At 72.3% G+C, this 55,325-nt stretch carries 57 protein-coding genes and 1 pseudogene (1 of these 58 cut by a window edge); 15 read left to right on the forward strand and 43 right to left on the reverse strand.

Annotated features, from left to right (window positions below):
* Positions 1-148 precede the first annotated feature (148 nt).
* The 4 genes and pseudogenes from ACFYUZ_RS16310 to ACFYUZ_RS16325 form a co-directional block, all read right to left on the reverse strand.
* Positions 149-912 (reverse strand): annotated as a pseudogene (locus ACFYUZ_RS16310) (metallophosphoesterase).
* Positions 913-1,025: 113 nt separating this feature from the next.
* Positions 1,026-1,646, reverse strand: a complete 621-nt coding sequence (locus ACFYUZ_RS16315; RefSeq protein WP_389309458.1) for an L-threonylcarbamoyladenylate synthase — start codon at positions 1,644-1,646, stop codon at positions 1,026-1,028.
* 10 nt (positions 1,647-1,656) lie between these two features.
* Entirely contained in the window at positions 1,657-3,060 is a 1,404-nt protein-coding gene (locus ACFYUZ_RS16320; RefSeq protein WP_389310282.1) for a phytoene desaturase family protein, read from the reverse strand.
* An 81-nt stretch (positions 3,061-3,141) separates the two neighbouring features.
* Positions 3,142-3,978, reverse strand: a complete 837-nt coding sequence (locus tag ACFYUZ_RS16325) for an inositol monophosphatase family protein (protein WP_389309461.1) — start codon at positions 3,976-3,978, stop codon at positions 3,142-3,144.
* A 114-nt stretch (positions 3,979-4,092) separates the two neighbouring features.
* Here ACFYUZ_RS16325 and ACFYUZ_RS16330 point away from each other — a divergent pair, with 114 nt between their 5' ends.
* The 3 genes from ACFYUZ_RS16330 (at position 4,093) to ACFYUZ_RS16340 (ending at position 6,521) form a co-directional block, all read left to right on the forward strand.
* Positions 4,093-5,160, forward strand: coding sequence for a biotin/lipoate A/B protein ligase family protein (locus tag ACFYUZ_RS16330; protein WP_389309464.1), 1,068 nt, complete (start codon positions 4,093-4,095; stop codon positions 5,158-5,160).
* A 20-nt stretch (positions 5,161-5,180) separates the two neighbouring features.
* Positions 5,181-5,351: a hypothetical protein gene (locus tag ACFYUZ_RS16335; RefSeq protein ID WP_389309467.1), complete on the forward strand. Its 171-nt coding sequence runs from the start codon at positions 5,181-5,183 to the stop codon at positions 5,349-5,351.
* A gap of 357 nt (positions 5,352-5,708) precedes the next feature.
* A complete protein-coding gene (locus ACFYUZ_RS16340; RefSeq protein ID WP_389309470.1) occupies positions 5,709-6,521 on the forward strand; it encodes a serine protease in 813 nt (270 codons plus the stop codon).
* On the opposite strand, the gene ACFYUZ_RS16345 is transcribed toward ACFYUZ_RS16340, so the two are convergent.
* The gene (locus ACFYUZ_RS16345) at positions 6,475-8,016 is read right to left on the reverse strand and encodes an NCS1 family nucleobase:cation symporter-1 (RefSeq protein ID WP_389309473.1); all 1,542 of its coding nucleotides are present in this window, start codon (positions 8,014-8,016) and stop codon (positions 6,475-6,477) included. The two genes, ACFYUZ_RS16340 and ACFYUZ_RS16345, sit on opposite strands and share 47 nt — an antisense overlap.
* Before the next feature lie 236 nt (positions 8,017-8,252).
* On the opposite strand from ACFYUZ_RS16345, the gene ACFYUZ_RS16350 reads away from it, so the two are divergent.
* The 7 genes from ACFYUZ_RS16350 (at position 8,253) to ACFYUZ_RS16380 (ending at position 20,600) form a co-directional block, all read left to right on the forward strand.
* A complete protein-coding gene (locus tag ACFYUZ_RS16350) occupies positions 8,253-8,774 on the forward strand; it encodes an SMI1/KNR4 family protein (protein ID WP_389309476.1) in 522 nt (173 codons plus the stop codon).
* Positions 8,775-9,190: 416 nt separating this feature from the next.
* Positions 9,191-12,862 (forward strand): efflux RND transporter permease subunit, encoded by a 3,672-nt coding sequence (locus ACFYUZ_RS16355; RefSeq protein ID WP_389309478.1) that lies wholly within the window; start codon positions 9,191-9,193, stop codon positions 12,860-12,862.
* On the forward strand, positions 12,859-16,026 hold the full coding sequence (locus ACFYUZ_RS16360; RefSeq protein WP_389309481.1) for an efflux RND transporter permease subunit: 3,168 nt from the start codon (positions 12,859-12,861) through the stop codon (positions 16,024-16,026). The genes ACFYUZ_RS16355 and ACFYUZ_RS16360 overlap by 4 nt, the downstream gene beginning before the upstream one ends.
* 71 nt (positions 16,027-16,097) lie before the next feature.
* Positions 16,098-17,027: a hypothetical protein gene (locus tag ACFYUZ_RS16365; protein WP_389309483.1), complete on the forward strand. Its 930-nt coding sequence runs from the start codon at positions 16,098-16,100 to the stop codon at positions 17,025-17,027.
* Between the two features lie 75 nt (positions 17,028-17,102).
* Positions 17,103-17,780: a response regulator transcription factor gene (locus ACFYUZ_RS16370; protein WP_389309485.1), complete on the forward strand. Its 678-nt coding sequence runs from the start codon at positions 17,103-17,105 to the stop codon at positions 17,778-17,780.
* 6 nt (positions 17,781-17,786) lie between these two features.
* On the forward strand, positions 17,787-19,172 hold the full coding sequence (locus tag ACFYUZ_RS16375; RefSeq protein WP_389309488.1) for a sensor histidine kinase: 1,386 nt from the start codon (positions 17,787-17,789) through the stop codon (positions 19,170-19,172).
* A 75-nt stretch (positions 19,173-19,247) separates the two neighbouring features.
* On the forward strand, positions 19,248-20,600 hold the full coding sequence (locus tag ACFYUZ_RS16380) for a hypothetical protein (RefSeq protein WP_389309491.1): 1,353 nt from the start codon (positions 19,248-19,250) through the stop codon (positions 20,598-20,600).
* Positions 20,601-20,614: 14 nt separating this feature from the next.
* Here ACFYUZ_RS16380 and ACFYUZ_RS16385 read toward each other — a convergent pair whose 3' ends face one another.
* The 8 genes from ACFYUZ_RS16385 to ACFYUZ_RS16420 form a co-directional block, all read right to left on the reverse strand.
* The gene (locus tag ACFYUZ_RS16385; RefSeq protein WP_389309494.1) at positions 20,615-21,616 is read right to left on the reverse strand and encodes a TIGR03842 family LLM class F420-dependent oxidoreductase; all 1,002 of its coding nucleotides are present in this window, start codon (positions 21,614-21,616) and stop codon (positions 20,615-20,617) included.
* 10 nt (positions 21,617-21,626) lie between these two features.
* A complete protein-coding gene (gene hydA, locus ACFYUZ_RS16390; RefSeq protein WP_389309496.1) occupies positions 21,627-23,030 on the reverse strand; it encodes a dihydropyrimidinase in 1,404 nt (467 codons plus the stop codon).
* 19 nt (positions 23,031-23,049) lie between these two features.
* Positions 23,050-24,333: an aspartate aminotransferase family protein gene (locus ACFYUZ_RS16395; RefSeq protein WP_389309499.1), complete on the reverse strand. Its 1,284-nt coding sequence runs from the start codon at positions 24,331-24,333 to the stop codon at positions 23,050-23,052.
* Positions 24,330-25,172 (reverse strand): nitrilase-related carbon-nitrogen hydrolase, encoded by an 843-nt coding sequence (locus ACFYUZ_RS16400; protein WP_389309502.1) that lies wholly within the window; start codon positions 25,170-25,172, stop codon positions 24,330-24,332. The genes ACFYUZ_RS16395 and ACFYUZ_RS16400 overlap by 4 nt, the downstream gene beginning before the upstream one ends.
* 281 nt (positions 25,173-25,453) lie before the next feature.
* Complete coding sequence (locus ACFYUZ_RS16405; protein ID WP_389309505.1) at positions 25,454-26,734, reverse strand: UL36 very large tegument protein; 1,281 nt, start codon at positions 26,732-26,734, stop codon at positions 25,454-25,456.
* Between the two features lie 130 nt (positions 26,735-26,864).
* Positions 26,865-27,245, reverse strand: coding sequence for a PPOX class F420-dependent oxidoreductase (locus tag ACFYUZ_RS16410; RefSeq protein ID WP_389309507.1), 381 nt, complete (start codon positions 27,243-27,245; stop codon positions 26,865-26,867).
* A 10-nt stretch (positions 27,246-27,255) separates the two neighbouring features.
* Positions 27,256-27,429 (reverse strand): hypothetical protein, encoded by a 174-nt coding sequence (locus ACFYUZ_RS16415; RefSeq protein ID WP_389309510.1) that lies wholly within the window; start codon positions 27,427-27,429, stop codon positions 27,256-27,258.
* A gap of 187 nt (positions 27,430-27,616) precedes the next feature.
* Positions 27,617-27,868: a helix-turn-helix domain-containing protein gene (locus tag ACFYUZ_RS16420; protein ID WP_030692948.1), complete on the reverse strand. Its 252-nt coding sequence runs from the start codon at positions 27,866-27,868 to the stop codon at positions 27,617-27,619.
* Positions 27,869-27,902: 34 nt separating this feature from the next.
* Between ACFYUZ_RS16420 and map the strand changes: the two genes are divergently transcribed.
* Positions 27,903-28,670, forward strand: a complete 768-nt coding sequence (gene map / locus ACFYUZ_RS16425) for a type I methionyl aminopeptidase (protein WP_389309513.1) — start codon at positions 27,903-27,905, stop codon at positions 28,668-28,670.
* Here map and ggt read toward each other — a convergent pair.
* Positions 28,667-30,475: a gamma-glutamyltransferase gene (ggt, locus tag ACFYUZ_RS16430; RefSeq protein WP_389309516.1), complete on the reverse strand. Its 1,809-nt coding sequence runs from the start codon at positions 30,473-30,475 to the stop codon at positions 28,667-28,669. The two genes, map and ggt, sit on opposite strands and share 4 nt — an antisense overlap.
* Before the next feature lie 104 nt (positions 30,476-30,579).
* On the opposite strand from ggt, the gene ACFYUZ_RS16435 reads away from it, so the two are divergent.
* Positions 30,580-31,311, forward strand: a complete 732-nt coding sequence (locus ACFYUZ_RS16435; protein WP_389309518.1) for a hypothetical protein — start codon at positions 30,580-30,582, stop codon at positions 31,309-31,311.
* Here the strand turns inward: ACFYUZ_RS16435 and ACFYUZ_RS16440 are convergent.
* The gene (locus ACFYUZ_RS16440) at positions 31,262-32,518 is read right to left on the reverse strand and encodes a cytochrome P450 (RefSeq protein ID WP_389309521.1); all 1,257 of its coding nucleotides are present in this window, start codon (positions 32,516-32,518) and stop codon (positions 31,262-31,264) included. The two genes, ACFYUZ_RS16435 and ACFYUZ_RS16440, sit on opposite strands and share 50 nt — an antisense overlap.
* Before the next feature lie 148 nt (positions 32,519-32,666).
* On the opposite strand from ACFYUZ_RS16440, the gene ACFYUZ_RS16445 reads away from it, so the two are divergent.
* Together ACFYUZ_RS16445 and ACFYUZ_RS16450 are read left to right on the forward strand one after the other, a co-directional pair.
* Positions 32,667-33,875 carry a hypothetical protein gene (locus ACFYUZ_RS16445; protein WP_389309524.1) on the forward strand — a complete coding sequence of 403 codons (1,209 nt, stop codon included), beginning with the start codon at positions 32,667-32,669 and terminating at the stop codon, positions 33,873-33,875.
* A gap of 89 nt (positions 33,876-33,964) precedes the next feature.
* On the forward strand, positions 33,965-35,518 hold the full coding sequence (locus tag ACFYUZ_RS16450) for a CocE/NonD family hydrolase (RefSeq protein ID WP_389309527.1): 1,554 nt from the start codon (positions 33,965-33,967) through the stop codon (positions 35,516-35,518).
* Between the two features lie 38 nt (positions 35,519-35,556).
* Here ACFYUZ_RS16450 and ACFYUZ_RS16455 read toward each other — a convergent pair whose 3' ends face one another.
* The 21 genes from ACFYUZ_RS16455 to ACFYUZ_RS16555 form a co-directional block, all read right to left on the reverse strand.
* Positions 35,557-36,414, reverse strand: coding sequence for an amino acid ABC transporter permease (locus tag ACFYUZ_RS16455; protein ID WP_389309530.1), 858 nt, complete (start codon positions 36,412-36,414; stop codon positions 35,557-35,559).
* A complete protein-coding gene (locus tag ACFYUZ_RS16460; protein ID WP_389309532.1) occupies positions 36,411-37,055 on the reverse strand; it encodes an amino acid ABC transporter permease in 645 nt (214 codons plus the stop codon). The genes ACFYUZ_RS16455 and ACFYUZ_RS16460 overlap by 4 nt, the downstream gene beginning before the upstream one ends.
* A gap of 17 nt (positions 37,056-37,072) precedes the next feature.
* Positions 37,073-37,981 (reverse strand): glutamate ABC transporter substrate-binding protein, encoded by a 909-nt coding sequence (locus tag ACFYUZ_RS16465; protein WP_389309535.1) that lies wholly within the window; start codon positions 37,979-37,981, stop codon positions 37,073-37,075.
* A gap of 14 nt (positions 37,982-37,995) precedes the next feature.
* Complete coding sequence (locus tag ACFYUZ_RS16470; protein WP_389309538.1) at positions 37,996-38,742, reverse strand: amino acid ABC transporter ATP-binding protein; 747 nt, start codon at positions 38,740-38,742, stop codon at positions 37,996-37,998.
* A 138-nt stretch (positions 38,743-38,880) separates the two neighbouring features.
* The gene (locus tag ACFYUZ_RS16475; protein WP_389309541.1) at positions 38,881-39,324 is read right to left on the reverse strand and encodes a DUF6278 family protein; all 444 of its coding nucleotides are present in this window, start codon (positions 39,322-39,324) and stop codon (positions 38,881-38,883) included.
* Between the two features lie 66 nt (positions 39,325-39,390).
* On the reverse strand, positions 39,391-40,170 hold the full coding sequence (locus tag ACFYUZ_RS16480) for an exodeoxyribonuclease III (RefSeq protein WP_389309544.1): 780 nt from the start codon (positions 40,168-40,170) through the stop codon (positions 39,391-39,393).
* Positions 40,171-40,275: 105 nt separating this feature from the next.
* Positions 40,276-40,908 (reverse strand): MBL fold metallo-hydrolase, encoded by a 633-nt coding sequence (locus ACFYUZ_RS16485; RefSeq protein ID WP_389309546.1) that lies wholly within the window; start codon positions 40,906-40,908, stop codon positions 40,276-40,278.
* 9 nt (positions 40,909-40,917) lie between these two features.
* Complete coding sequence (locus ACFYUZ_RS16490; RefSeq protein ID WP_389309549.1) at positions 40,918-42,174, reverse strand: alpha/beta fold hydrolase; 1,257 nt, start codon at positions 42,172-42,174, stop codon at positions 40,918-40,920.
* A 418-nt stretch (positions 42,175-42,592) separates the two neighbouring features.
* Positions 42,593-43,156, reverse strand: coding sequence for an isochorismatase family cysteine hydrolase (locus ACFYUZ_RS16495; protein ID WP_389309552.1), 564 nt, complete (start codon positions 43,154-43,156; stop codon positions 42,593-42,595).
* 5 nt (positions 43,157-43,161) lie between these two features.
* Complete coding sequence (locus tag ACFYUZ_RS16500; RefSeq protein WP_389309554.1) at positions 43,162-43,635, reverse strand: hemerythrin domain-containing protein; 474 nt, start codon at positions 43,633-43,635, stop codon at positions 43,162-43,164.
* Between the two features lie 277 nt (positions 43,636-43,912).
* Positions 43,913-44,332: a hypothetical protein gene (locus tag ACFYUZ_RS16505; RefSeq protein WP_389309557.1), complete on the reverse strand. Its 420-nt coding sequence runs from the start codon at positions 44,330-44,332 to the stop codon at positions 43,913-43,915.
* Positions 44,333-44,382: 50 nt separating this feature from the next.
* Positions 44,383-44,694 carry a gas vesicle protein K gene (locus tag ACFYUZ_RS16510; RefSeq protein WP_389309559.1) on the reverse strand — a complete coding sequence of 104 codons (312 nt, stop codon included), beginning with the start codon at positions 44,692-44,694 and terminating at the stop codon, positions 44,383-44,385.
* Positions 44,688-44,924, reverse strand: coding sequence for a gas vesicle protein (locus ACFYUZ_RS16515; RefSeq protein WP_389309562.1), 237 nt, complete (start codon positions 44,922-44,924; stop codon positions 44,688-44,690). Before ACFYUZ_RS16515 ends, ACFYUZ_RS16510 begins: the two co-directional genes overlap by 7 nt.
* Positions 44,921-45,808 (reverse strand): GvpL/GvpF family gas vesicle protein, encoded by an 888-nt coding sequence (locus tag ACFYUZ_RS16520; protein WP_389309565.1) that lies wholly within the window; start codon positions 45,806-45,808, stop codon positions 44,921-44,923. The genes ACFYUZ_RS16515 and ACFYUZ_RS16520 overlap by 4 nt, the downstream gene beginning before the upstream one ends.
* A complete protein-coding gene (locus tag ACFYUZ_RS16525; protein ID WP_389309567.1) occupies positions 45,805-46,272 on the reverse strand; it encodes a gas vesicle protein in 468 nt (155 codons plus the stop codon). Before ACFYUZ_RS16525 ends, ACFYUZ_RS16520 begins: the two co-directional genes overlap by 4 nt.
* Before the next feature lie 26 nt (positions 46,273-46,298).
* A complete protein-coding gene (locus ACFYUZ_RS16530) occupies positions 46,299-47,528 on the reverse strand; it encodes an SRPBCC family protein (RefSeq protein WP_389309570.1) in 1,230 nt (409 codons plus the stop codon).
* Entirely contained in the window at positions 47,521-48,084 is a 564-nt protein-coding gene (locus tag ACFYUZ_RS16535; RefSeq protein WP_389309573.1) for a hypothetical protein, read from the reverse strand. The genes ACFYUZ_RS16530 and ACFYUZ_RS16535 overlap by 8 nt, the downstream gene beginning before the upstream one ends.
* A gap of 51 nt (positions 48,085-48,135) precedes the next feature.
* The gene (locus tag ACFYUZ_RS16540; RefSeq protein ID WP_389309576.1) at positions 48,136-48,393 is read right to left on the reverse strand and encodes a gas vesicle protein GvpG; all 258 of its coding nucleotides are present in this window, start codon (positions 48,391-48,393) and stop codon (positions 48,136-48,138) included.
* Between the two features lie 15 nt (positions 48,394-48,408).
* Positions 48,409-49,122, reverse strand: coding sequence for a GvpL/GvpF family gas vesicle protein (locus ACFYUZ_RS16545; protein ID WP_389309579.1), 714 nt, complete (start codon positions 49,120-49,122; stop codon positions 48,409-48,411).
* Between the two features lie 4 nt (positions 49,123-49,126).
* Positions 49,127-49,564: a gas vesicle structural protein GvpA gene (locus ACFYUZ_RS16550; protein WP_190159241.1), complete on the reverse strand. Its 438-nt coding sequence runs from the start codon at positions 49,562-49,564 to the stop codon at positions 49,127-49,129.
* 68 nt (positions 49,565-49,632) lie between these two features.
* Positions 49,633-49,938, reverse strand: coding sequence for a gas vesicle protein (locus ACFYUZ_RS16555; protein WP_389309582.1), 306 nt, complete (start codon positions 49,936-49,938; stop codon positions 49,633-49,635).
* A gap of 234 nt (positions 49,939-50,172) precedes the next feature.
* On the opposite strand from ACFYUZ_RS16555, the gene ACFYUZ_RS16560 reads away from it, so the two are divergent.
* Positions 50,173-50,451: a GlsB/YeaQ/YmgE family stress response membrane protein gene (locus tag ACFYUZ_RS16560; protein WP_389309585.1), complete on the forward strand. Its 279-nt coding sequence runs from the start codon at positions 50,173-50,175 to the stop codon at positions 50,449-50,451.
* 12 nt (positions 50,452-50,463) lie between these two features.
* On the opposite strand, the gene ACFYUZ_RS16565 is transcribed toward ACFYUZ_RS16560, so the two are convergent.
* The 7 genes from ACFYUZ_RS16565 to ACFYUZ_RS16595 form a co-directional block, all read right to left on the reverse strand.
* Positions 50,464-50,886, reverse strand: a complete 423-nt coding sequence (locus ACFYUZ_RS16565; RefSeq protein WP_389309588.1) for an FhaA domain-containing protein — start codon at positions 50,884-50,886, stop codon at positions 50,464-50,466.
* The gene (locus tag ACFYUZ_RS16570) at positions 50,886-51,032 is read right to left on the reverse strand and encodes a hypothetical protein (protein WP_389309591.1); all 147 of its coding nucleotides are present in this window, start codon (positions 51,030-51,032) and stop codon (positions 50,886-50,888) included. Before ACFYUZ_RS16570 ends, ACFYUZ_RS16565 begins: the two co-directional genes overlap by 1 nt.
* A 164-nt stretch (positions 51,033-51,196) precedes the next feature.
* On the reverse strand, positions 51,197-51,811 hold the full coding sequence (locus ACFYUZ_RS16575) for a hypothetical protein (RefSeq protein ID WP_389309594.1): 615 nt from the start codon (positions 51,809-51,811) through the stop codon (positions 51,197-51,199).
* Positions 51,808-52,983: an ROK family glucokinase gene (locus ACFYUZ_RS16580; RefSeq protein ID WP_389309596.1), complete on the reverse strand. Its 1,176-nt coding sequence runs from the start codon at positions 52,981-52,983 to the stop codon at positions 51,808-51,810. The genes ACFYUZ_RS16575 and ACFYUZ_RS16580 overlap by 4 nt, the downstream gene beginning before the upstream one ends.
* Before the next feature lie 58 nt (positions 52,984-53,041).
* On the reverse strand, positions 53,042-53,836 hold the full coding sequence (locus ACFYUZ_RS16585) for an ATP-binding cassette domain-containing protein (protein WP_389309599.1): 795 nt from the start codon (positions 53,834-53,836) through the stop codon (positions 53,042-53,044).
* Positions 53,833-54,888: an ABC transporter permease gene (locus ACFYUZ_RS16590; RefSeq protein ID WP_389309602.1), complete on the reverse strand. Its 1,056-nt coding sequence runs from the start codon at positions 54,886-54,888 to the stop codon at positions 53,833-53,835. Before ACFYUZ_RS16590 ends, ACFYUZ_RS16585 begins: the two co-directional genes overlap by 4 nt.
* On the reverse strand, positions 54,885-55,325 hold the end of the coding sequence (locus ACFYUZ_RS16595) for a sugar ABC transporter substrate-binding protein (RefSeq protein WP_389309605.1). 579 nt of this gene lie beyond the right edge of the window; 441 of the gene's 1,020 nt are visible here — the last part of the coding sequence; the start codon falls outside the window, past its right edge — the gene reads right to left on this strand; it ends in the stop codon at positions 54,885-54,887. Before ACFYUZ_RS16595 ends, ACFYUZ_RS16590 begins: the two co-directional genes overlap by 4 nt.

The following is a 55,325-nucleotide window of genomic DNA, read 5'->3' on the forward strand; positions in this document are numbered from 1 at the left end:
CGGGCTGGCGAGAAAACGACATGGACGTCCGCCCCGTCCCGCTCCCCCTCCCCGCCCCTGTCTCGGTCCCCGCCTCCGTCCCGGCCCCTGCCCCTGCCCCTGCCCCGGTCCCGGTCCCGGTCCCGGTCCCGGTGCCGGTGCCGGTGCCTCAGACCGTGACCGTCCGGTAGTGGGTGGTCAGTCGGCCGTCCTCGCCGAGGACGTGGAAGGCGAGGGCGGGCGGCAGGTCGAGGTGGACGTGCGGGTTCTCGGGGCCCGGGTTCTCCCAGGGCAGCCGGATGGCGGAGACGACGCCGGGCGCGACGAGCAGCGGACGCCCGGCGAAGGTCGTGGCGGCCGCCGTGTGGGCGTGGCCCGCGAGGAAGGCCGTCAGGTGGGGTGGCGGTCGGCGAGCGCGGCGAGCCGCTCCTCGCCGAACTGCCGGATCCCGTCCACGTACGGGGTGTGCAGCGGGACGGGCGGGTGGTGGAAGGCGACCAGGACGGGCACCTCGCGCGGGGTGCCGGCGAGGACGCCGTCGAGCCATTCGATCGTCTCGTCCTCCAGGAAGCCCCGGTCCTCGCCGGGCACCGAGGAGTCGCAGAGGGCGATGACGAAACCCTCGCCCCGGAGCACCTGGTTGACGGGGGCGTGGGGGCGCACCGCCGTCTCCTCCGGGAGGAGGCCCTTGCGGAAGGCGGCACGGTCGTCGTGGTTGCCGGGGCAGACGAGCAGCGGATGACGGGAGGTCAGCAGCTCCCGTGCCACCGCGTACTCCTCCGGGGTCGCGTGGTCGGCGATGTCACCGGTGACGAGGACGGCCGCCAGGTCGTACGGCAGCTCCTCCAGGTGGCGCAGGACGGCGCGGGTCCGGTCCGCGCTGCGCTGCTCGCCGTCGAGGTGGACGTCGCTGACGTGGGCGATGACGATCATGCGGTCGGACCTCCGTGGACGTGTGTGAACGGACGTTCACGCGCGACCGTACGATGATCACGACCGGGCCGGGAAGGGCCGCTTCGGGACCCGTGGACCGCTTTTCGGGCCGTCTACTCGAACCGGGTGGTGTCCCCCGCTCCACGGCGGACGATCTCGGGCTCGCCGCTGGAGAAGTCGACGACGGTGGTGGGTTCGGTGCCGCATTCGCCGGAGTCGAGCACCGCGTCCACCTGGTGGTCGAGCCGCTCCTTGATCTCCCACCCCTGCGTGAGGGGTTCGGCCTCGTCGGGCAGGAGCAGGGTGCTGGAGAGCAGCGGCTCGCCGAGTTCGGCGAGGAGGGCCTGGGTGACGACGTGGTCGGGGATGCGGACGCCGACCGTCTTCTTCTTGGGGTGGAGCAGCTGACGGGGCACCTCCTTGGTGCCCGGCAGGATGAAGGTGTACGCGCCGGGGGTGGACGCCTTGACCGCGCGGAAGACGTCGTTGTCGATGTGCACGAGCTGGCCCAGCTGGGCGAAGTTCGCGCACATCAGCGTGAAGTGGTGCCGGTCGTCGAGGTCGCGGATGGCGCGGATCCGGCTGATGCCGTCGCGGCTGCCGATCCGGGTGCCCAGCGCGTAGCAGGAGTCGGTCGGGTACGCGACGAGCGCCCCGTTCCGGATGGAGTCGGCCACCGCGCCGATGGTGCGGGGCTGGGGGTTGTCGGGGTGCACGTCGAAGTACTTGGCCATGGGGACCAGTCTATTTTCGAAGGCTCCGCCATACGGCCTTCGCCGCGTTGTGCCCGGACATGCCGTGCACGCCGGGGCCGGGCGGGGTCGCGGAGGAGCAGAGGAAGACCGCCGGGTGCGGGGTCGCGTAGGGGCGGAGGGACAGCGTGGGGCGCAGCAGGAGCTGGAGGCCGCGGGCGGCGCCGCAGGCGATGTCGCCGCCGATGTAGTTGGCGTTGCGCTCGGCGAGTTCGGGCGGGCCGGCGGTGGCGCGGGCCAGGACGCGGTCGCGGAAGCCGGGTGCGAAGCGCTCGATCTGACGCTCGATCGCCTCGGTGAGGTCGCCGCGCCAGCCGTTGGGCACGTGGCCGTACGCCCAGAAGACGTGCTTGCCCTCGGGGGCGCGGGAGGGGTCGACGAGGCTCGGCTGGGCGGTGATGAGGAAGGGGGCGTCGGGGGCGGTGCCCGAGGAGGCCTCGCGCAGGGCGGTGCCGATCTCCCCGGCGGTGGGGCCGATCTGGACGGTGCCGGCCCGGCGGGCCTCCTCGGCGGTCCAGGGCACGGGCCCGTCGAGCGCGTAGTCGATCTTGAAGGCGGCGGCGCCGTACTTGTAGTGGTCGTAGTGCCCGCCGAAGCCGGCGATCCGGGCCAGGGCGGTGGGCGAGGTGTCGAAGACGTAGGCGCGGGCCGGCGGCAGGTCGTCGAGCCGCTTGACCTCGAAGTCGGTGTGGACGGCGCCGCCCAGGTCCTTGAGGTACGCGGCGAGGGCGTCGGAGATCGACTGCGAGCCGCCCCGGGGCAGCGGCCAGCCGCCCGCGTGCGCGGCGAGCGCGAAGACCAGGCCCACGGCGCCGGTGGCGAAGCCGCCGAGCGGGGCGATGACGTGACCGACGAGCCCGGCGAACAGCGCGCGGGCCTTCTCGTCCTCGAACCTCCGCATCAGCCAGGTGGACGGCGGGAGTCCGGCGAGGCCGAAGCGGGCGAGGGTGACCGGATCGCGGGGCAGCGCGGTGAGCGGCAGCTGCATGAAGTCGCTCGCCAGCGTGTCCCACTTGCCGAGGAAGGGGGCGACGAGCCGGCGGTACGTCCCGGCGTCGCGCGGCCCGAAGGAGGCGGCGGTCTCGGCGACGGAGCGGGCGAGGACGGCGGCGGTGCCGTCGTCCCAGGGGTGGGCCATGGGCAGTTCGGCGTGGAGCCACTCCAGGCCGTACCGGTCGAGCGGCATCGTCTTGAAGACGGGCGAGCCCGCGCCGAGCGGGTGCACGGCGGAGCACGGGTCGTGGCGGAAGCCGGGGAGGGTGAGCTCCTCGGTCCTGGCGCCGCCGCCGACGGTGGACCTGGCCTCGAAGACGGCCACGGACAGGCCGCGCCGGGCCAGTTCGACGGCGGCCGTCAGTCCGTTGGGCCCCGCCCCCACGACGACGGCATCGAGCATCGACGTCTCGTTCGTCACCTTCGGACTCCTTCGTCAGCCGATGGCCAGGACCCCCAGGATAGGCGGGTGGGAGAACGCGCCTCACACGCCCCCGAGGAGCGTCCGGATCCGCTCGGCGGTCGCCGCGTCCCGGGCCGTCGTGAACGGCAGCGCGTTGCCCCCGGCGATGCGGAACGGCTCCCCCGCGATCGTCGTGCTCGCGCCGCCCGCCTCGGCGACCAGCAGGAGGCCGGCGGCGTGGTCCCAGGCGTACTCCCAGGAGAACGCGGTCCCGGCCAGCTCGCCGCGCGCCACGGCGAGGTACTCCAGACCGGCCGAGCCGCAGGGGCGGGGCCGGACGCCCTCGACGGTCAGGCCGAGCAGGGCCCGCTTCTGGTCCGGGGTGGTGTAGTCGGGGTGCGAGGTGGCGACCTCCAGGACCTCGCCGGGCGCCGGCGAACCGGAGCATATCCCCTGCCCGTTGAGCGTGGCGCCGCGTCCGCGCACGGCGACGGCGAACTCCTCCAGGGCCGGCGCGAAGGTCCAGGAGGCGAGGACCTCGCCGTGCCGGGCGAGGGCGACGAGGGTGCAGAAGGCGGGGTCGCCGTGGACGAACTGGCGGGTGCCGTCGACGGGGTCGACGATCCAGACGGGGGCGTCGCCGCGCAGCGCCCCGTACACGGCGGGGTCGGCGTGGACGGCCTCCTCGCCGACGACCACGGACCCGGGCAGCAGGGCCGTGAGGGAGGCGGTGAGATGGGCCTCGGCGGCCCGGTCGGCGACGGTGACCAGGTCGTGCGGCCCGTTCTTCTCGACGATGTCGTCGGCGGCGAGCTGCCGGAAACGCGGCATGATCTCGGCGGCGGCCGCCTTGCGGACGGCCTCCTCGACCTCGGCCGTACGGCCGCCGAGGACCTGCTCAAGGAAGTCTTCGATCATGCCCCCCAGCTAAGCACGGCCCGCTGACAACCGGTACGCCGCATTCGTCGTCCCCCGTTCCCCCGGGGAGTACCCTTTGGCCGAGTTCACCCCTTACACGCAGGGAGGGTTCCCGTGCACGGCGCCTACCACGGCGAGTACAAGGTCCCCGGCGGAAAGCTGGTGGTCGTCGACCTCGACACCGAGGACGGCGTCCTGCGGAACGTCCGGGTCGCGGGCGACTTCTTCCTCGAACCGGACGAGGCGATCCTCGCGATCGACCGGGCCCTCGAAGGCGCGCCGGCCGACACGGACGCCTCGGGGCTCGCCGCGCGGATCGACGCGGCGCTCCCTCCGGGCACGCGGATGTTCGGCCTGACCGCGGAGGGCGTCGGGATCGCGGTCCGGCGCGCCCTCGCCCACGCCACGGACTGGACCGACTACGACTGGCAGCTGATCCACGAGCCCCCGCAGTCCCCCGCGCTGCACATGGCGCTCGACGAGGTCCTGACGGCCGAGGTGGCGGCCGGCCGCCGCCCGCCGACCCTGCGGGTCTGGGAGTGGAGCGCCCCGGCGGTGGTGATCGGCAGCTTCCAGTCCCTGCGCAACGAGGTCGACCCGGAGGCGGCGGAGCGGCACGGCATCCAGGTGGTGCGCCGGATCAGCGGCGGCGGGGCGATGTTCATCGAGCCGGGCAACACGATCACGTACTCGCTCTCCGTCCCCGACGCCCTCGTCCAGGGCCTGTCCTTCACCGACAGCTACGCCTACCTGGACGACTGGGTGCTCGGCGCGCTCGGCGACATGGGGATCCGGGCCTGGTACCAGCCGCTCAACGACATCGCCACGGACGCGGGGAAGATCGCGGGCGCGGCGCAGAAGCGGCTCGTGGCGGGCGAGGGCGCGGTCCTGCACCACGTGACGATGGCGTACGACATCGACGCGGACAAGATGACCGAGGTGCTGAGGATCGGCCGGGAGAAGCTCTCCGACAAGGGCACGAAGAGCGCGAAGAAGCGGGTGGACCCGCTGCGGCGCCAGACGGGGCTGCCGCGCGAGACGGTGATCGAGCGGATGATCGCGTCCTTCCGGAACCGCCACGGCCTCACGGAGGGCCACCTGACGGAGGACGAACTGACCCGCGCGAAGGAGCTGGCGGAGTCGAAGTTCGGCACGCAGGAGTGGACGGCCCGGGTGCCGTAGCCGCCGCGCAGGGTGGCGGGATGCGCGTCGAGGGGCCGGTGAAGCCCGGTCTGCGGATGGAGTGCGCCGACGGGCGCCGACTGGTGCTGCTGCGGGGGTCGGCACCGGCGCTGTTCGCCCGGCAGCGCGCCACCCACCGCGGGGTGCACTGCGCGCGGACCGGCCGGTCCGGGAGTACGAGGAGCGGGTAGCCGCCCTGGACGGCCCGGACTCCGGGATCCGGGTCGCGAACGAGAGCCGCCGGCTCGCGGAGACGCTGCGGCGGATCGCCGACTCGCGCGATGCGACCCGGGCCTGGCCGTTCCCTGGCGGAGCCCCGGCCCGGGACGCGGCCGCCGCCGCTCACGTCCCCGGCTGGTCCCCCGACGTCGACCGCTGATCCCGCTCCCGGTCACCGCCTCGGTCATCAGTCCGTCCCCGTGGCCGGGTGACTCCTCCCCGTCCGTCTCGTTGATGCCCACGCGGACCGGGGCGCCGTACGTGCGGAAACGTCTCCGCACGTACGGCGGCCCGGACCGGGAGCACGGTGTCGACAGGGCGGAGATCAGGTGGGACGGGCGAGGAAGCTCATGGCGGCGGTCGCGGGCGCGGTGATGGCGGTGTGCCCCCTCGGGATCGCGCCGCCCGCGCACGCGGTCGTCGGGGGCCGGGAGGCCCGGCCCCATCAGTACCCGTTCATGGTGGGGCTCGTGGACCTGGCCGAGCGGCGGGTGATGTGCGGCGGGGCCCTGGTCGGCGAGCGGTACGTGCTCACCGCCGCCCACTGTCTGACCGGCTCGTACAGCAGCACCGCGCGCGTGGGGGTGCTCCTCGGCGACCACGACCTGACGCGCCGGGACGACAGTCCGAACGCGGTGCTCGCGACCCCCGCCGCCTTCCTCACGCACCCGGACTACGACCCGGCCGCCCAGCGCGACGACATCGCGCTGGTCCGGCTGGCCGAGCCGGTGGCGTTCAACCGTGACGTGCGGCCGGTCGCCCTGCCCGTCCGGTACGCCCACGGCACCTTCGACCACACGCAGGTCGAGGCTCCCGGCTGGGGCACCACCTCCTTCGGGGGCCGCACCTCCGACGTCCTGCGGACCGTGGTCCTCGGCACCATGAGCAACCCCACCTGCGGGGCCCGGGGCATGTCCCAGGTCACCGCCGCCCAGCTCTGCACGTACGCGCCCGGGCGGGACACCTGTCAGTACGACTCCGGCGGCCCCCTGGTCCACACGATCGCGGGGCGGCCGTACCTGATCGGTCTGGTCTCGTACGGGAAGGGGTGCGCGACCGACACCCCCGCCGTGAACACCCGGGTCTGGTCCTACCTCAGCTGGATCGGGAGGACCGCCGGTCCGCTCCCCCGCGTCTCATGAGGGCGGTGTACAGGAGCAGCGCGGCGGCGAGGCCGACGGCCCAGCCGTAGTCGGCGAGCGGCTTCAGGAAGGGGACGAGTCCGTCCTCGGGGAACGGGCCCGTGCCCGGCGCCGAGTGGGAGCCGCCGACGGCGAGGACGCCGCCGACCGCGAAGGCGAGGACGGCCGCCGGGTTCCAGCCGCCCCGGTACCAGTAGGGGCCGTCGGCCCGGTAGAGGCCTTCGAGGTCGAGGACGGTCCGGCGGACGAGCCAGTAGTCGGCGATGAGGATGCCGGCCACCGTGCCGAGGAGCCCGCCGACCAGACCGAGCCAGGTGAAGATGTACAGCTCGGGGGTGGCGGTGAGCTTCCACGGCATGACGAGCACGCCGACGACGCCGGTGATCAGCGCTCCCGTACGGAAGTTCACCAGCCTCGGCGCGAGGTTGGCGAGGTCGTACGCCGGGGAGACGACGTTCGCCGCGATGTTCACGGAGAGGGTGGCGACCAGGACGGTCACCAGGGCGAAGAGCAGCCCGAAGACGTCGTCGGTCTTCGCGGCGAGCGCCACCGGGTCCCAGACGGGCGCCCCGTACACGGCCTGCGAGCCGGAGGTGACGAGCACCGAGAGCAGCGCGAACAGCGTCATGGTGGTGGGGAGTCCGAGGCTCTGCCCCAGGACCTGGGAGCGCTGGCCCGCGCCGAAGCGGGTGAAGTCGGGGATGTTGAGGCTGAGCGTGGCCCAGAAGGCGATCATTCCCATGAGGGCGGGGAAGAAGACGGGCCAGAAGTCGGCACCCCAGCCCAGCTTCGACGGCTGGTCGAGGAGCGGGCCGAGGCCGCCCGCCTCGGCCGTGATCCAGACGAGGAGGGCGAGCGCGCCGACGATCACGAAGGGCGCGGCCCAGTTCTCGAAGCGACGCAGGGCCTCCATCCCCCGGTGGATGACGGCGAGTTCGAGCGCCCAGAAGAGGACGAAGCAGAGCCACAGCGTCCAGGGCTGCCCGCCGACCTCCGACGCCTCCGCCCAGCCGCCGCCGAAGACCTTGTCGAGCAGGACGAAGACGCCCTGGCCGCCGATCCAGGTCTGGATGCCGAACCAGGCGCAGGCGACGCCGGCCCGGACGAGCGCGGGCAGGTTGGCCCCGCGCAGTCCGAAGGAGGCGCGGGCGAGGACGGGGAAGGGGATGCCGTACTTGGGTCCGGCGTGTCCGGTGAGCAGCATCGGCACGAGGACGACGACGTTGGCCAGGGCGATGGTGAGGACGGCCTGCTTCCAGTCCATGCCGAGGGCGACGAGACCGGAGGCGAGCATCCAGGAGGGGATGTTGTGGGCCATGCCGACCCAGAGGGCCGCGAAGTTGTACGTGGTCCAGCGGCGGTCGGCCACGGGGACGGGGAGCAGGTCGTCGTTGGCGAAGCGGGGGTCGGCGGGGGCCGTGCCGGGGGCGAGCCCGACGCGGCCGTCGCGGACGCCGGAGGGGCCGGATCTGCCGGAGGGTGCGGTTGCGGTCATGGACGGAACCCTTCGTTCGGGGGCGGAACGAGGCCGTGCGGGGCGTGGGGTTCTTGACCGTGCGGAGTCTTGTCCCGTGGGACAGGGGCGTCAAGGGAGGCGGAGGGCCCTGCCGCCCGCCCTCACCCGTTCGGGCGAAATGCCCTGATCGGGCGGTCACTTGACGGAGCACCTGTTCCGTGATGAACAGTTCTCCGAGAACGGCACCGGTTCGACGCGTCAGAAGGAGCCCAGCGGTGGCAACGCTTTCGGAGATACGAGCCCTGTTGGGTGAGTCCCGGTTCGACTGGTCGGATCCCGCGCCGTGGAGCGCGTTGGAGCAGGAGCTCGGCGTCGCGTTCCCCGCGGACTTCCGCGAGGTCGTGGACGCCTACGGTTCGGTCTCGGTCAACGGGCAGTTGCATCTGATGCACCCCGCCACCCATCTCCTGCACGACCTGGGAAGCTTCGTCGGACAGGAGATCGAGTTCTGGCGCGAGGAGGACATGGCCGAATTCCTGCCGAGCCGGGCGGGGGCGGGGCCCGGGGAGCTGCTGCCGGTGGCGACGGCCACGACGGGCGAGATGATCTTCCTCGGCGTTCCCGAGGGGCCCTCGTCGCCCTGGCGCGTCCTGGTCCAGGAGATGGACAGCCCGTCCTGGACCCTCTACGAGATGACGTTCGGCGAGTGGCTGCTGGCCTACCTCAAGGGGCGGGACGTGACCCTGCGCTCCCGCGACCGCGCGCCCGACGGTCCATTCTGCACGCCTCTTCCCTGATCCGTGATCGTTAATCCCTTTCGACGGGATCCATTGACAGGGGTTTTACCTACTGGCTACATTTACGACGTATCTATCGACTGCGGGCATGGATGACAGCTCAGTCGATTCAGCTCTTACCGGACATGAATATGGGGTAGGCCCGTTCCTCCCGCGGTGGCGCGGAGAGGACGACGGCCAGGAATCCTCTCCATCGCCGGTCGAAGCCGGCGACTGATGCCGCAGCAGGACGGACGACCCCGTGCGGGCGCCCGGTACGCCGTCCGCCCGGTGCGTGATCCCGCGCTCCGCCAGACCCTGTGACGAGGGTCCGAGGGCGGCTCGGCGGAACGCGCAGTCGCTCTGGAAGGCAGGACCCAGCCGTGGTCCACAGAATCCTTTCTCTCAGTCTTACGTTCCGTAACCTGATCATCGGCGTGGCAGCGGCCGTGATGGCCCTGGGCTTCTTCCAGCTCCCACGGGCGGCGTCGACGGACGTCTTCCCGGAGTTCGCTCCGACGCGGGTGCAGATCCAGGCCGAGGCGCCGGGTCTGTCGGCGGCCGAGGTCGAGCAGCTCATCACCGTCCCGCTGGAACAGGACCTGCTGAACGGCGTGGCCTGGCTCGACGAGATCACCTCCGAGTCCGCCCCCGGCCTCTCCTCCGTCGACCTGGTCTTCGAGCCGGGCACGAACGAGCAGAAGGCCCGGCAGGCCGTCCAGGAGCGGCTGATCCAGGTGGGCGGCCTGCCCCAGGTGGGCAAGGCACCGGTCATGATCCAGCCGCTGTCGTCGACGAGCCGGGTCATGATGATCGGCCTCTCCTCGAAGGACGTCTCCCGCATCGACATGTCCGTCCTCGCGCGGTGGAACATCAAGCCGCGCCTGCTGGGCATTCCCGGCGTGGCGAACGTGGTCATCTGGGGTGAGCGGGACCGGCAGCTGCAGGTCCGGGTCGACCCGGAGCAGCTGCGCAGCCGGGGCGTCTCGCTGGACCAGGTGGTCCGCACGACCGGCAACGCCCTGTGGGTGTCGCCGCTGACCTTCGTGGAGGCCTCGACGCCGGGCACCGGCGGTTTCATCGACACTCCCAGCCAGCGGCTGGCGATCCAGCACGTGCTGCCCATCGCCAAGGCGCAGGACCTGGCTTCCGTGGCGGTGGAGGACACCGCCGACAAGCGGCTGCGCATCGGTGACGTCGCCACCGTGGTGGAGGACCACCAGCCCCTCATCGGCGACGTGACGCTGAACGACGGCCCCGGGATCATGCTGGTGGTCGAGAAGTACCCCGACGCCAACACCCGCGAGGTCACCCACGCCGTCGAAGAGGCGATGACGTCGCTCCAGCCCGGACTGTCCGACATCACCGTCGACACCCACGTGTACCGGCCGGCGTCCTTCGTCGACACGGCGCTCGACAACCTGGGCCTGTGGGTGGTCGTGGCCGTGCCCGCCGTCTCGGTGCTGCTCGGCCTGTACTTCCTCTCCTGGCGCGTCGCCCTGATCAGCCTCGTGTCGATCACGCTGGCGGAGATCGCCGCCCTGTGGGTGCTCTATCTGCGCGGCACGACCTTCAACATGATGGTCCTCGCCGGGCTGACGATCGCCCTCGGCGCCGTCATCGACGACATCGTCATCGGATTCGACCGCATCCAGAGACAGTTCCGGCGCGAAGATCACGGATCCGACGAACGCCGGTCGGTGGCCGACGTCGTGGTCGACGCCACGGCGGCCGTGCGGCGGCCCGCCTTCTTCGCCACGCTGATCCTGCTGCTGGCCGTGGTGCCCATCGTCTTCCTGAGCGGGGTGGGCGGAGCCTTCGCGCGGCCGCTGGCCCTGTCCTACGTGCTCGCGGTGCTCGCCTCCACCGTCGTCGCCCTGACCCTCACGCCCGTACTGGCCGCCACTCTGCTGGCGCGCACCAGGCTCGGGCACCACCGCAACCCGGTGCTCGGGTGGCTCCACCGCGGCTTCGACCGGATCAGCCCCAAGACCCTCCTCCGGCCGGGCCTGGCGCTGGCCGCGGCCGCCGTGCTGGCCGGCACGGGCTTCGCGGTGTGGCCGCAGCTCGACGGCGCGTCCCCCGTCCCGTCCCTGCACCAGCGTGAGCTGCTGATCCAGGTGGAGGCGGCGCCCGGCACCTCGCTGCCGGAGATGGACCGCCTCGGCCGGGCGGCGGCCGACGACCTGCGCGCGCTTCCGGGCGTCGAGAGCGTGGGCGCCCACGTGGGCCGCGCCAGGGAGTCCGACCAGGTCGTCAACGTCAACTCCGGCGAGTTCTGGGTCAACCTCAAGAGCTCGGCCGACTACGACAGGACCGTCGCCGCGATCAACCGCACCATGGACGACCAGGCCGGCCTCGACAGCGAGGTGGTGACCTACCCGCAGGCACGGCTGAACGAGGTCCGGGCCGAGAACGGCGACGGCGCGCCCGTCGTGGTCCGCGTCTACGGCAACGACCTGGGCGTGCTGCGGAAGCAGGCCGAGCAGGTGAGAAAGGCCCTCTCGCAGGTCCCCGGAATCGTCAGGCCGCAGGTCCCGGACGTGGTCCAGGAGCCGACCCTGGAGGTCAAGGTCGACCTCGCGGCGGCCCAGAGCCACGGGCTCAAGCCCGGTGACGTCCGCCGCACGGCCGCCACCTACTTCTCCGGTCTGCCGGTGGGCAGCCTCTACGAGGAGCAGAAGGTCTTCGACGTCGTGGTGTGGGGTTCGCCGGCGACGCGCTCCGCTCCGCAGAAGGTCCAGGACCTCCTGATCGACACGCCGAAGGGCGGCGCCGTGCGCCTCGGCGACGTCGCGACCGTCCGTGTCACGCCGTACCCGACGGTCATCGAGCACTACGCCACCTCGCGCAGCCTCGACGTCGTCGCCGACGTCAGCGGCCGTGACCTGAACACCGTCCTGGACGACGTCAGGAACCGCGTCCAGGCCATGCCGATGCCGTACGAGTACCACGCCGAGGTGCAGAGCGACGTCGCCCACCAGCAGAGCCAGGACCTGCACATCGCGGGGCTCGTGGTCGCCGCGCTGCTCGGCGCCTTCCTCCTCCTGCAGGCGGCGTTCGGCAGCTGGCGGGCGGCGACGCTCGTCCTGCTGGCCCTGCCGCTGGCCGGCGTGGGCGGCGTGCTGACCGCGTTCGCCGTCGGCGGCGTCACGTCGGTCGGCGCGCTCGGCGGCTTCCTGCTCGTGCTGGGCATCGCCGTGCGCAACCTGGTGCTGCTCGTCCGCGGCTACCAGGAGACCGAGGCGCGCCCGGACGGCACCGTCGACCCGCAGCGCATCGTCGACGCCACGCGCGACCGGGTCGGCCCGGTCCTGCTGACCGCGCTCGCCACGGCGGTCGCGGTGCTGCCCGCGGTCGTCCTCGGAACGATCGAGGGCATGGAGGTGCTGCACCCGCTGGCCGTCGTCGTGCTCGGCGGACTGGTCACCTCGACCCTCGTGACGCTGTTCATCGTGCCCGCCCTCTACATCCGCTTCCACTCCTCCCCCGGCGGCCTCCGACAGCGTCGCACGGGCCCGGAACCGGGCCTGTCGACGGCCGGCCCGGCCCCGGGCGCGGCAGCCGCGGACGACGGCAGGACGGAACGGCGGGAAGCACCCCGCAGCGGGTCCCGCCGGCGTCTCGGCAGGCGCCGGTGGGCCGCGGGCCTGTCGGCCACGGGGCTGCTGCTCGCCGGTGGAGCGAGCCTGTCGGCCTGCGGCGACTCGCAGCCCTCCGCGGCCTCCGCCGCCGAACACTCCGAGCAGCCGCCCGCCGAGATCGAGAAGGTCCCGGAAGGAGAGATCCCCCGTCTGACCCTGGCCGAGGACACGATCACACGGCTCCACCTCACCACGGAGCCGCTGCGGCAGGCGCCGCTGGACGGCGCCGGCCCGCCGCGGACGCTCATCCCGCTGAAAGCAGTGGTCTACGACCCGGAGGGCGAGACCTTCGCCTTCACCAACCCGAAGCCCTTCGTGTACGTCCGGACCCCCGTCGAACTGGGGCAGTTCGGTAAGGACCACGCGGTCGTGAAGTCCGGCCTCGCGCCGGGCACCCACGTCGTGACGGTCGGGGCCGCCGAACTGCTGGGCATCGAGTACGAGACGGACGGCGAGCACGAATGACTGAGGAACGCCGCACTCTGATGCGCTGGATCGTCCGTTCCAGCCTGCGCTTCCGCTACCTCGTGGTCGCCGCGGCCGCGGTGATGATGGTCGTGGGCATCACGTCGCTGCCCCAGACGCGGGTGGACGTCTTCCCCGAGTTCGCCCCGCCGCGGGTGGAGATCCAGACGACCTGCCTCGGCCTGTCCACGGCCGACGTGGAGTCCCTCGTCACCGTTCCGCTGGAACAGTCCCTCAACGGCCTCGACGGGCTCGAGGACCTGCGCTCCGAGTCCGTGGCACAGCTCTCGTCGGTCCAGCTGATCTTCCACGAGGGCACCGACCTCTTCAAGGCGCGCCAGGAGGTCCAGGAACGGGTGCAGCAGGTGTCGCCCAGCCTGCCGACCTGGGCGGCCCCGCCGGTGATCATGCCGCCCGTCGCGGCGACCAGCCGTGTCATGAAGATCGGGATGTCCTCGGAGGACCACTCCGACAAGGCCCTGATGTCCATGTCCATGACGGCGTACTGGGAGGTCAGGGCCCGGCTGCTGCGCGTGCCCGGCGTCGCCAACGTGAGCATCTTCGGCGAGCGGCTGCAGATGATGACCGTCCAGGTGGACCCGCTCAAGATGCAGACCCACAAGGTCAGTCTCGACGACGTCATGGAGGCCACCGGCGACTCGGTCGACTCCGGCCTGCTCAAGTTCACCACCGGTTCGGTCATCGGCACCGGCGGCTGGATCGAGACCCCCGAGCAGCGCCTCGGCATCCGGCACGTCCTGCCGGTCGTGACGCCCACCGACCTCTCCCAGGTGCCGGTGCACACGACGGGCGACCGGACCGTCCGGCTCGGGGACGTGGCCCTGGTGAAGGAGGCCCCCCAGCCACTGGGCGGCGACGCCATCGTCGGCGGCGACCCCGGTCTGCTGCTGATCGTCGAGAAGCTGCCCTGGGGCGACACCCCGGAGATCACCAAGAACGTCGAGAAGGCGATCGAGTCCCTCGAACCCGGCCTGCCCGACATCACGTTCGACACGACCATCTTCCAGCAGCAGGACTTCATCCACACCGCGATCGAGAACCTGACCCAGGCCCTGGTGCTCGGCTTCCTGCTGGTCGTCGTGGTCCTCGCGGCGTTCCTCTACGAGTGGCGCGTCGCACTGATCAGCCTGCTGACGATCCCGCTGTCCCTCATGGCGGCCGTGCTGGTGCTCCACTGGCGCGGGGACACCATCAACACGATGGCCCTCGCCGGACTGGTGATCGCACTGGGCGCCGTCGTGGACGACGCGATCATCGACGTCGAGAACATCCTCAGACGGTTGCGCGAGCATCGGAGAGCCGGCAGCGACACGTCGGTGGCGAAGATCATTCTGAACGCCTCGCTGGAGGTCCGGAGCCCGATCGTCTACGCGACGATGATCATCGTCGTGGCCACGGTGCCGGTGTTCCTGCTCCAGGGAGTGGCGGGCTCGTTCTTCCGGACGCTCGCCGTCTCCTACACGCTGGCCATCATCGCCTCCATGGTCGTGGCCCTGACGGTGACCCCCGCCCTGTGCCTGATCATGCTGCGCAAGGCCAAGGTCGAACGCCGGCAGTCCCCCCTGCTCCGCGTGCTGCAGAACGGCTACACGGCGGGGCTGCGGCGCATCGTCAAGCGGCCGGTGAACGCCTACCTGGTGTCGGGTGCGCTCGTGGTCGTCGCGGCCCTCCTGGTGCCACAGCTCAGCCAGTCCCTGATGCCCTCCTTCAAGGAGCGGGACTTCCTGATGCACTTCATCACCACACCCGGCACGTCCGTGCAGGAAGAGCAACGCATGGTCTCCCAGGTGAGCCGCGAGGTACGGGCCATCCCAGGGGTGCGCAACGTCTTCGGGGCCCACATCGGGCAGGCGTTCCTGGGCGACGAGATCGCCGGGGTCAACTTCGGCGAGGGCTGGATCAGCATCGATCCCAAGGCCGACTACGACAAGACCCTCACGAAGATCAAGGAGACCGTGGCGCGGTACGCCGGCGTGGAACAGGACGTCCAGACGTACCTCAACGAGCGCGTCGACGAGGTGCTCACCGGCTCCAAGTACCCGGTCGTCGTCCGTCTCTTCGGCGAGGACCAGAACGTCCTGCGCCAGAAGGGCCTGGAGCTCCAGGAGAAGATCAGCAAGATCGACGGCACCGAGGACGTCCACGCCGACCTGCAGGTCGAGGTCCCGCAGATCCAGGTGAAGGTCGACGTCGACAAGGCGGCGAAGTACGAACTGAAGCCCGGTGACGTGCGCCGCGCCGCGTCCACCCTCGTGGCCGGCGAGGAGGTCGGAGACATCTTCCGCGACGGCAGGGCCTACGACACGGTGGTGTGGAGCACCCCCGAGACCCGCGACAACGTGGCGGCCATCAGCCGGCTCCCGATCGACACGCCCGCCGGCACCCCGGTGCCCCTCGGCGACGTCGCCCAGGTGGTCATCGAGCCCCAGCCGAACGTGATCGCCCGCGAGAACGGTTCGCGTCACCTCGACGTGAACGCCTCCGTCTCCGGACGCGGCCTCAGCTCCGTCGTCTCGGAGGTCAACGAGGCGATCGCCTCCACGGACTTCCCCCGCGGCTACCACACCGAGCTCCTCGGCGAGCACGAGGAGCGGCAGGCCGCCCAGCGGGTCCTGTTCTACAGCGCGATCTTCGCGGCCCTGGCGGTCTTCGTACTGCTCCAGGTCTCCTTCCGCAGCTGGCGGCTCGCGCTGCTGTCCTTCCTCACCCTGCCCATGGCCCTGGTCGGCGGCGTCCTCGCGGTCTGGATCGCCGGCGGGAACATCACGCTGGGTTCCCTGGTCGGCTTCTTCACCGTGCTCGGCATCGCCGCGCGCAACGGCATCCTGCTGATCAACCACTACCAGCACCTGGAGGAGCACGAGGGCATGGCCTTCGGGCCCGCCCTGGTGCTGCGCGGTGCGCGGGAACGGCTGTCCCCCATCCTGATGACCTCCCTGGCGACCGGACTCGCGGTGCTGCCCCTGGTCTTCCTCGGCAACCGGCCGGGCCACGAGATCGAGTACCCGCTCGCCGTGGTCATCGTGGGCGGTCTGGTTACGTCCACCCTGCTGAATTTGCTCGTCGTACCGTCCTTGTACCTGCGTTTCGGCAAGGGCTTCAGACGGCACCGGCCGCACGATGAGGCGGCCGCCACGCACTGAGGCAGGCGGCGGACGGGGCCGCCGCCTCTCGGTGGAGCCCCACCCTGGCTCCACCGAGAGGAACAAGCTGAATGCCCCGCCGCCTTCGTGCGTCCGCTGCCCTGCTGAGCCCCGTCGTCGCCGCGCTGCTGCTGGCCCCCGGCGCGTCGGCCACCGACGCCCCCCGGGCGTCCGCCACCGCCCCGGCGAAGAGCGGCCCGAGCTCCCAGGGCGACTGCGGGCGGCCCCCCGCCCTTCGTCCGCACACCTTCCCCGCCCGTCCGAGGGTGAACAACACGTTCCTCCCGCTGAAGCCCGGAACCCGGCTGGTCCTCACCGGCGACGTCGCCGGTGAGGACCACCGCGTGGTGACGACGGTGACCGACCTGACCAAGGTCGTCGACGGCGTGCGCACCGTGGTGGTGTTCGACCAGGACTTCAACGGCGACGAGATCCAGGAGTCGGAGCTGGCGTTCTTCGCCCAGGACCGGCGCGGGACGGTCTGGCGCCTCGGGGAGTACCCGGAGATCTACGAGAACGGCGAGCTCGTCGGCGCGCCCGACACCTGGATCTCCGGCGTGGAGGGGGCCAAGGCGGGCATCGCCATGCTCGCCAGGCCCCGGGTGGGCACCCCCACCTACACCGAGGGGCTGGCCCCCGAGATCGACTTCCTGGACTGCGCCACGGTGGTCCGGACGAACCAGAACGCCTGCGTCCCGGTCGGCTGCTTCCACCACGTCCTCGTGACGGACGAGTTCGCGCCGCTCGACCCCGAGGGCGGCCACCAGCTGAAGTCCTACGCGCCGCACGTGGGCAACATCAAGGTGGAGCCCGTGGGCGAGGCGAACCCGGAGACGCTGTCGCTGACCGAGTTCACCCGGCTCGACCGCAAGGAGCTCGCCGCCGTCCGCAAGGAGGTGCTGGCGCAGGACGCGCGCGGTTACGAGATCAGCCCGGACGTGTACGGCACCACCCCGCCCGCGCAGCCGGCCCGCCCGAAGGGGCTGCCGGTCCTGCCGTAGCACGGGCCCGTGAGGGGCGCGCGGCACCGCGCGCCCTTCAGCTCCGGTTCAGGTGACGCGGGTCACAATCGGGACATGCGCGTGCTGATCGTGGACGACGAGGAGCGCTTCGCCGAGGGGCTCCGCAACGGCCTGGAGGCGGAGGGCTTCGCCGTCGACGTCGCCCTGGACGGCACGGACGGCCTGTGGCGGGCGCGCGAGCACGCGTACGACGCCATCGTCCTCGACATCATGCTCCCCGGCCTGAACGGCTACCGCGTCTGCGCCACCCTGCGCGCCGAGGGGAACTGGACCCCGATCCTCATGCTCACCGCCAAGGAGGGCGAGTGGGACGAGGTGGAGGGGCTCGACACCGGCGCCGACGACTACCTGACGAAGCCCTTCTCGTACGCCGTGCTGCTCGCCCGGCTGCGCGCGCTGCTGCGCCGCGAACCGCGCGAGCGGCCCGCCGCCCTCACCGCCGGCGACCTGCGGCTCGACCCGGCGGCCAAGGAGGTGTCCCGGGCCGGGGTGCGGGTCGAGCTGACCGCCCGTGAGCTGGCCCTCCTCGAGTTCCTCCTGCGCCGGCGCGGCGAGACCGTGTCCAAGCACGAGATCCTCGCGCACGTCTGGGACGACGCCTTCGAGGGCGACCCGAACATCGTCGAGGTCTACGTCCGGCACCTCCGGAACAAGCTGGACCGCCCCTTCGGCCGCGCGTCCATCGAGACCGTACGGGGCTGCGGCTACCGCCTGGCCCCCGACGGGGGGTAGGCGGCCATGGGCGTGCGGTTCTGGTCGGCCGTCGCGGCCGTCCTCGTCGTGGCGGTGGGCCTGATCGCGGGAGCGGTGGCCCTGATCGGGCTCCTGCGGGCCGAGCTGACCGACGACGTGCGGCAGGCCGTGCGGGGCCGGGCCGAGCAGGTGGCGGCCGTCATCGAGTCGGGGCGCGGGGTGCCGTCGCTGACCGTGGGCGACCAGGACGAACAGTTCGTCCAGGTCCTGGACGCCCGCGGGGACGTGATCGCCGCCAGCCCGAACGTCGAGGACCTGCCGGCCCTGGCCGACCCGCGACAGGGCTCCGAGTCCACCCTCAGCACGCCGCTGGACGAGGACCGTTTCCTGGTGGTGGCGGTGACCGCCGGAGCGCCCGGCGGCGACCGGACCGTACTGGCCGGGCAGACGCTGATCGGGGTCGACGAGTCGACCCGGATCGTCACCCGACTGCTGGTCACGGGGCTGCCGCTGCTGATGCTCGTGGTGGCCGGCGCGACCTGGATGGCGGTCGGGCGGGCGCTGGCGCCCGTGGCGGCCATCAGGTCGGAGGTGGAGGCGATCTCGGCGGCGGAGCTGCACCGCAGGGTGCCGCTTCCACCCGGCCGCGACGAGATCGCACGCCTCGCCGCCACGATGAACCGCATGCTGGACAGGCTCGAACGGGCGCAGAGCGCCCAGCGCCGGTTCATCTCCGACGCCTCGCACGAACTGCGGTCCCCGGTGGCGTCCATCCGCCAGCACGCCGAGGTCGCGCTCGCCCACCCCGACCGGCTGACGAGCGAGCGGCTGGCCAGGACCGTGCTGAGCGAGGACCTGCGGATCCAGCGACTGGTCGACGACCTGCTGCTGCTCGCCCGTGCCGACGAGGAGGCGCTGCGCCCCCGGCTGCGGCCGGTGGACCTCGACGACCTGGTCCTGGACGAGGTCCGCCGCCTGCGCCGGGCGGCGCCCGGGCTGCGGATCGGTACGGCCGGGGTGTCGGCGGTGCGGCGGCCGGCGGACCCGCGGGGCCTGGCCAGGGTGGTGCGCAACCTGGGCGACAACGCGGCCGGGCACGCGCGCTCCGAGGTCGCCTTCGACCTCGTCGAACAGCCGGACGGCCGGGTGGTGCTGGGCGTGGAGGACGACGGTCCGGGCGTGCCGCCGGCGGACCGCGAGCGGGTCTTCGAACGGTTCGTGCGCCTCGACGAGGCGCGGTCCCGCCGGCCGGGCGACGGGGACGGCGCGGACGACGCCGGCGGCAGCGGACTCGGGCTCGCCATCGTCGCCGAACTGGTCGCGGCGCACGGCGGCACCGCCACGGTGACCGACGGGCGGCTGGGCGGGGCCCGCTTCGAGGTGACGCTCCCGCCGGACCCGGCGGGACGAGAACCGGGCCGCCGCTCCTGAAGACCGGTTCAGTTCCGTTCAGGCTCCCTTCAGCACCCGGGTGGAAGCCTCGGTGTCACGGCAGAGGAGGCAGTCATGAGGACCAGATACCCGGCGGCCGCGGTGAGCACGGTCCTGGCCGCGACCCTCGCGACCGGCGGCTGCACCGCCAGTGCCGTCGGCGGCGGAGCGGCGAGCGGGACCCCGTCGGCGAGCACCGACTGCGTACGGGTCGTGGAGGAGAACGGCAGGAAGACCGACGAGTGCCTGCCGCTCGCCCCGGAGCGGGAGCGGGTCGACCTGGGCACGCCGGTGTTCAGCAACCCCACCGAGGTCACCAACCCGCTCCACGCCAGTTCCAGGGTCCAGCAGGTGATCTACGACGGTCACGTCGACGGGAAGCCCTTCCGCACCGAGCTCACGCTGCTGCCCGACATCAAGACCGTCACCGTGAACGGCGAGCAGGTCCGGGCACGCACGCTCCAGTACGTCTCCTTCTCGGACGGGCGGGTCAAGGAGGTCGCGACCGACTGGTTCGCGCAGGCCGACGACGGATCGGTCTGGTACCTCGGCGAGGACGTCTTCAACTACGAGAACGGCGTGGTCGAGAACACCGGCGGCACGTGGCGGGCCGGGAAGTCCGGACCGGCCGCGATGATCATGCCCAGGGACCCGAAGGCCGGTGACGTCTACCGGCCGGAGAACAGCCCCGGCACGGTCTTCGAGGAGGTCACCGTCAAGGCCGTCGGGCAGACGGTCCCCGGGCCGTACGGACCCGTCAAGGGTGCGATCAGGACGACCGAGATCAACCAGGACGGCACGCGCGAGAACAAGGTCATCGCCCCCGGGTACGGCGAGCTCACCATCGACGAACCCGGCCCCGACCTGGAGGCGATCACGCTGGCCGTACCGACGGACGTCGCCCCGGGTCCCGCGCCCTCCGAACTCGCCGCCCTCTCGGCTGCGGTCCGCGCGGCGCACGCCGACGCGACCGACGCGACCGTGGCGAAGGCGCGCGCCGCCTGGGACGCGTACCGGGCCGCCGACCGCGTGCCCCAGCTGCTCGCCCAGCAGATGGACCGGGACCTCGACTCCCTCGCGGCGGCCGTCAAGGCACGCGATGCCGCGCTCGTCCGCGGTGCCGCGCTCCGGGTCGCCCAGAACGACCTCGACCTGCACCTGCGCCATGAACCGCTCGCGACCGTCGAGGCGGCCCGGCTGGCACTGTGGGCGCGCCAGACGGCGCTGGACAGCGCCGCCCGGGACACGGGCGCGGTCGCCGGGGACGCGACCAGCCTCGAACTCACCTGGGACCGCGTCAAGCACGACACGGACCCGGCCAGGGCGGCCCGGATCGACGCCGCGCTGAAGGCCTTGCGCGAGGCCGCCGACCGCAAGGACGTGCAGGCCGCCCACCAGGCGACGGACCGGCTCGCGTCCGCCCTGTAGCGCGACGGCTCCGGCTACGCGTTGAGCGCGGGGATGATGTCGGAGCCGTACGCGTCGATGGTGCCCTCGCGGTTGTCGTGCATGTCGTAGACGGCGAACTGGTCGACGCCGAGATCGCGCAGGTGGCGGAGCTTCTCGATGTGGGCCTCGGCGGGGCCCAGGAGGCAGAAGCGGTCCACGATCTCGTCGGGGACGAACTCGGTGTCGGGGTTCCCGGCGCGCCCGTGGTGGGAGTAGTCGTAGCCGTGCCGGTTCTTGATGTACGCGGTCAGCTCGTCCGGCACCATCGACGAGTGCTCGCCGTACCTGGCGACCAGGTCGGCGACGTGGTTGCCGACCATGCCGCCGAACCAGCGGCACTGGTCACGGGCGTGGGCCAGATCGTCCCCCACGTAGGCGGGGGCGGCGACGCAGATGGTGAGCGCGTCGGGGTCGCGGCCCGCGTCGGCGGCGGCCTGCCGGACGGCCTTGACCATCCACTCGGTGAGGAAGGGGTCGGCGAGCTGGAGGATGAAGCCGTCGGCCTTCTGTCCGGCCAGGGCCAGCGCCTTGGGCCCGTACGCCGCCATCCACACCGGCAGCTTCCCCTCCTTCACCCACGGGATGCGAACCGGGTTGCCGTCCACCTGCGCCTCGCGGCCCTCCGCCAGGTCGCGGATGACCTCGATGGCCTCGCCCAGGCGGGCCAGGGTGTTCGGCTTGCGGCCGGCGACGCGCATGGCGGAGTCGCCGCGGCCGATGCCGCACACGGTCCGGTTGCCGTACATGTCGTTGAGGGTGGCGAAGGTGGAGGCGGTCACCTCCCACGTCCGCGTCCCCGGGTTCGTCACCATCGGACCCACGTGGAGCTTGGTGGTGTGTTCGAGGATCTGGCTGTAGATGACGAAGGGTTCCTGCCAGAGCACGGCGGAGTCGAAGGTCCAGCCGTAGCGGAAACCGTTGCGCTCCGCCCGGCGCATCAGGCCCACGACCTCCGAGGCGGGCGGGTCGGTCTGCAGGACGAGTCCGAAGTCCAACGTCGTTCTCCTAGTTCAGGTACTGACAGGTGGCGCGCGGGGTGAAGGCCCCGTGGCCGGCGCGGCCGGTGAACTTCCGCTGCTCGATGACCGGTTCGCCGCGCGAGAGGACCGTCTCCACCTGGCCGGTGACGGTCTTGCCCTCGTACGCGGAGTAGTCGACGTTCATGTGGTGGGTCTCCGCCGACAGGACCTGGGTCGCGTGCGGGTCGTAGATGACGATGTCCGCGTCGGCGCCCGGCGCGATCGTGCCCTTCTGCGGGTAGAGGCCGAACATCCGGGCCGGGGTGGCGCAGGCGATCTCGATCCAGCGGCGGCGGCTGATGTGCCCGTCGACGACGGCCTGGTGGAGGAGGTCCATGCGGTTCTCCACGCCCGGCAGGCCGTTGGGGATCCTGGAGAAGTCGCCGCGTCCGAGGTCCTTCTGGCCGACGAAGCAGAAGGGGCAGTGGTCGGTGGAGACCACCTGGAGGTCGTTCGTCCGCAGCCCCCGCCACAGGGCCGCCTGGTGCTCCTTGGGCCGCAGCGGGGTGCTGCACACGTACTTGGCGCCCTCGAAGCCCGGCTCCGCGAGGTTGTCCGTGGACAGGAACAGGTACTGCGGACAGGTCTCGCCGAAGACGGGCAGTCCCTTGTCGCGGGCGGCGGCGATCTCGGCGACGGCCTCCTCGGCGGAGACGTGCACGACGTAGAGGGGGGCTCCCGCCACCCGGGCCAGCTGGATCGCCCGGTGCGTGGCCTCCGCCTCCAGCAGGGCCTTGCGGACCTCGCCGTGGTAGCGCGGGTCGGTCTCGCCGCGGGCGAGGGCCTGCTCGACGAGGACGTCGATCGCGATGCCGTTCTCGGCGTGCATCATGATCAGTCCGCCGTTGTCGGCGGAGCGCTGCATGGCGCGCAGGATCCGGCCGTCGTCGCTGTAGAAGACGCCGGGGTAGGCCATGAAGAGCTTGAAGGAGGTGATGCCCTCCTGGACGAGCTTGTCCATCTCCTTGAGCGTGTACTCGTTCACGTCGGAGAGGATCATGTGGAAGGCGTAGTCGATCGCGCAGTTGCCGTCGGCCTTGGCGTACCAGGCGTCGAGCCCTTCCCGCAGGCTGTGGCCGACGCTCTGGACGGCGAAGTCGACGATGGTGGTGGTGCCGCCCCAGGCGGCGGCGCGGGTGCCGGTCTCGAAGGTGTCGGAGGCGAAGGTGCCGCCGAAGGGCAGCTCCATGTGGGTGTGGGCGTCGACACCGCCGGGCAGCACGTAGCGGTCGGTGGCGTCGATGGTCCGGTCGGCGGTCCAGCCGGCCGCCGCGTCCGAGCCGTGGGCGGCGAGGGCGACGACGCGGCCGTCCTCGATCAGCACGTCGGCGTGGAGTTCGTCGGCGGCGGTGACGACGAGACCGCCGCGGACGAGGGTACGGGTGCTCATGGGACTTCTCCCCTGCCGGCTAGAGGGACCTGAGGGCCTGTTCGAGGATCGCGGCGCCTTCCTCGGCCTCGGCGACGGTGAGCGAGAGCGGTGGGGCGATGCGCAGGGTGCTGGTGTTGTGGCCGCCGCCCTTGCCGATGAGGAGCCCGTTCTCTCGGGCGGCCTCCAGGACGGCGCCGGCCGCGTCCGGGTTCGCCCGGTCGGTGCCCGGTTCGGTGAGCTCGATGCCGATCATGAGGCCGCGGCCGCGGACCTCCCGCACCTCCGCGACCCCGGCCGCGGCGGCCCGGACGCGCTCGATGAGGAGGCCTCCGACGCGGCGGGCGTTGCCCTGGAGGTCGTGCTCCAGGAGGTACGCGAGGTTGGCGAGGCCGGCGGCCATGGTGACGGGCGAACCGCCGAAGGTGGAGATGGAGTTGGCGTCGAGGCAGTTCATGACCTCGGCGCGGGCGACGACGCCGCCGACGGACATGCCGTTCCCGATGCCCTTGGCGAAGGTGAGGATGTCGGGCGGCCCGGCCTGGCCGTGGGCCTGCCAGCCCCAGAAGTGCTCGCCGGTGCGGCCCCAGCCGGTCTGCACCTCGTCGGAGATCCAGAGGATGCCGTGCCGGTCGAGGACACGCCGGAAGGCGGCGTAGAGGCCGTCGGGCGGGGAGGTGAAGCCGCCGACCCCCTGGATCGGTTCGGCGATGAGGGCGGCGACGCCCGAGCGGGTCTGGCCGAGCATGTCCTCCAGGTCGGCGACACACGCGTCGATGAACCGCTCGTCGGTGAGCCCGGCGTACGGTCCGCGGGTGCGGACGCCGCCGTGCACGTACAGGGTCTGGAGCGGGGAGAGGCCGGTGGGCGACCAGGCGCGGTTGCCGGTGATGCCGATGGTGGAGAAGGAACGGCCGTGGTAGCTGTTGCGCATCGCCAGGATCTGGTTCGAGCGGCGGTACGTGGTGGCGAGGAGCAGGGCCGCGTCGTTGGCCTCGGTGCCGGAGGTGGTGAAGAAGACGCGGGCGTCGGGGATGCCGGAGAGGCCGGCGACCCGCTCGGCGAGCTCCACCATGGGGCGGTTGAGGTAGAGCGTCGAGGAGTGGATGATCCGCCCGGCCTGCTCGGCGACGGCCTTGGTGACCTCGGGCAGGGCGTGGGCGGTCATGGTGGTGAGGATGCCGCCGAAGAAGTCGAGGTACCTGCGCCCGTGGGCGTCCCAGACGTGTCGGCCCTCGCCGTGGGTGATCTCGACGGGGTCGCGGTAGTAGAGGGCGATCCAGTCGGGGATGACGGCCTTGTGCCGGTCGTACAGGCTGCTCACGGCTGCACCAGCCCGTCGTACGCGTCGGGGCGGCGGTCCCGGTAGAAGGCCCATTGCTGGCGGACCTGTTCGATGAGGCCGAAGTCGAGGTCGCGGACGACCAGCTCCTCGGTCTTGTCGGAGGCGACGTCGCCGACGAACTGGCCGCGCGGGTCGACGAAGTAGCTCGTGCCGTAGAAGTCGTTGTCGCCGTACTCCTCGATGCCGACGCGGTTGATGGCGGCGACGAAGTACTCGTTGGCGACGGCGGCGGCGGGCTGCTCCAGCTGCCAGAGGTAGGAGGAGAGCCCGCGGTGGGTGGCCGAGGGGTTGTAGACCAACTGGGCTCCGTTGAGACCGAGTTGGCGCCAGCCCTCCGGGAAGTGGCGGTCGTAGCAGATGTAGACGCCGACCCGCCCGACGGCGGTGTCGAAGACCGGCCACCCGGCGTTGCCCGGGCGGAAGTAGTACTTCTCCCAGAAGCCCTTGACCTGCGGGATGTGGTGCTTGCGGTACTTGCCGAGGTAGCTGCCGTCGGCGTCGATCACGGCGGCGGTGTTGTAGTAGAAGCCCTCGCCCTCGACCTCGAAGACGGGGACGACGATCACCATGCCGGTCTCGCGGGCGAGGTCCCGCATCCTGCGGACGGTCGGGCCGTCGGGGACGGGTTCGGCCCAGCGGTAGTGCTCGGGCTCCTGGACCTGGCAGAAGTAGGGCGCGTTGAAGACCTCTTGGAAGCCGATCACCTTGGCGCCCTGCCGGGCCGCCTCGCGGGCGTGCTCCTCGTGTTTGGCGATCATGGATTCGGTGTCGCCGGTCCAGGTGGCCTGGACGAGTGCGGCGCGTACGACGTGGGTCATGAGCTGCTCCTTCGGCGCGGCGTCAGAGAGCCTCTACGCACGTAGACGCGGTGCGTAGGAGGAGAACGTAAGCCCCGTCACACCCCGGAGCAAGACCGCCGCCGTGAAGCGGCCGGGTCGATCATGTTTCATACCCGAGTGGTCCACGTCGGACACGTACCGACACGTACCGACCAGTACGGATTGCCCCCGGCCGCTCGCGCGCCGTCAGGGGCAGGCGCGCCGGGCGCGGCGCTCGCGCAGGGCCGCGCCCGCCCGCGCGGCGGGCCGCCCGGGGGCCGTCACGCTCCCGCCAGGCCCGCCACCCTCAGGGCGTGGAGGAGGTCGCGGGCGCGCGACGGGGACACCTCGCGGGCCGCGGCGAGGAGTCGGGGGACCAGGTCGTGCGGGTCCGCGCCCGCGAGCCGGGCGGCGTCCTCGGCGCTGCGGACCCGGACGAACGCGGTGAGCAGGGCGTGCGCCTCGCGGTGGTGGCCCTCGGCGCGCAGCGCGGCGCACGCGCCCGCGAGCTCCTCGACCGGACGGGCCACGCCCTGCCGGAGCAGCTGCTCGCAGTCGGCCGCCCGCCCCGCGTCGGCGAGCACGCCCGCGACGGCGGCGAGCCGGGCGGGCGGCAGCGAGGCCGCCTCCCAGAGCAGCGTGGACCAGTCGGCGCCGAGCCCGGCCCGGTGCAGCTCCGCCGCGAGGGCGGGCAGCCGGGCCGGCGGTGCGGCGAGCGCTTCGCAGAGCAGGACGTGCGCCTCGCCGCTGCGGCCCTGCGCACGGAGGCGCCGGAGGGCGTAGACCGCGGCGGCCGCGGCACGGTCGGCCTCGACGGGGTCCGCGGCGGGGGCCTCGGCCACGGGGGCGGGTTCGGGGGCGCCGCCGAAGCGGGCCCCGCGGGGCGCCGCTCCCCCGGCCGGGAGCGCGGGCAGCGGCGCCGGTTCCCGCTCCACCGCCTCGGCGCCCTCCTCCAGCCAGGCGTACCGGGCGCCCCGGGGGCGCCGCTCGGCCTTGACGGGCTTCGCGGCGGCCGGCGCCGGCCCGGCGACCCCGGCCGGTGACGCCCCGGCAACGGCCCCGGCCCCGCCCCTGACCCCCACCGATGTCCCCGACCCCCATCGGGCAAGACGCGCCGTCAGCTCCCCCACCCGGGCCGCCGCCCTGGCCCGGTCGTCCCGCGTCCAGGCGAGGTCGTGCTCCAGGCGGGCGGCCTCGGCCGGGTCAGGGGTGTCGCGCAGCCGCTCGGCGAGTTCGCGGCCCCGGGCCTCGGCGTACCGGCGTTCGGCCTCCATGAGGTCCCGGCGCTCCGCGAGCGCCTCCGCCCCGCCGGGGCGGCCGTCGTGGGCGTCCACGGCCGCCGCGTACAGGGTCCGGCCCCGGAGGGCGAACGGCCCGTCGACGGCTTCGCCGACGTCCTGGAGGAGGGACTCGACGACGTCCCAGGGCAGGATGTCGGTCCCGTCGAGGCAGGCGCGCAGGCCTTCCGGGTCGCGCGCGGCGAAGACCCCGTACCAGCCCTCCTCCGGCCGGGCGCGGCCCGTGAGCTCGGCCAGCCAGCGCGTGAACGCGTGTACTTCCACCGGTAGTTGATACACCGTCATGCGTCACGCACCTGCCCCGCGGTCGACTGGGGCCCTCCGGCCCGCGGGTATTGGACCGCAGTCGTGTTACGGGACGACTACGGACTGTTTTCATCCGGATGCGCGGGAGTCAGAACGTCACGACGATCCCGGTGTGCGGACGCTTCCCTAGCCGGACGATCATGGCCGGCACGTCGGTCAGCCAGTACTGCCAGGTGTACTTGCGCGAGAGCAGGCGTCGGATCCGGCGCAGCTCCTCCCCCTCCACCAGGCGCCCCGTACCGGCGAACCGCTCGGCGCCGTCGGCGACGTTGCCGCGCAGGTCGCAGACGGCGACCTCGACCCGGGGGTCGTTGCGCAGGCGCTTGACCTTCCAGGAGTCGGAGCGGGTCCACACGTACAGCTCGGAGCCCTCCGTCGCGTACCAGACGGGTGTCGCGACCCCCGTGCCGTTCTTCCGGAAGGTGGTCAGGCTGACGTAGCGGCCGCGCCGCAGCTCTTCGGGCATCATGCCCGGGAGCTTAGAGCGCGGCCTGTTCGCACGCGGCGCGGGCCTCGGTGATCTCGGGGGCGTGGGTGCGCGTCCAGGCGCAGGCCGCGTCGAGCGGGGCGGGGAGGGACCGGCCGAGGCCGGTGAGGGCGATGGCCGCCGGACTGACGCAGGCGGGGGCCGGGCGGCCGCTCACCCTGGGCATCGCCACGCCCCTGGAGACCGCCCCCGGGGTGCGGAGGGGCGGCTACAGGACGGCCGTGGGCACGGTGATCGACGGCCCGGGCCGTATCGCCCACGCCGGTCTGGCGCTCGCCCTCCTGGACGAGATCGAGCGCCCGCGCCACAGCCGGGTGCAGCTCGCGGTCTCCGTCCGATCCCCGGACGACGGGTCAGACGGGGGCCGGGGCGCAGTGCACCACGAGCTCGTCCATGGAGAGGCCGAGGACCCCGGCCAGCGCCGCGACGGTGAAGAAGGCCGGGGTCGGGGCACGGCCGGTCTCGATCTTGCGGAGGGTCTCGGCGGAGAGGCCGGCGGCCGCGGCGATCTCCACCATGGACCGCTCGCCGCGCGCCTCGCGCAGGAGCAGGCCCAGGCGCTCGCCGCGCTCGCGCTCTTCGGGGGTCAGGGGGGTGCGCACCATGACGACCATTCTAATACCGGTATAGTAATTGGTCATGGTGGAGATCAAGACGAACGAATCCCTGGCGGCCATGCGTGAGGCGGGGCGGGTGGTGGCCCGTGCCCTGGCGGCCGTACGGGAGAAGGCCGCGCCCGGCGTACGGCTCACCGAGCTCGACCGGGCCGCGCGCGACGTGCTCACCGAGGCGGGGGCCGGCTCGCCCTTCCTCGACTACCACCCGGAGTGGGCCCCGGTGCCGTTCCCCGCGGTCGTGTGCGTCTCCGTCAACGACGCCATCGTGCACGGCATCCCGGACGGCACCCGGCTGGCCCCGGGCGACCTCGTCTCCGTGGACTGCGGGGCGGTGCTGGGCGGCTGGGCCGGCGACTCGGCCGTCAGCTTCACGGTCGGCCCCGCCCGGCCGGAGGACGCCCGGCTGATCGCCGCGGCGGAGGAGGCCCTGGAGGCCGGCATCGCCGCGGCCGTCGTCGGCAACCGCATCGGCGACATCGCCCACGCCATCGGCCGGGTCTGCCGGAGCGCGGGATACGGCATCCCCGACGGCTTCGGCGGTCACGGCATCGGCCGCGCCATGCACGAGGACCCGGGCGTCCCCAACGAGGGACGCCCGGGCCGGGGCATGAGGCTGCGCCACGGGATGGTGCTCGCGATCGAGCCGATGCTCATCGGCGGCGGCACGGACGAGCACTACACGGCGCGGGACGGCTGGACGATCCGTACGTCCGACGGCTCGCGCGCCTCCCACGCCGAGCACACGGTGGCGATCACGGACGACGGCCCGCGCGTCCTGACGGCGCTCTAACCCGCGTCCGGCCGCACCACCATCGCCGAGCCGCCGCCCCGCCTGACCGTCTCCGCGGCGGCCACCCAGCGGCCGTCGGGGAGGCGCTGGACGCCGGTCGCCGCGCCGATCTCCGGGTTCTGCCGGAAGCCGTGCCCGATGCCCTCCAGTTCCGTCCTCGACGGGCTGTTCCACAGGGCCGGTTCGAGCTCGGTGGTGGCCTGGTTGCGCTGGCTGGCGCGCGGCGCGGCGATCGCGTCGACGAGCGGCAGGCCCCGGTCCAGGACGCCCGTCAGCGTCTGGAGGACCGTGGTGATGATGGTCGCGCCGCCCGGGGAGCCGAGCGCGAGGACGGGCCGGTCGTGCCGGTCGAGGACGATGGTCGGGGAGATCGAGGAGCGCGGCCGCTTGCCGGGGCCGGGCAGGTTCGGGTCGTGGACGGCCGGGTTCGCCGGGGCGAAGGAGAAGTCGGTCAGCTCGTTGTTGAGCAGGAAGCCCCGGCCGGGCACGGTGATGCCGCTGCCGCCGGTGGACTCGATGGTGAGCGTGTAGGCGACGATGTTGCCCCACTTGTCCGCCACCGTCAGATGGGTGGTGTTCTCGCCCTCGTACGTGGTCGGGGCGGCGGTCCCGCCGCTCGCGCACGGCACCGGGCTGCTCGGGTCGCCGGGGGCGAGCGGGCTGGTGAGGGCGGCGTCGTCGCGGATCAGGCAGGCCCGGGAGTCGGCGAACCGCTGGGAGAGCAGGCCGCGGGTCGGCACGGACTCGAAGGCCGGGTCGCCGACCCAGCGGCCGCGGTCGGCGAAGGCGATGCGGCTGGCCTCGATGAAACGGTGCAGGTACCGGGCCTGCGACGCCGTCGAGAGGTCGGTGCCCTCCAGGATGTTGAGCGCCTCGCCGACGCTCGTGCCGCCGGAGGAGGACGGGGCCATGCCGTAGACGTCGAGGCCCCGGTACGAGACCTTCGTGGGCCTGCGGGACTCGGTGCGGTACGCGGCGAGGTCGGCCTCCGTCAGGTCGCCGGCGCGGACCTTCCGGGTCGCGCCCGCGCGGAGCGGGGGCGTGCGGACGGTGTTCACGATGTCCCGGGCGAGCGGCCCCCGGTAGAGGGCGCCGACGCCTTCGCGGCCGAGCGTCTCGTACGTACGGGCCAGGTCGGGGTTCTTGAAGACGGAGCCGACCACGGGCAGCTGACCGCCGGGCAGGAAGAGCGCGGAGGTGGCCGGGAAGTCGCGGAACCGGGCCTCGTTGGCCGCGGTCTGGGCGCGGAAGGTGGGGTCGACGGTGAAGCCCTCGCGGGCGAGCCGCTCGGCGGGTTCGAGCAGGGTGCCGAGCCGTTTGGTGCCCCAGGCGTCGAGGGCGGTCTTCCAGGTGGCGGGGGTGCCGGGGGTGCCGACGCCGAGGCCGCTGGTCTGGCCCTCCTCGAAGGGGATGGGCTTGCCGTTCTCCGTGAAGAGGCCGGGTCCGGCGGTCCGGGGCGCGGTCTCGCGCCCGTCGACGGTCCGTACCGTGCGGCTCTTCGCGTCGTAGTACACGAAGTAGCCGCCGCCCCCGATGCCCGCCGAGTAGGGCTCCGTGACGCCGAGGGCGGCCGCGACGGCGACGGCGGCGTCGACCGCGTTGCCGCCCTTGCGGAGCACCTCGATGCCGGCGGCCGAGGCGTCGGCGTCGACACTGGCGACGGCGCCGCCGTGGCCGACGGCGACGGGTTCCTTGACGGGTGGGTCGACGACGGGCGGGGCCTTCGGCGGCGCGGCGGCGCCCATCGAGAGCACCGTCGCCGCGACGGCGAGAAGTGAGACCTTGCCAGCGGCGGAGCGACGCATTCCTACCTCCAGTCAACGACCGTCCGCGCAGCGTAACTTCCCGCGCCGCCTTCCGTCAGGACCGCCTCGAACTGAAGGGCGGATCGTCGCTAGCATGCGCGCCCATGAACGACGACGTCCGCAACATCGTGCTCGGGGTCCTGGCGACCGGGGTCAGCGCCTCCTTCGGCTGGCTGGGGCGCACGTACCAATGGCGGCGCAGGCTCCGCCGCAAGCAGGCGTTCTTCGGCCTCCCGCGGAGCTCCGAGTGCCTGCTCGTGGTGAACAGGGAGTCGGGCGGCGACAGCTCGGTGCACCGCTACGACGTGTTCGCGCTGCTCGAACTCTGCGCGCTCATCAAGGACTGCGGGGCGCACGCGCGCATACTGCAGCACGACCAGGCACACCAGGGCTTCGGCGACCGGACGGAGTTCTGCGTGGGCGGGCCCTACTCGAACCGCCGCATGGCCGCTCATCTGACGACCCTGCTGCCCGGGCTCACGGTGAACACGGACGTGGAGCGGGGACCGGACCAGGGCTCGTTCCTGATCGGCTCGGAGCGCTACCGGATGGAGGCGGGTGTCGAGGAGTACGTGATCCTGGCCCGTCTCATGGCGGGCGAGGACTGCCGGCCGGTCTTCCTCTTCTGCGGGCAGCGGGCCATCACCAACCAGGCGGCGAGCCGCTATCTCGCCCGTCACCACGAGTCGCTGGCGCGCCGCCACCGCGACGGCTCCTTCGTGCTGCTCCTGAAGGTGGTCAACTCGCAGGCGTACGGCCCGGACGTGGTGGAGCTGGTGGCCGACGTCACGCGCGCGGCGCGGAGGGCCCCAGCGGCCGAACCGGCAGCGACTTGATCCCGTTGACGAAGTTGGAGACGAGGCGCCGGGGAGGCCCCGCGAGGGCGAGGCCGCCGCAGGCCGCGCGCACCTCCTCGTGGAACACCCGGAGCTGGAGCCGGGCGAAGTGGGCGCCGAGACAGACGTGCGGGCCGTCGCCGAAGGAGACGTGCGGGTTCGGGGTCCGGCCGAGGTCGAGGCGGTGCGGGTCGACGAAGACGCGCTCGTCGTGGTTGGCGGAGGCGTGGAAGACGACGACCTTGTCGCCCTCCCGGATCCCCTGCCCGGCGAGTTCGGTGTCGCGGGCCGCGGTGCGACGGAAGGAGAGCACGGGCGGGTGCACGCGGAGGAGTTCGTCCACGGCGGTGTCCATGGAGACCTCGCCGCTCCACAACCTCCGCTGCTCGTCGGGGTGTTCGGCGAGGGCGAGGACGCCGCCGGGGGCCGCGCTGCGGACGGTGTCGTTCCCGGCGACGGTCAGCAGGAAGAAGAACATCTCCAGCTCGGCGTCGGCGAGTTCGGAGGCCGCGAGCACGCTCATGACGTCGTCGGCGGGGTGCGCGCGCTTGTACGCGGCGAGCTCCTGCGCGTAGCCGAACATCTCGGCGAGCATGGCGGGCGAGCGGGGGTTGACCGGCTGCCCCTCCGCGTCGAGGACGGGCGGCTCGTCGGGGTCCTGGTAGGCGATGACCCGCTCGGTCCAGGCGTGCAGCAGCCCCCGGTCGCTCGCGGGGATTCCGAGCAGGTCGGTGAGGTTGAGCAGCGCGTAGTCGTCGGTGACGGCCCGGACGAGGTCCACCTCGTCGCCGGCCGCGAACGCGGCGCCGAGCAGCTCGCGGGCCCGCTCGCGGGCGGTCGCGGCGAAGCGCTCGATCCGCCCGGGGGTGAAGGCCCGGCTGACGAGCCGTCTCAGCCTGCCGTGTTCCGGAGGGTCCTGATTGAGCATCATGCGCCGGATGAAGGGCAGGTCGGCGGGGTCGGGATCGCGGATCTGGGTGGCGCCGAGGTGGGAGGAGTACGTCCCCGGGTCCTTGAGCACCCGGACGACGTCGGCGTGCCGGGTGACGGCCCAGAAGCCGGAACCGGCGGGCCAGCCGAGGATCTCCGGCTCCTCCTGGCGGGCGACGGGGGCCCGGTCGCGCAGGACGCGGAAGCGGTCGTGCGGGATGGCCGCGGCGTAGATCCGCGGGTCGAACACGTCGGGTGCGACGATCCTGCTCTGCACCGGCCCTCCCGTCGGAGTGAAGACGTCACCATCATGACAGGTCAGAGCCGGTTTTCGTAGGACGGAACGCACAGTTCGAGAGCCTTGTCCGGGCTGTCCCCCGACTCCCAGAATCTCCGTCGTGCATCACGCGGAGAACAGGGGGCACATGGGGAACACACGGAAGTACGACGAGGACGCGGTGCTGCGGGCGCGGGTCCTGCTGCTCGGATCCGGCCGGCTGGACTGGCGGCAGGAGGTCGACGCGTACCGGGTGCTGGCGACGGTGAGCCCGGCGGCCTATCTGCCGAAGCTGGTCGGGGCGTTGACCTCGTACCGTGGCAACCACTGGCGCACGGCCGACCCGGAGGTGGAGCTCGCACTGCACGCCGAGGCGGCGGAGGCCGCCCGGAGGATCGGCGTCGACGCGCCGAACAGGACCCGGGTGCTCTGCGACACCCTGCACTCCTACCAGCGCTCGCTGTTCGCCGCCGGGCGGCGGGCCGAGGGGCGGGCGGTCTGCGAGGAGCTGGCGGAGGCGGGCCGGTACGGCCGTCTCGCGATCGTACTGGCCGAGGAGGGGCGGCACGGGGAGGCGGCCGAACTGTACGGCCGGCACATCGTGCCCGGGCAGGCGGACGACGCGTCCCCCTGGACCCTGATCGAGTGGGCGGCCGAACTCGACGCGGCCGGACGGCGCGAGGAGGCCCTGGAGGTGTTCGCCGGCCTCGTGGACGACAGCCGGGGCAGGGCGGCGGCGGACCGCGGCCCGCTGGCGTCCCTGGTGTGGAAGCTGGAGCAGTACGGCCGGATGCTCCGGGCCGCCGGACGTCCGGCCGAGGAGGCCGCCGCGCGGCGCGAGGCGCTGGCCCTGCTCGCCCGTCTCGCCGAGGGCGGCGAGCCGGTGAGCTGGAGCAACATCCAGGCCACGTGGGTGACCCTCCTCGCCCTCTCGGGCCGCCCGGACGAACCGGCCGCCACTCCCGAGGCCCCGTCGCCGGCATTCGGAGTCCACCCGGTCCACGGATGGTCGCCCGACGTGCGGGAGGGCCACTTCGCCTCGATCCCCGCCCTCGAAGAGCAGACCGACGCCCTGCGCGCGTCGGGCGACCTCCCCGGGCTGATCGTCGCCCAGCGTCGTCTGACCGCCCGTCGGGCGCTCCGCTGGGAGACGTCCGGCCGCAGGGCCGAGGAGTCGCTCCGCCCCTCCTTCGACGAGGGCGTCGCCCTCGCCCGCCGCCCGGCCGGCGACCCGGACGCCCTCGTCCGCGCCCTCGCCGACCGGTCCATGTTCCTCCTCGCCGTCAAGCGGTACGAGGAGGCGCACGCGGACCTCGCAGAGGCCGTCGCCCTCCGGCCAATCGTTACCCGCACGTAACTTACCGACTGGTTACCACGGGTAAAGCACTCCGGTTACCGTCGGGTCACTTTCACTGCCCCCACAGTGTCCCCCGTGAGGAGTGCCCCGTGCGCGCATCCCTGGCCCTCGCCGTCTCGGCCGCCCTCGCGGCCGGGACGGCCCTCGGGTCCGCACCCGCCGTCCAGGCCGCCGAGACCGCCGGCTCCATCCGCTTCGTCGACATCACCGGGGACGGCGGCACCGTCCTCAAGGCGAACGTCGTCACCCCCGCCGGAGCCGACGGCGCCGCCCGCCACCCCGTGATCGTGCTGCCCACCAGCTGGGCCGTGCCCCAGGTGGAGTACCTCGCCCAGGCCCAGAAGCTCGCCGACTCCGGCTACGTCGTGGTGAGTTACAACTCGCGCGGCTTCTGGCAGTCCGGCGGCGAGATCGAGACCGCGGGCCCCGAGGACATCGCCGACGCCTCCCGGGTGATCGACTGGGCCCTCGCGAACACCCCGGCCGACCCCGACCGCGTCGGCATGGCGGGGGTGTCGTACGGCGCGGGGATCAGCCTGCTCGCCGCCGCCCAGGACCCCCGGATCAAGGCCGTCGCGGCGCTCAGCGGCTGGGCCGACCTCATCGAGTCCATCTACAGCGGCCGCACCCAGCACCTCCAGGCCGCCGCCCTGCTCGGCGGCGCCGGCTACCTCACCGGGCGCCCCGGGCCCGAACTCCGGCAGATCCTCGGCGACTTCCTCTCCTCGAACCTGGACAAGGAGGAGGACATGATCGCCTGGGGCCGCAAGCGCTCCGCCGTCGAGCAGATCGACCGGATCAACGCCAACGGCGCCGCGATCATGCTCGGCAACGCCTGGGGCGACACCATCTTCCCGCCCAACCAGTACGCGAGCTTCTACGAGAAGCTCACCGGGCCCAAGCGCCTGGAGTTCCGCCCGGGCGACCACGCCACCGCCGAGGCCACCGGCCTCCTCGGCCTGCCCAACGACACCTGGACCAGCGCCCACCGCTGGTTCGACCACTACCTCAGGGGCGTCGACAACGGCGTCGACCGCGAGCAGCCGGTCCGGCTGAAGCCCCGCTCCGACGCGCCGTACGAGGGCTACCCCGACTGGAAGTCCCTCGACGCGAACCGGCGGAAGTTCGACCTCGGCGGTACGCAGCGGATCTGGGCCGGCGTCGACTCCGGCGCGAACGGCGGGGTCGTCCTGCTCTCCAACCTCCTGGACCAGTTCTTCCAGGCCCCGCCCGTCGCCTCCGTCCCCCTCCTCCCCCGCGCCTTCGCCGGCGTCTGGCAGTCGGAGCGGTACGACACCCCGCAGCGGGTGCGCGGCACCGTGAAGGTGCACACCACGGTCTCCTCCACCGAGGAGAGCGGCACCCTCGTCGCGTACCTCTACGACGTGGGCCCCCTCGGGCTCGGCAAGCTGGTGAGCAACGCCCCGTACACCTTCCACGACCGGACCCCGGGAAAGCCGTTCGGCGTCGACCTGGAGCTCTTCTCGACGGCCTACGACGTCCCGGCCGGGCACCGGCTCGCGCTGGTCGTCGACACCGTCGACCCGCTCTACATCGAGCACAACCCGACCGGCGCGCAGCTGACCTTCTCCTCCCCCACGGCCGACCCGTCGTACGTGTCGGTCCCGCTGCGGGCGGAGTGATCACCGGCTGCTGCCGGACGGGTGGGGCTCCGTGCCCGCTACCGCCCTCCCGGCAGCAGCGTCCGCGGTTCGGCCGGGGCGACGTCCACGGCCTTCGTCTTCGGGCTGCGGCGCTCCCTGCGGGCCACCCGGCCGGCGAACCAGGAGAGCAGCATGCACATCCCGATGTAGATCGGTGAGACGACGAGGGCGACCGGGACGAACGGCAGGCCGTAGTCGAGGTTCGACGCGATCAGCTTGCCCGCGTGCAGGAACTCCTCGTAGGTGATGAGGAAGCCGAGCGAGGTGTCCTTGAGGGCGACCACGAGCTGGCTGATGACGGCCGGGAGCATGGCGCGCACGGCCTGCGGCACCAGGACGTACGTCATCACCTGGGCCTTGCGCATGCCGAGCGCGTACGCGGCCTCGCCCTGGCCGCGTGCGACGGCGCGGACGCCGGTGCGGAAGACCTCGGCGAGCACGGAGCCGTTGTAGAGGGTCAGGCCGGCGACGAGCGCGGGCAGCGGCTGCACCTTGAGCGCCACGAAGATGAAGAAGATCATCACGAGGACGGGCATGGCGCGGAAGAACTCGACGAGCAGGGTCGAGATCCAGCGCGGCACCCGGTGCTCGGAGAGGCGCCCGGCGGCGAGGAGCGCGCCGAGGGCGAGCGAGAGGACCGAGGCGCAGGCGAAGGCCTTGAGGGTGTTGCCGAGACCCCTGAGCAGCAGCTCCTGGATGCCCTTGTACGCGAAGGGCGTCCATGGGGCGGAGGTGAACCGCCCGGTGTCGAAGAGGAGGTACAGGACCCGGCCGACCAGTGCGAGGAGGACCGCGGTGGACACGAGTCCGTAGAGGAGGTGGCGCTGTCGGGCGTGGGGTCCGGGGGTGTCGTAGAGGGCGGTGGACTCGGTCATCGGGCGACTCCCCAGCGCTTCTCCATGAGGTGGAAGAGGGCGCTGACGGTGAGGGTGACGATCAGGTATCCGACGGCGATCCAGACGAAGGTCCAGACGATGTCGTAGCCGAGTTCGCCGAGGGTCTTGTAGGTGCCGAGGAGTTCGGTGACGCTGAACGCCCCGGCGATCGCCGAGTTCTTGGCGAGGGCGATCAGCGTGGAGCCGATGGGCGGGATGACGGTGCGGAAGGCCTGCGGCAGGACGATCGCGGAGAGGGTCTGGGAGAAGGTCATGCCCAGGCTGCGGGCGGCCTCGCCCTGACCGCGCGGGACGGTGTTGATGCCGGAGCGCAGCGCCTCGCAGACGAAGGCGGAGGTGTAGCAGCCGAGGACGAGGACCGCGAACAGCTCGAAGGGCAGGACGAGTCCGAAGCGGGGCAGGCCCAGCATGACCGCGAAGAAGAGCAGGGTCAGCGGGGTGTTGCGCAGGACGGTGACCCAGACCGTGCCGAAGGTCCGTAAGGAGCCCACGGGCGCGACCCGGAAGGAGGCCATGACGAAGCCCAGGACGAGGGCGAGCGCCGAGGAGCAGACGGTGAGTTCGACGGTGCCGAGGAAGCCCTCGGCGTAGAGCGGGAAGTTCTCTGTCAGTACGTCCATGTCAGCGGTGGGGGTCCTCAGTTGGCCGGGTAGCGGTCGATGGCGGGCGGCTCCGGGGCCGGGACCCCGGAGAGGCCGAGGGTGGCGTCGTACGCCTTCTTCCAGTCGCCGTTCTTCTCGTGGGCGGCGACGGCGTCGTCGAGGGCGAGGCGGAGCGCGTCGTCTCCGCGCGGGACGCCGATGCCGTAGGGCTCCTTCGAGAACGGCTCGCCGACGACCTTGAGTTCGTCGGGGACCTTGGCGGCGTAGCCCATGAGGATCGTGTCGTCGGTGGTGACCGCGTCGACCTGGTAGGTCAGCAGGTTGTCCACGCAGACGGAGTAGGTGTCGTAGGCGACGAGTTCGGCCTCGGGATGGTCCTTCGCGATGCGCTGGTACGGGGTGGAGCCGGCGGCCGAGCAGACCCGCTTGCCGTCCAGGTCCTGCGGTCCGTCGATGTCGTTCTCGTCGGTGCGGACCAGGAGGGACTGGCCGGCCCGGTAGTAGGGGCCGGCGAAGCCGACGAGCTTCTTGCGGTTGTCGTTGATGGTGTACGTGCCGACGTAGTAGTCGATCTGACCGTTCTGGAGGGCCGTCTCGCGGTTGGCCGAGGCGATGGTGCGGAAGTCGACGCCGGCCGGGTCGAAGCCGAGGGAGGCGGCCGTCATCTTGGCGATCTCGATGTCGAAGCCGGAGTAGCGGCCGGTGGCGGGGTCCTTCTCCCCCATGTAGGGCTGGTCCTCCTTGGCCCCGACGACGAGCCGGCCGCGTCTCTTCGCACGGTTCCAGGTGGCGGAGTCCGGCAGGGCGAATCCCGACTCGACCCGGTAGACGGGGAGTCGGTCGGGCTGCGGGCCCTTGACGGGCGGGCTGCCCTCCTTGCCGCAGCCGCCGAGCACCGCCGTCACGGCGAGCAGCAGGGCGAGGGTCCGGTGCGTACGCTGCATGGCTCCCACCCGGTTCAGTGCGTGAGGACCTTGGAGAGGAAGTCCTTGGCGCGCTCGCTGCGCGGGGCGGTGAAGAACTCCTCCGGCGTGCGGTCCTCGACGATCCTCCCGTCGGCCATGAAGACGACCCGGTGGGCGGCGGAGCGCGCGAAGCCCATCTCGTGGGTGACGACCACCATCGTCATTCCCTCGTGGGCGAGTTGCCGCATGACCTCCAGGACCTCGTTGATCATCTCCGGGTCGAGGGCCGAGGTCGGCTCGTCGAAGAGGAGGGCCTTGGGGTCCATGGCGAGGGCGCGGGCGATGGCGACGCGCTGCTGCTGGCCGCCGGAGAGCTGGGCCGGGTACTTGTCGGCGTGCGCGGCGAGTCCGACCCGGTCGAGGAGTTCGCGCGAACGCCGGTCGGCCTCCTCCTTCCTGCGCCTGCGGACCCTGATCTGCGCGAGGGAGACGTTCGCGAGGACGGTCTTGTGCGCGAAGAGGTTGAAGGACTGGAAGACCATGCCGACCTCGGCGCGCAGCCGGGCCAGCGCCTTGCCCTCCTCGGGGAGGGGGCGGCCGTCGATGAGGATCTCGCCCGACTCGACGCTCTCCAGCCGGTTCATCGCGCGGCAGAGGGTGGACTTGCCGGATCCGGAGGGGCCGATGACCACGACCACCTCCCCGCGTCCGACGGTGAGGTCGATGGACTGGAGGACGTGCAGCGCGCCGTAGTGCTTGTTGACGCCACGCAGTTCGATCAGCGGATCGACGACGGCCATGCGCTGCCTGCCCCGTTTCTCGGCGGTGTCGCGGTCAGCGCAAACTTTCCACGAGAAAAAGGGACTTCACGCCCGACACGCATAAAACTGGAATAAGCCGTATTTACTGCAGAAGAGTGGATCGGGGCAGCCGGAAACTCAGTACTCGGAGGCCTCCGCGTACACCTGGGAGAGCTGCGGCACGCCCGTCATCGCCCAGTCGAGACCGGCCTCGACGACCTGGATCTCCCGGCCGGAGGCGAGCCGCACCACGGGGCCGCCGCCGGGCCACACCTGCCACCGGGCGCCCGGCACGTTCCGGACGATCACGGTGCCGAGGTAGAGCCCGGCGTCGTTCCCGAACCAGGGAAGCTCCTCGGGATCGTTCCGCCAGCGGGGCGGGAGCTGGTCGAGCTCCTGGAGGGAGCGCGGGGTGTCGTCCAGGGCCACCCCCGCCTCCGCGACCCGGGACCGCAGCAGCTCGCACTCGGAGAGGAGCTCGGCCACCCCCTCCGGGTCGCGGTCGAAGGCCGCGACCAGGGGGGAGTCCGAGGAGTCGGGCTCATGCCGCTTGCGCCAGCTGTCCAGAAAGGGAATGTTCATCCGAACAGCGTCGCACCGCGGCCTCGCGGACCACCACCCGGCGCGCGGTGATCATCGCGACCGGCGTCAGACGTCGAGGTCGACGACGACCGGCGCGTGGTCCGAGGCGCCCTTGCCCTTGCGCTCCTCGCGGTCCACGTAGCTGTCGGAGACCGCCTCGGCGAAGGGCTTGTTCCCGTAGACCAGGTCGATGCGCATGCCCTTGTTCTTCGGGAAGCCGAGCGCGCGGTAGTCCCAGTACGTGAAGGGGTGGTCGTACTTGAGGGGGCGCGGGACCACGTCGGCGAGACCGGTCTCGCGGAGCCCGGCGAGCGCGGCCCGCTCCGGCTCCGTCACGTGCGTGGCGCCCTCGAAGACGGCGATGTCCCAGACGTCCTCGTCGGTCGGGGCGATGTTGTAGTCGCCGAGGACCGCGAAGGGGCGCTCCCCCGCCGCGTCCTCCGCGACGGCGGTCTTGAGCGCCTCCAGCCAGCGCAGCTTGTACGCGTAGTGCTCGTGGGCCACCTCGCGGCCGTTCGGCACGTACACCGACCAGACGCGGACCGGGCCGCAGGTGGCGGAGACCGCCCGGGGCTCCTGCACCCCGTCGTACTCCGGGCCGCCGGGCAGTCCGGTCACCACGTCCGTGAGGCCGACCCGGGAGACCAGGGCCACGCCGTTCCACCGCCCGGTGGCGTTGACCGCCGACTCGTAGCCCAGGGCGCGCAGCTCCTCGACGGGGAACTGCTCGGCGGTGCACTTGGTCTCCTGGATGCACAGCACGTCGGTGCCGCTGCTCTCCAGCCAGGCCAGGAGCCGGGGCAGCCGGGCGGTGATCGAATTGACGTTCCAGGTGGCGATGCGCATGGGCGCAAGCCTACTGGCGGGGTGTGACAGCGCACGGATCCGGAGCTCGCGGTGCGCGGATTCGGAGCTCTCCGGGCACGGATCCGGAGCTCGCGGTGCGCGGATTCAGAGCTCGGCGGAGGCGCCGGGGGCGAGGCGCGCGTGGTGGGTGCCGCCGAGCCCGCCGATCTGCCGGTCGTAGATGGGCCGGGCGAGGTCGGTGAGCAGCGCGTCGTGGATGTCGTACGCCCGGCGCGGCCGGACCTCGCGCACGTAGTCGATGACCTCGGAGATCTTGTTCCAGGGGGCCATGACGGGCAGCAGCAGCGTGTCGACCGGCTGGTCGGGCACGGTCAGCGCGTCGCCGGGGTGGAAGACGGCACCGTCGACGAGGTAGCCCACGTTCGTGATGCGCGGGATGTCCGGGTGGATCACCGCGTGCAGCTCTCCGTGGACCTGGACGTCGAAGCCGGCCGCCGTGAAGGTGTCGCCGTGCCCCACGGTGTGCACCCGGCCGGGGAAGGCCGCCGAGAGCCGGTCGGCGACGCTGCGCAGCGTCCAGATCTCGGCGGCCGGGTCGGCTTCGAGGGCCGCGCGCAGCCGGCCCTCGTCGAAGTGGTCGGGATGCTCGTGGGTGACGAGCAGCGCCTCGGCTCCGAGGGCGGCGTCCTCCTCGGTGAAATCGCCGGGGTCGACGACGAGCGTGCGGCCGGCCTTCTCCAGCCGCACGCAGGCGTGGGACTTCTTCGTCAGCTTCACACCGCCAGGCTACGCCGGGGGCGTCGTCTCCTCCTCGATGACCCGGCTGACCACCCGCAGCGCCGTCTCGGCGGCCGGGAGGCCGCAGTACACGCCCGTGTGGAGGACGATCTCGCGGAGCTCCTCGGGCGACAGACCGTTGCGGAGGGCCGCCCGGGTGTGGTCGGCGAGGGCCTCCCGATGGCCCCCCGCGATGAGGGCGGTGAGGGTGACGGCGCTGCGCAGGCGCCGGTCGAGACCCTCGCGGCTCCAGACCTCGCCCCACGCGTAGCGGGTGACGAACTCCTGGAAGGCGCCGTCCGCGTCCTCGGCGAGGGCCTGGTCGACGTGGGCGTCGCCGAGGACCTCGCGGCGCAGCCCGAGCCCCTTCTCGTACGGGTCGGGCCGGCCGGCCTCGGCGGGCTCGGCGTCCGGGGCCGCCGGGGCCGGCTCGACGACCGGCACGGGCGGCACGGGCGGCGGCACGTTCAGGGTGCCGCTGGGCTCCTGGGCGGTGCCGGAGAAGTGCTCGATGAGCAGGTCGGTGACGGCGGCGGGCTGCTCGACGGGGGCGAGGTGCGAGGCCCCGGGGACGACGGCGAGCCGGGCGTCGGCGATGCCGGCGACCAGGGTGCGGGCCTCGGCGGGGCCGGTGACCTGGTCCTCGGAGCCCACGAGGACCAGGGCGGGGATGCCGATGCTGCCGAGGGCCTCGCGGACGTCGAAGACGGCCAGGGCCTCGCAGGCGGCGATGTAGCAGGCGGGGTCGGTGGTCCGGACCATCTGGACGGCCCAGTCGACGATGGCGGGCTGCGCGCCGGCGAAGAGCGGGGTGAACCACTGCTCGGGCGCGGTGCGGGCCATCGGCTCCAGGCCGTTGGTGCGGACGATGACGCCCCGCTGGCGGAACTCGTCGGCGGTGCCGAACCGGGGCGAGGTGGCGACCAGGGCGAGCGAGGCGACCCGGTGGGGCGCGCGCAGGGCGAGGTCGAGGCCGACGGCGCCGCCCAGGGAGCAGCCCGCGTATCCGAAGCGCTGGACGCCGAGCGTGTCGAGGGTGGCGAGGAGCCGGTCGCCGAGTTCGGCGACGGAGGTGAAGGGCTCCGCGGGCGCGCCCCCGTGTCCCGGGAGGTCGAAGCGGACGACCCGCCACTCGCGGGTGAGCTCCGGTATCTGCCGGTCCCACATGTGGAACGTGGTGCCCAGTGAGGGTCCCAGGACCAGGACCGGAGCCTGTTCCGGCCCGTCAACGCGGTACTGCAGGGTGTTCGTCGGTGTCTCGCTCACCCGCTAGACCCTCTCATCTCTCACGACCGCCCCTGCGACCGGGGACCCGATTGCGCGATCCCGAGCAGGTGGAAGCCCCCTCGGGCAGCGTAGCGTTCGAGGCGTCGGAGGATCCCGCGACGGGCCTGCCCTCCCTGACGCGACGCCGGCGGCGGTCCTGGACGCGCGGTCGGGGTGCAGCCGAGTCGCACGAACCGGTGCGAGGCGGTGACGGCCCGGCCCCCGCACCTCCGGCTGCGCTCGGCGCTCCACCTTACGGCTCCGCCTCCGGTGCGAGAAGTGCGCCCCGCGATCGGCGGCGGCCGGCGGTCGCCGCGCGGCCGTCTCGGGAAGAGCGACGGTCCTCGGCCCGACGTGCCTCGGCCTTCGGCGCCTCGACCGCCCGGCCAGGTCCTGGCCAGGCCGTGCCCGGCGGCTCTCAGTCTCCCTCTCGTGCGGCGGGGGTGCGGAAGTCGATGTCCGCGACGGGCCGGATGGCCGCGCCCATGTTGATCTTCATCATCCGCAGGGCGGCCCGGGCGAGGTCCGGGTGGATGTGGGCGACGGCGTCCCGGGCGACGGTGACGTCGAGGTGGCGGATGTGCGCGTCGAGCGCCGAGTAGAGGATGCACTGCTCGGTGACCTGACCGCACAGCACCAGACGCTCCACTCCCAGTGTGCCGAGCAGATAGGCGAGGGGGGTCTCGTAGAAGATGGAGTGCCGGGCCTTCATGACGAACAGGGAGTTCTCGTCGGGCTTGATCGGTTCGACCAGGTCCCGGTGCGGGCCGGCGAGCGCGGACTCGAGGAGTTCTCCGTGGTGTGAGCGCCACTGGCCGAAGTTGTCGTTGACGTAGACGACCGGTACCTCGGCCCGCCGGGCGCGCTCCAGGGCGGTGCGGACCCCGGGCAGGGCCTCCCGGACGGACGGCAGGAGGAGTTCCGCCTCGGGATGGTCGTAGAGGCTGAGCATGTCGACGACGACCAGGGCGCTCTTCGCCACGTCTCCTACTGCTCAGCGCTCGGAACGGTCAGCGGGTCGCCGGGCGCGGTCGCCTTGGCGGCCTCCATCTCCTCGCCCAGCTCCTTGAGCCGGTTGCGTCCCATCGCCTTGCGGACCTCGGGGAACCATTCCTTCTCCTCTTCCTCCACGTGGTGGCGCACGTTCTCCATCAGCACGGTCATCTTCGCGTCGAACCGCTCGTCGGCGGGGTCCATGTCCTTCAGCTCGGACAGCATCCACAGCACCACGTGATGCTCCTCGACGCTCTCCAGGACATGGTCCTTGCTGTCGGGCGCGGCCTCCCGCGCCGCCGGGTAGAAGATCTTCTCCTCGATCCACGTGTGGGTGGTCAGCTCTTCGATCACCTGGTCCGCGAGTTTCCGCTTCTCCGCCAGGGCGCCCTCGCCGGCCTTCTCGAACTGCTTGAAGAGCTTCTCCACCGTCTTGTGGTCGTCCTTGAGGAGCACGATGCCGTCCATGTCCGTCCTTCCGTCAGCGATTATGTTCTCCACGCGTTCCCCCGCCGTGCCCCCACACTCTCCCGACACCGCCAGATGCCCCGACCGGACCAGTGCGCACGCACCGGCGGGAGACGCCGGCGACCGACCCCGCCGCCGTCCGGGCGGATGCGGCGGGGTGGCGAGGGGGCACACGGCCCCCGACACGATCGGCGGGGCACGGTGGCCCGCCCGGCAGGACCGGGCGGGCCACCGTGCCCCGCGGGGCGCGCGGGCGCTGTCGCCCGCGCCCGTCGGCTCAGATCCGGCCGCGCGCGAGACGGGTCAGCGGACCCGTCAGCGGACCGGTCACCGGCTTGGCCGTGGAACGGCCGATGGCGAACGCGGCGCCGGCGACACCGACGACGCCGGCCGCCGCACCGGCGGCCACGGCCTTGCGGTGCTTGACGGCCGTCCAGGCCGTGGCCGCCGCGGCGGCCGCCTTGCCGGCGTTGGCCGTCACCAGCTCCCGGCCGCTCTGGAGTCCGCCGGCCACCGCCCGGCCGGCGCGCTCGGTGGCCTCGCCGGCCGCCTTCCCGACGCCCTGCGCCCCTGCCGCCTTCTCCCCGGCCGAGGCGCGCTTCGCGGTCCGCCGGGCCACGGTGGCGGTCTTGCCGCCCGTGCTCTTCCCCGCGCTCGCGGTATCGGAATTCTTGGTGTTGTCGCTCTCAGCAGTCATGACATTCCTCCTTGCCGCTCGATGTGAAATGACACGGGCCCCCGGCTGTTTCAGCCGCCGTTCCGGGGGAGCAGGGATCCCAGGGGCCCCAGATCCAGATTGAGGTCGTCCATCGACAGGCCGTACCGGTCGCAGAGTTCCTCCATGCGTTCCTGCAGGACCATCAGGGTCAGTCCGACGCGCTCCTCCTGCTCCTCCGTCAGGTCTCCCTGGTCGACCCGGTGCACGGCGGTGCGCTCCATCAGCTGCCGGAGCAGCTCGACGACGGTCAGGACGAGTTTGACGAGGTCCCGTTCCACGGTGTCCGCGTCCGTCCCCAGGCGCCGGGCCGCCGCGGAGATCTCGCCGTCCCGGTTCACCACGGCGCCGGCTCCTCTCCCGTGACGGACCGGATCACCGCGCGCAGGTCGATGTGGACCAGGTCGACGTCCGCGATGGACAGGACGAGGTCGCCGGTGAGCACCGCACCCCCGGTCAGGAGCCGGTCCAGGAGATCGATCAGGGCGACGGGCGGCCCGGTGAGGGAGTCGGCCGGTCCGGTGAGGGAGTCGGGGGCGGTGAGGGCGCCGTCCGTGGTCCGCGTGCCGTTCATCGACCCGCTCCTTCCTCCGCCCCGTGCCGGTCCCCCTCGGTCACCGTGGCGAACGAGTACGGGGCCCACGGGCCGGTCACCTCGACGCGTACACCCGGTGTGGCGTCGGCCGACGCTTCGAGCGCGGCCGTGAACCGGCCGACTTCGCCCGTGGGCACGAGGTACGCCTCGTTCGCGATGTTCTCCCCCCGCGCGGGAGCCAGTCCGCCCTGCTGCGGCCGGTGGACGACCCGCGCGCGGGAGAGTCCCTCCGCCAGCCGGACCGCCTCCTCGGCGACGCCCGCCGCCGCGCGGTAGAGGTCCTGGGTGCCGCGGCGCTGGGCCCGGCGCCGTCGGAGGTAGGCGCGTCCGGGGCTCTCCGCGACCGCGACCGCCTCCGTCTCCGTCTCCGTCTCCGTATCCGTCTCCGGCGGCGTCACCGCGCCCGCGTCCGCGTAGACCTTCATGCCGAGTTCCACATGGCCGTCCAGGCGGGCCAGCAGGTCCAGGAAGCGATCGCGCCGGGCGGCGAGCATCCCGGCCACCCGGACGTCGTCCAGATAGACGGTCGCCAGCCGCATGGGCAGGACGGTCGTCCTCGCGAACGCGACGTCGACCACCGCGTGATGGGACCGGGCGATCATCTCCAGCCTGGCCATGTCCTCCAGCTGGGCGCGCAGGCCCTGTTCCCCGAACGCGCCGGACGGGGCGGAGGACACCACCGCCGCGAGGCCGGCCGACTCGACCAGCCGCAGAGCCCTTCCGTCGACGCCGGCCAGGCGCGCGACGGCCTCCCGCAGGGCGGGTTCGCCGCCACGCCCGAGGGCGTAGACGTACGACATCTCCTCGCCTGCGTCGAAGGGCTCCTCCGTCCGCCGCGACTGCGAGGGCGCTTCGGTGCTCATCGCGTCTCCTCCTCTCCCTGCCCGGTGCCCACCGCGTCGCCTTCCCGCTCCCGCGGGGAGGCCCGCTCCGCGCGGGGCGAGGGGTCGGAGAGCCCGGCCGCCGCCCTCAGGCGGGCCAGCTCGGCCCGCAGCCGCTCGTTCTCCTCGGCGGGTGACTCGCCCTCGGCCGCCGGACCGGTCGTCACGGACCGGGTGGGCCTGGCCCGGGAGGAGAGCGAGGGGTCGTGCTCCCACCAGTCGATGCCCATCTCCTTCGCCTTGTCGACGGACGCGACCAGCAGGCGGAGCTTGATCGTCAGGAGTTCGATGTCGAGCAGGTTGATCTGGATGTCGCCCGCGATGACGATGCCCTTGTCGAGCACCCTCTCGAGGATGTCCGCGAGGTTCGCGGACGAGCCCTGCGCACCGTACGCCGGTGCGGCCCGCGGAGAACCCGGCATGCGGCCGGCCAGTGAATCGGACACGATGTCTCCCTGTGCTGCGGTGTCGGTCAGCGAGCGGAGGCCGCGGTGCGACGCCGGGAGCGACGGGCGGGCCCGGACTCGTCGGGCTCGTCGGGCTCGTCGTCGAGGAGCTCGCCGTCCTCCTCGGTCTCGCTCTCGTCGATGTACTCGTCCTCGGGCCCTTCGCCTTCGAGCTCGTCGTCCTCGGGCTCTTCGCCTTCGAACTCTTCGTCCTCGGGCTCTTCGTCCTCGGGCTCTTCGTCCTCGGGCTCTTCGTCCTCGCTCGCCGCGTCGTCATCCGTCTCGTACTCGGCCGCCGCGTCCTCGTCGGCCTCACCGGACCCGTCCGCGTCGTCGGGCTCGTCCGGATCGGCGGCGTCCTCGAAGTCGTCCTCGGGGCCGGGCTCCTCCTCCGGCGCTTCGGCGGCCTCCCCCTCCTCCCCCTCGATCGCCTCGTCGTGCCCGACCACGACCTCGCCGTCGCGGATCTCCCCGCGCCAGCCGTCCGTGGCCTCGCCGCGCATCATGATGAACTTGCGGTAGAGCTTGAGGTCGAGCCGCGCCCGGCGGCCCTGGGCGCGCCAGAGGTTGCCGGTCTTCTCGAAGAGCCCCTTCGGGAAGTACTCGAGCACCAGCAGCACTCGGGTGAGGTCGTCGGTGAGGGGGTGGAAGGTCACCACCCCCTTGACGGTGCCCTTGGCGCCCTCCGTGGTCCACGCGATGCGCTCGTCCGGCACCTGCTCCGTGACGTTCGCCTGCCAACTCCGCGTGGACTTGGCGACCTTGACCTTCCAGTTACTCGTCGTGTCGTCGGTCTTCTCGACGCTCACCACGCCCTTGGCGAAGGTGCTGAACTCCTGGAACTGCGTCCACTGGTCGTACGCCTCGCGCACGGGCACGCCGACGTCGATGTCCTCGACGATCGTCACGCTCCGGGTCTTGCCGCCACCCGACCTGCGGCCCTTGCCGAACAGGCCCTTGACCTTGTCCTTCACGGTGTCCTTGAGGTGGGAGACGCCGGCGGTCACCGCTGCCTGCGCGGGCGACCCGCCCTCACGGAGGGCCTGACCGCCCTTGGCCAGGCTCTTGGCCGCACCGCCCGTGCCCGCTCCGGACTCCGCCAGCTTGGCGACGCCTTCGCCCAGGCGCTCTCCGAGCCGTGTCACGGTGTGCTCGGCCCGGGCGCGCAGATAAGCGTGGAGCTCTTCCTTGAGCCGGTCGGTGGCGGGGTGGTCGGCCAACTCGCCCTTCAGCCTGTCCAGTGCCGAGTCAGCCACGGTCACCACCGCCCCGGGTCCCCCGGCCGGACGGGGTCGCGGTCTTCTTGGCGGCGGTCCGTTTGCGCGCCGTGGCGGCCGGCTTGCCCGTGCCGTCGGCGGTCTTCGCCCGCCCGGTGGCCTTCTTGGCGGGCGCCTTGCTCCGGGCGGCGCGCCTCGGCTTCCCCTTTCCGCCGTCGTCCCGCGCGGCCCCCTCCTCCTGTTCGTCCGGCTCCTTTTCGGAGGCCGCCTCGTCCCGCTCGTCCCCGAGGTCGTCGCCGGACCCGCCGAGGGCCCGTGTGCGCCGGTTCAGGGAGTCGGCGAGGCCCTCCGCCCGCTGCACGAGCGCCTCCGTCGCCGCGGACTTCGTGGCCTCCACCAGCTCCTTGCGCACCTGGTCGTTCAGGCTGCCGACGAGCGGCGATGAGGCCAGCGCCCGACCGACCCGGCGGGGGTCGAGGTCGAGTCGCCTGCCGGCGAGGAACAGGCCGAATCCCAGGGCCAGCCTGGCCTTCCTGGTCCTTCCCAGGAGGTATCCCCCCACCAGGGCCGCGCCTATCCTGACGTTCTTCGTCATCTCTCGTACACCTCGTCCTCCCCCGGTCGGTCGTCTGTCGTCGACAGGGACTCAGCGGCCGCTCCGCGAGCCCTGCCAGTACGCCTCGGCCTCTTCCAGCCGGTCGAGGAGCTCGTCCTCGCGGCGGTCGAACTCGTCGGCGTCGATGAGGCCGCTCGTCAGCTCCCGTTCGAGCGCCGCCAGCTCCCCGCGCACCCGCTCGGGGTCGTAGTACTCCCGCTCCGCGGCGAGGACCACCTGGTCGAGAACCCAGGCGGTGCCGCGGACCGGGGCCAGCGGAAGGGTCAGAACGGCGCTGACGAGGCCCATGTCCGCTCCCCTCCCTCAGACGAAGCTGTACGGCGGCAGCGGTCCCGTGAGGGTGAAGTCGTACGCGTCCCCGCGCCGGTCGGCCTCCGCCTGCACGGCTTGGACGAACTCGGCCGTGCGCTCGGCCGGGACCAGGAACGAGGCGTTGAGGAAGTGGTCGCCGCCGACGCCGGAGACGGCGGAGCGGGTGGCCGAGCCGTCCAGCCGGGTCACGATCTCCTCGGCCTCCCGCTCGCCACGGGCCACGACCTCGCGCGAGACGAGCTCTCCCAGGGCGACCCGGTCCTCGTGGGTGCCGGAGCCGTCGCGGGTGCGCTCGTTGAGCTCCCGGGCCTGCTCGGAGTCGGCGAGGACCGCGCGGAGCATGTCGTCCTCGTCCCTGCCGGCCTTGAGGTGGTACTCCACGTGGCCGTCGAGCTCGGCGAGCCGCTGTCGGTACGCCTGTTCCTCCCGGTCCAGGACGTCGGCGACGCGCTCGTCGTCGGGGCCGAGCAGACCGAAGCGCATCGGCAGGGTCGCTCCGTCGGCCATGAGCGACTCCAGGACGTTCTGGTGGGCCATGACGTCGCGCCGCTTGGCGCGCAGGCCGGGGGGCGCGTCGCTCACGACGGCCGTCAGGGCGCCGGTGCGGACGGTGCGCAGGGGTGACGGCGGATCGCCGACCCCTCGCAGACCGTCCAGGCGCACGGGGTGCTGGGCGTCGGTGATGGCGTAGACGTACGTGGACAAGGTGTCACTCCTCTCGCTTCCGGGCCGTCTGGCGGCCGGCCGTCGACTTGCGGGCCGGGCGCTTGCCGGCTTCCTCCTCGGACTCGTCGCGCTTGCCCTGCAGCGTGTCCGTGAAGGCCTCCACGGCGCCGCTCAGCGCTCCTTTGGACTTGCCCTTGGCGCCGCTCTCGGTCATCTCGCCGACGATGTCGGTGAGTTGGGTGGGCGCCTTGCGACCGGATTCCAGGTCGAGGCGGTTGCACGCCTCCGCGAACCGCAGATACGTGTCGACGCTGGCGACGACCACGCGGACGTCGATCTTGAGAATCTCGATTCCGACCAGGGAGACGCGGACGAACGCGTCGATCACGAGCCCCCGGTCGAGGATGAGTTCGAGGACGTCGTAGAGATTGCCCGAACCACTGCCACCGGTCGTGGCGTTGCTCTGCTGGACGAGTGTCACGATGAAGCTCCTTCCGGTGATCGCGCGGGACCGGCGAAGGCCGGGTACCCGCCGGTCATCCGCTGGTTTCAGCGGCGGTCGATCTGCCCCCTCGCGTAACGGCGAACGCGTTCGTAGGCGAGCAGTCGCCCTTCGGCGTCGAGTTCGACGTGGTAGGTCGCCATGACGCTCATGGTGTCGGGGACCTTTTCGAGTTCGACCACTTCCACGTCCGCGGACCAGCCCTCACCGGTGCCCTTCACCGCCGAGACGGATCCCGGCTCGCACTGGAGCAGGTCCGCGAGCTGGCCGGAGGCGCGGCGCATGACGGTGGCGATGTCGCAGCGCCCGCCGGCGGCGGCATCGCCCGTCCCGCCTTTCCTGTCTTCGGTCATGTTCCTGATCTCGCCTTCGTGCTCCTGGAAAAGGTGTGAGGAAAAGCTCCGGCCGCCGAATGCGGCTGCCGTTCGCGTGCCCCTGCGATCCGAACGTATGCGTGATCGCGGCCGATTCGCCGAACGAGCGGTGGACCCCACGCATTTCGGTCCCGCGCTTTCCGTTTCCGAATGCCCCGCATACGCACGGGTAGGCGGGCACGGAAATCATCGGGCCCCGGAGAAAGGGAAGTCGTGACGATCTCGGGATTCCTCAGCGCCTTGGTCATCGGTGTCGCGGTCGGTCTGCTGGGCCGTCTCGTCCTGCCCGGAAGACAACACATAGGCGTCCTGTGGACGCTCGTCGTGGGAATCGCCGCGGCGCTGGTCGGGTCGTTGACCGCCGCCCTCCTCGGGCTTTCGGACACCCGGGGCGTCGACTGGACGGAGTGCCTGCTCCAGATCGCGCTCTCCGCGCTCGGGGTGGCGGCCCTGGACCGCGTCCTGGGCGACGTGCGCCCTCCCGGGCGCTGAGGACCCGGCCGTTCAGCCGCCCTCGGGAAAGGCGTCGGCACGTACGTGGGGCATGGGGCGGCTGGTGACCCGGTACGGCTGCTCGCCGGGCGGGCCCGCGGACGGGGTGACGCGCACGGTCGGCGGTCCCGCCCACTCGTAGCCCTTCCGCTCCCCGTACCGGACCAGATCGTCCGTCAGGGACTCGCCGACGTCGCCTCGGCCGCGGCGGACCAGCTCTTCGTGCACCCCGGCGTCGAGTTCCACCTCGTAGGCGTTCGGTACGACCACTCTGCTCTCGCTGCACACCACGGCGTGGTCGTCGCACTCGCGGTGCAGCGCGTCGAGCAGCTCGACGTGTTCGCGGTGGCGGACCTTGGAGACCAGCCTGTTCTGCCAGCGTTCCAGGGCGCGTTCCCACCGCGAAAGCCCTCCCCCCGCCGCGTGCCCGCCCATCACCGTCGCCCGCGCAGCCGCCCGAGCAGCCTGCGGGCCTGCTCGCGCCTGCGGGGGTCGGCGGCGGCGCGGCGGGCCGACGCGATCGTCCGCCGTCCCTGCGGACTGCGGGTGAACTGCTTGATGCAGGTGATCAGTCCGGACATGGTTCCTCCTCGGGGCCGTGTGCGGTCCGCCTACCCGGGGACGCCCGGAGGATGCCGACGGCCTTCGGCGGTGCGCCGCGCACGGGGGGCAACCACCGTGCGAGCGACGGGCCTTGGGGCCGGTCGCCGGCGGCGGTGGGTCCGCCCTCCCGGAGGGGACCGCGTCAGGGGCTCGTCGTCGACACCGCGTACACCCGCGGGAAGGCGGGGTCGGTGAGGTCGACGGTGATGTCGGTCCGCGGGCGCGGTTCCTCGCGGGTGACGACGGAGCCCGTCCAGGTCACGCCGTGGGCGAAGGTCCAGCCGGCGATGTCGGCGTCGCGCTCGCCGACGGTGACCCGGCCCGGGGTGAGCGCGGAGCGGGCGGTCCCGGACTCGGCGAGGAAGGCGTCGAGGCCTCCGGCGGTCGTCGTGAACTGGACGTACAGCCGGCTGGTCTTCCAGTTGCTGGTCTCGTAGTAGGCGACGTCCCAGGCCCCGGAGGGGATCGGGATCTCGAAGACCCGCCGCTTCATCAGCGAGGGCCAGTTGTCCTGGAGGCCGGCCGCCGACGACTCGCGCTCCTTGTCCCGGCCGCTGTCGCGGCTCTGGCCCGCGGAGATGACGAGGTAGCCGGCCGGGATGCCGACGAGCAGCACGATGATGACGGCCGTCAGCCAGCGGCGGCGGATCATGTGCCGGCGGTCCTCGGGCAGCCTGTCCTGCGGGGGGCGGGGCAGGACGGTCTGCTGAGGCAGGGTGGCCTGCTGGGACAGGGTGGTCTGCTGGGGCAGGGTCATGAAGAGGGGTCCTCGGGGGTGCGTGCGGTCCGGCCCGAGGTCCCGTTGCGCAGGGCCTGGGCGTAGCGCTCGTACCGTTCGTACCGCTCGACGCGGCGCCGGTTGGCGCGGCGGAAGCGGCGGGCGACGAGCCGGGCGAGGTCGGCGGCGCCGACCATGCCGGCCTCGGGGCCGAGCTGGGCGCGGGTGATGCGGGCCTCGGGACGGTAGCCGCGGCCGGTGAGGTGGCGGCGGAAGGCGTCCCTCGCGGGGCCGATGAGCAGGTCGTCGGCGGCGGAGACGCCCCCGCCGATGACGAAGCAGGAGGGGTCGAGGGCGGCGGCGAGGTTGGCGATGCCGACGCCGAGCCACTGGCCGATGTCCTGGAACAGCTCGACGCACATGGCGTCGCCCTCGCGGGCGAGCTCGGTGATGAGGGGGCCGGTGATCTCGGGGATGTTCCCCTTGACCCGATCGATGATCTCGTACGCCACCGGGGAGTCGGCGGCGGCCAGCTCGCGGGCCTCGCGGACCAGCGCGTTCCCCGAGCTGTACTGCTCCCAGCAGCCGCGGTTGCCGCAGGGGCAGCGGTGGCCCCCGGGGACGACCTGCATGTGGCCGAACTCTCCGGCGACGCCGTACTTGCCCCGCTTGACCTGGCCGTCCTCCAGGATGGCGCCGCCGATGCCGGTGCCGAGGGTGATCATGACGAGGTGGTCCTCGCCGCGTCCGGCGCCGAAGCGCCACTCGGCCCAGGCGGCGGTGTTGGCGTCGTTGTCGACCATGACGGGGACGGCGAGGCGGCCCTGGAGGGCGTCGCGGAGGGGTTCGTTGCGCCAGGCGAGGTGCGGGGCGAAGAGGACCCGGGCCCGGTCGGCGTCGACCCAGCCGGCCGCGCCGATGCCGACGGCGTGCACGTCGTGCCGGTCGGAGAGGTCCAGGACCAGCTCGACGATGGTGTCCTCGACGACCTTGGGGCTCTTGGACTTGTCCGGGGTCTCCGTGCGGAGCTTCTCCAGGATGTTGCCGTCGGCGTCGACGACGCCGGCCATCACCTTCGTGCCGCCGATGTCGATGCCGACGGTCGGCACCCGGGGCGCCGTCAGGTGGGAGCGCCGCTCCCGGCTCCCGACGGTCCGCAGCACGGTCCCGCGGGCGGCTCCCCGGTGGGCGAGGTCACGGTAGGTACTCATCGGCTCCGATTCTGCCAGGTGGGGTGTCAAGGGGCCGTCACGTCGCGGAGCGGGCCGGTCACGTGCCGGTCGGCCGCTCCAGTTCGTGCCGCAGGTCCTCCAGCTCGCTGCCGCCCGCCATCTGCCGGGTCAACTCGTCGAGCGTGACGGAGTCCTTGGTGTGGCTCGCGGCCATGAGGCCCCGCTTGAGGAGGACGAAACGGTCGCCGACGAGGTAGGCGTGGTGCGGGTTGTGGGTGATGAGAACCACTCCGAGGCCTTCGTCGCGGGCGGCCGCCACGTACTTCAGGACGACCCCGGACTGCTTGACGCCGAGCGCGGCGGTCGGCTCGTCGAGGACGAGGACCTTGGCGCCGAAGTGGACCGCACGGGCGATGGCCACGCACTGGCGCTCGCCGCCGGAGAGGGTGCCGATGGGCTGGTCGACGTCACGGAGGTCGATGCCCATGCGCAGCAGCGCCTCGCGGGTCGTGGTGCGCATCAGCTCGACGTCGAGGCGCTTGAGCGGTCCCCTGCCCCTCGTGGGTTCGGAGCCGAGGAAGAAGTTCCGCCAGACCGGCATGAGGGGGACGACGGCGAGGTCCTGGTAGACGGTGGCGATGCCCCGGTCGAGGGCGTCGCGCGGGTTGGCGAGGGCGACCTCCTCGCCCTCGATGCGGAAGGTTCCGGCGTCGTGCCGGTGCAGACCGGCGACGATCTTGATGAGGGTGGACTTGCCGGCGCCGTTGTCACCGAGGACACAGGAGATCTCGCCCGCGCGGACCTCCAGGGAGACCCCTTCTAGGGCGCGGATGTTTCCGTAGTACTTGCTGACGTCGGCCAGCTCCACGAGCGGAGTCGACTCCGTGGTCACTTGGTCGCCTCCACGCGCTTGCGGATCCAGGCGTTCAGCAGGGTCGCCAGGAGGAGCATCGCTCCCAGGAAGAACTTGAACCAGTCGGGGTTCCACTCGGCGTACACGATGCCCTTGCTGGTCATGCCGAAGATGAGGGCGCCGACCGCCGAGCCGATGGCCGAGCCGTATCCGCCGGTGATCAGGCAGCCGCCGATGACGGCCGCGATGATGTAGATCAGCTCGTTCCCCACGCCTTCGCCCGACTGGACGACGTCGAAGGAGAAGAGCAGGTGCTGGCCGGAGATCCAGGCGCAGAGGGCGACGGCCGTGTAGAGGCCGATCTTCGTGCGGTGGACGGGGACGCCGACCGCGCGGGCCGCGTCGGCGCCGCCGCCGACGGCGAAGATCCAGTTGCCGAAGCGGGTGCGGAGCAGGATCCAGGTGGCGAGCGCGACGAGGCCGAACCACCACAGGATGGTGACCTTGAACTCGACGCCGCCGATCGTCCACTCGGAGGCGAACAGCTTCCGGGCGGAGGGGAAGCCCTCCATGTCGGCGATGGTCTTGGTGGAGACGGTGCCGCTGATCAGCTTGGTGAGGCCCAGATTCAGGCCGGACAGCATGAGGAAGGTGCCGAGCGTGATGATGAAGCTGGGCAGCTTGGTGCGGGTCAGCATGAAGCCGTTGAAGGCGCCGATCGCCAGGGTGACGAGCAGCGAGACGCCGACGCCGACCCAGACGTTCGCCGTCATCTGGTAGCTGAACATCGAGGAGACCAGCGCGGAGCTGGTGACCAGGACGCCGGCGGAGAGGTCGAACTCTCCGCCGATCATCAGCAGGGCCACCGGGACGGCCATGATGCCGATGGTGGAGGCCGCGTAGAGGACCGTGCCGAGGCTGGAGGGCTTGAGGAAGCTGTCGGCGGCCACCGCGAAGAAGGCGAAGACGGCGACCGCGCCGACGACCGAGCCGAGCTCGGGGCGGGCGAGCAGCTTCTTCAGGGGGGTGGTGCGCAGCAGCCGTTCGTCGACGTGGTCGACGCCGTCCGACGGCGGGGCGGTGGAGCTCATCGGGTGCCCCGATCCGCGTACTCCTTCAGGGCGGCGGCCTGGTCCTTGGTGATGATCTGGGGGCCGGTCAGGACCGGCTTGCCGCCGCCGAGGACGTCGGCGTTGTAGCGGTAGAGCCAGAGCAGGTCGACGGCCTCGTAGCCCTGGAGGTAGGGCTGCTGGTCGACGGCGAAGCCGAGGGTGCCGGCCTCCAGGGCGGTCGCGACCTTGGCGTTGAGGTCGAAGGTGTCGACCTCGGCCTTGCTGCCGGCGCCCTTCGCGGCCTGGACGGCGGTGTCGGCGAAGGGGGCGCCGAGGGTGACGACGGCGTCGACGTCCTTGTCGGACTGGAGCTTGGCCTCGATGGAGGCCTTGACGTCGGGCATGTTGGTGCCGTCGACGTAGAGGTTCACCAGCTCGCCGTCGAAGGTCTTCTTCACGCCCGCGCAGCGCTGCTC

Origin of the sequence: Streptomyces sp. NPDC004266 (assembly GCF_042874095.1) — a bacterium.
Classification (GTDB): domain Bacteria; phylum Actinomycetota; class Actinomycetes; order Streptomycetales; family Streptomycetaceae; genus Streptomyces.

Coding starts and splice junctions, on each gene's coding strand:
- ACFYUZ_RS16315 (WP_389309458.1), bottom strand. CDS start 1,646: ATGGCCAAGTACTTCGACGTGCACCCCGACAACCCCCAGCCCCGCACC.
- ACFYUZ_RS16320 (WP_389310282.1), bottom strand. CDS start 3,060: ATGCTCGATGCCGTCGTCGTGGGGGCGGGGCCCAACGGACTGACGGCC.
- ACFYUZ_RS16325 (WP_389309461.1), bottom strand. CDS start 3,978: ATGATCGAAGACTTCCTTGAGCAGGTCCTCGGCGGCCGTACGGCCGAG.
- ACFYUZ_RS16335 (WP_389309467.1), top strand. CDS start 5,181: ATGCGCGTCGAGGGGCCGGTGAAGCCCGGTCTGCGGATGGAGTGCGCC.
- ACFYUZ_RS16345 (WP_389309473.1), bottom strand. CDS start 8,016: ATGACCGCAACCGCACCCTCCGGCAGATCCGGCCCCTCCGGCGTCCGC.
- ACFYUZ_RS16360 (WP_389309481.1), top strand. CDS start 12,859: ATGACTGAGGAACGCCGCACTCTGATGCGCTGGATCGTCCGTTCCAGC.
- ACFYUZ_RS16365 (WP_389309483.1), top strand. CDS start 16,098: ATGCCCCGCCGCCTTCGTGCGTCCGCTGCCCTGCTGAGCCCCGTCGTC.
- ACFYUZ_RS16370 (WP_389309485.1), top strand. CDS start 17,103: ATGCGCGTGCTGATCGTGGACGACGAGGAGCGCTTCGCCGAGGGGCTC.
- ACFYUZ_RS16375 (WP_389309488.1), top strand. CDS start 17,787: ATGGGCGTGCGGTTCTGGTCGGCCGTCGCGGCCGTCCTCGTCGTGGCG.
- ACFYUZ_RS16380 (WP_389309491.1), top strand. CDS start 19,248: ATGAGGACCAGATACCCGGCGGCCGCGGTGAGCACGGTCCTGGCCGCG.
- hydA (WP_389309496.1), bottom strand. CDS start 23,030: ATGAGCACCCGTACCCTCGTCCGCGGCGGTCTCGTCGTCACCGCCGCC.
- ACFYUZ_RS16400 (WP_389309502.1), bottom strand. CDS start 25,172: ATGACCCACGTCGTACGCGCCGCACTCGTCCAGGCCACCTGGACCGGC.
- ACFYUZ_RS16410 (WP_389309507.1), bottom strand. CDS start 27,245: ATGATGCCCGAAGAGCTGCGGCGCGGCCGCTACGTCAGCCTGACCACC.
- ACFYUZ_RS16415 (WP_389309510.1), bottom strand. CDS start 27,429: ATGCCCAGGGTGAGCGGCCGCCCGGCCCCCGCCTGCGTCAGTCCGGCG.
- ACFYUZ_RS16420 (WP_030692948.1), bottom strand. CDS start 27,868: ATGGTGCGCACCCCCCTGACCCCCGAAGAGCGCGAGCGCGGCGAGCGC.
- map (WP_389309513.1), top strand. CDS start 27,903: ATGGTGGAGATCAAGACGAACGAATCCCTGGCGGCCATGCGTGAGGCG.
- ggt (WP_389309516.1), bottom strand. CDS start 30,475: ATGCGTCGCTCCGCCGCTGGCAAGGTCTCACTTCTCGCCGTCGCGGCG.
- ACFYUZ_RS16435 (WP_389309518.1), top strand. CDS start 30,580: ATGAACGACGACGTCCGCAACATCGTGCTCGGGGTCCTGGCGACCGGG.
- ACFYUZ_RS16445 (WP_389309524.1), top strand. CDS start 32,667: ATGGGGAACACACGGAAGTACGACGAGGACGCGGTGCTGCGGGCGCGG.
- ACFYUZ_RS16455 (WP_389309530.1), bottom strand. CDS start 36,414: ATGACCGAGTCCACCGCCCTCTACGACACCCCCGGACCCCACGCCCGA.
- ACFYUZ_RS16460 (WP_389309532.1), bottom strand. CDS start 37,055: ATGGACGTACTGACAGAGAACTTCCCGCTCTACGCCGAGGGCTTCCTC.
- ACFYUZ_RS16465 (WP_389309535.1), bottom strand. CDS start 37,981: ATGCAGCGTACGCACCGGACCCTCGCCCTGCTGCTCGCCGTGACGGCG.
- ACFYUZ_RS16470 (WP_389309538.1), bottom strand. CDS start 38,742: ATGGCCGTCGTCGATCCGCTGATCGAACTGCGTGGCGTCAACAAGCAC.
- ACFYUZ_RS16475 (WP_389309541.1), bottom strand. CDS start 39,324: ATGAACATTCCCTTTCTGGACAGCTGGCGCAAGCGGCATGAGCCCGAC.
- ACFYUZ_RS16480 (WP_389309544.1), bottom strand. CDS start 40,170: ATGCGCATCGCCACCTGGAACGTCAATTCGATCACCGCCCGGCTGCCC.
- ACFYUZ_RS16500 (WP_389309554.1), bottom strand. CDS start 43,635: ATGGACGGCATCGTGCTCCTCAAGGACGACCACAAGACGGTGGAGAAG.
- ACFYUZ_RS16505 (WP_389309557.1), bottom strand. CDS start 44,332: ATGACTGCTGAGAGCGACAACACCAAGAATTCCGATACCGCGAGCGCG.
- ACFYUZ_RS16515 (WP_389309562.1), bottom strand. CDS start 44,924: ATGAACGGCACGCGGACCACGGACGGCGCCCTCACCGCCCCCGACTCC.
- ACFYUZ_RS16520 (WP_389309565.1), bottom strand. CDS start 45,808: ATGAGCACCGAAGCGCCCTCGCAGTCGCGGCGGACGGAGGAGCCCTTC.
- ACFYUZ_RS16535 (WP_389309573.1), bottom strand. CDS start 48,084: ATGACGAAGAACGTCAGGATAGGCGCGGCCCTGGTGGGGGGATACCTC.
- ACFYUZ_RS16540 (WP_389309576.1), bottom strand. CDS start 48,393: ATGGGCCTCGTCAGCGCCGTTCTGACCCTTCCGCTGGCCCCGGTCCGC.
- ACFYUZ_RS16555 (WP_389309582.1), bottom strand. CDS start 49,938: ATGACCGAAGACAGGAAAGGCGGGACGGGCGATGCCGCCGCCGGCGGG.
- ACFYUZ_RS16565 (WP_389309588.1), bottom strand. CDS start 50,886: ATGGGCGGGCACGCGGCGGGGGGAGGGCTTTCGCGGTGGGAACGCGCC.
- ACFYUZ_RS16570 (WP_389309591.1), bottom strand. CDS start 51,032: ATGTCCGGACTGATCACCTGCATCAAGCAGTTCACCCGCAGTCCGCAG.
- ACFYUZ_RS16575 (WP_389309594.1), bottom strand. CDS start 51,811: ATGACCCTGCCCCAGCAGACCACCCTGTCCCAGCAGGCCACCCTGCCT.
- ACFYUZ_RS16580 (WP_389309596.1), bottom strand. CDS start 52,983: ATGAGTACCTACCGTGACCTCGCCCACCGGGGAGCCGCCCGCGGGACC.
- ACFYUZ_RS16590 (WP_389309602.1), bottom strand. CDS start 54,888: ATGAGCTCCACCGCCCCGCCGTCGGACGGCGTCGACCACGTCGACGAA.